Raw genomic sequence first — 57,671 nt, 5'->3', positions numbered from 1 at the left:
CCCAACGACAAACCAGGCATCCAGGAGTCATTAGGTGTGAGTAACTACAATGAGCAGTTCCTGAAGCAAAATCCGTTAGCGGTGTTAGGTGTACTTCGGGACTTAAAGTCGCAGCAGGTTCCACTGCGTATCTCCTGGTCGGGCGGCCAGTTCATCAGCAAAGTTCTGGCCGTCAGCCCGGACGAGCTGGTCATGGATTTTGGCAGCCAGGAATATGAAAACCAGGCCGTACAGCGGGCCAGCCAGATCTCGATTATCGCCGAAACGCAGGGAGCCAAAGTAGAATTCACCCTGCCACAGTTGAAAAAAGGCGAGTATCAGCAACTGCCGGCGTTTATTTCATCCTTGCCGCCTTCTCTGTGGTTTGTGCAGCGTCGCGAATATTTCCGCATCGGCGCTCCGCTGCACCCTCCCTATCGCTGCACGGCAAAAATGCCGGACAACAGCACGCTGTGCTTTCGCTTATTCGATTTATCGCTTGGCGGTATGGGCGGGCTGTTAGAAACGGCAAAACCAGAAGGACTGGTAGAAGGTATACGCTTCGCGCAGGTTGAACTGAATATGGAGCAATGGGGGGTGTATCACGTTGACGCCCAGCTCATTTCCATTAGCGAGCGCAAAGTTATCGACAGCAAAAACGAAACCATTACCACTCCCCGCCTGAGCTTTCGTTTTCTCAACGTCGGCCCGGCGGTGGAGCGGAACTTACAGCGGATTATTTTTTCCCTTGAACGCGAGGCCCGGGAAAAATCGAATAAGGTGCGCGAGTAAACTCACACGAACTACATCACATCCAGCGCTTGTTGAAGCTTCCAGATATAGCGCGGGGCCTGCGGCGCCGGATGATTGTCCGCAACATGTTCAATAAATTCATCCGGGCTGAGATCGTTGATCTTATTGATGGCTTTCTTCCTGTCGGAAGAGAACGTTCGCAGCAATGCGCCCGCGCCGTTGGCGTACGATACTACCAGCGCATACTGCATCACCTGCGGATCTTCAATCCCGGCCAGCGGCCCGGTTTCGAGAATACTCAGGTATGCGGCCCCCATGGAGATATTGCGTTCGGGGTTTTTCAACTCGCTGGTCGACGGCTCTCCGCTCCAGCCCATGCGGCGATAAACATCGCGTCCTGAAGTTGAGGCTTTCAACTGCATCAGACCAATCGCATTGGACTTACTGACCGCATTCGGATTTCCGCCTGATTCAATGGCAATAATTGCGGTAATCAATTGTGGACTGACACCCCAGGCCGCACCGGCTTTTTCACTGATTGGCATCCATTGCATTGCGCGTTTAACCGGAACTTCAGCATTCCACGGCGGGTTTTTGTAATCATGTTTTGAACTACAGCCCGCAAGTAATACAACCAAAAAAGCAAACCATCTCAATTTCACGTCATCTATCCTTATAGCCGGAACCTGTCGCTGAGGTGACAACGACATACCTACGCGGCATGATATACATTTGGTTTTAGTTGTAGCAAGGAAATGCCATGTCCCGGTTTCACTTAATTGCCCCGTCGGGCTACTGTATCAATCAGCAGGCTGCCTTACGTGGGCTTGCGCGTCTTACTGAGGCCGGTCATCAGGTCGACAATTCAGCAGTCATTGCGCGCCGCTGCCAGCGTTTTGCAGGTACAGAGGCAGAAAGGCTTGCTGATGTTAACTCGCTCGTTAATCTGAAAACCCCCGATACTATTGTGATGGCGGTACGCGGCGGCTATGGCGCGAGCCGTTTACTGGCAGAAATTGACTGGCAGGGGCTGGCAGCCCGCCAGCAACAAGATCCGTTGCTGCTGTGCGGACACAGCGATTTTACGGCGATCCAGTGTGGTCTGCTGGCACAGGGGAATGTGATTAGCTTCAGCGGCCCGATGCTGGCGGCGAACTTCGGCGCCGAAGAAATGAACGCATTCACCGAGTACCATTTCTGGCAGGCTTTGCGTAATGCCCAATTTACCCTCGAATGGCAGGGTGAGGGTCCGCAGTGCGCAACTGAAGGTACACTGTGGGGCGGAAATCTGGCGATGATCATTTCGCTGATGGGTACACCGTGGATGCCGGCTATCAAAAACGGCATTTTGGTGCTGGAAGACATTAACGAGCATCCATTCCGTGTCGAGCGTATGCTGCTGCAGCTGTACCACGCCGGAATACTGGCCCAGCAAAACGCCATTATTCTTGGCAGTTTTAGCGGTAGCGCACCCAATGATTACGATGCCGGTTACAATCTTGATTCAGTTTGTGATTTTCTGCGCGCCAGATTGTCAGTACCGTTGATCTGCGGCCTCGATTTTGGCCATGAACAACGCACTGTCACCTTGCCTTTGGGAGCCAATGCGGTGCTGAAAAATGATAAAAACGGCACTCAGCTCACCTTAAGTGGGCATCCGGTACTAAAATCGTAAAAAAAGCGGCTAATAGGGCTAAGTAAAACGCTGTTTCTGTCGTTATTATGGTAGGGTTTATTAATACGAAACAGCGTAATTCAGGAGTAACCGAACGTTGGATGCCGCAGCAATTATTAGCCTTTTTATTTTGGGTTCCGTTCTCGTCACCTGCAGTATCTTACTCAGTTCATTCTCATCACGTCTCGGTATCCCAATTCTGGTGATATTTCTCGCTATCGGTATGTTAGCGGGCGTGGATGGTATAGGCGGCATACCTTTCGATAACTATCCATTCGCCTACATGGTGAGTAACCTGGCACTGGCGGTTATCCTGCTCGACGGCGGGATGCGCACCCAGGCCAGCTCTTTTCGCGTTGCGTTAGGCCCGGCGCTATCGTTGGCGACGGTCGGTGTGCTGATTACTTCCGGACTCACCGGCATGATGGCCGCGTGGCTGTTTCATCTGGATCTTATCGAAGGACTCCTGATTGGCGCGATTGTTGGTTCAACCGACGCCGCGGCGGTCTTTTCCCTGCTTGGCGGTAAGGGGCTTAACGAACGCGTTGGCTCTACGCTGGAAATTGAATCCGGCAGTAATGACCCGATGGCCGTGTTTTTGACCATCACGCTCATCGCCATGATCCAAAACCACGAGACCGGTTTAAGCTGGATGTTCGCGGTGCACATTATCCAGCAGTTTGGCTTAGGCATCATTATCGGTCTTGGCGGTGGATATATGCTCCAGCAGATGATTAACCGCATTTCGCTGCCTGCCGGACTGTATCCGCTATTGGCGTTAAGCGGTGGGATCCTGATTTTTGCCCTGACCACTGCGCTGGAAGGCAGCGGTATTCTGGCGGTTTATCTGTGTGGTTTCCTGCTGGATAATCGCCCTATTCGCAACCGGTTTGGCATTCTGCAAAACTTCGACGGTCTGGCCTGGCTGGCGCAAATCGCCATGTTCCTGGTGCTCGGACTGCTGGTTACGCCATCCGACCTGCTGCCTATCGCAATCCCGGCACTGATTTTGTCTGCGTGGATGATATTCATTGCCCGCCCGCTTTCGGTCTTCGCGGGACTGCTGCCGTTTCGTGGCTTTAATTTGCGAGAGCGCATTTTCATCAGTTGGGTGGGTCTGCGCGGTGCGGTACCCATCATCCTCGCCGTCTTCCCAATGATGGCGGGTCTGGAGAACGCGCGCCTGTTCTTTAACGTCGCCTTCTTCGTGGTACTTATCTCGTTGCTGTTTCAGGGAACGTCGCTTTCATGGGCTGCTAAAAAAGCCAAAGTGGTGGTCCCTCCCGTCGGCTGGCCCGTGTCGCGCATTGGTCTGGATATTCATCCGGATAACCCGTGGGAGCAGTTTGTTTATCAGCTCAGCGCGGATAAGTGGTGTGTGGGCGCCGCACTGCGCGACCTGCATATGCCGGAAGAAACGCGAATAGCCGCCCTGTTTCGTGACAACGTGCTGTTTCACCCCTCCGGCAGTACGCGTCTTCGCGAAGGCGATGTATTGTGTGTTATTGGCCGCGAGCGCGATCTCCCGGCTCTTGGCAAGCTGTTCAGCCAGTCGCCACCTGTGTCGTTAGACCAGCGCTTCTTCGGTGATTTTATTCTTGAAGCCAGCGCAAAATATGCCGATGTGGCGCTGATTTATGGCCTGGATGATGGCACCGAATATCGTGATAAGCAGCAAACGCTGGGTGAAATTGTCCAGCATCTGCTTGGTGCCGCGCCGGTCGTCGGTGACCAGGTGGAATTCGCTGGTATGATCTGGACTGTGGCCGAGAAAGAAGATAATGCAGTGCTGAAGGTTGGTGTTCGCGTTGCTGAAGATGAGGATGAGTAAAGCGGATGTTTTTGCCGGGTGGCGGCTGCGCCTTACCCGGCCTACAAAATGCACTAAATAAAGTTACACCGTCACAACTGGCACGCGCAGCGCCAGAGAACACATTAACTCGTAGCCTACCGTACCTGCGGCGGTGGCCACATCGTCAATTTTAATCTCTTTGCCCCACAGCTCTACCGGCGTCCCGATCCCTGCCTGCGGGCACGGTGTCAGATCTACCGCCAACATATCCATTGAGACTGTCCCCACCGTCCCGGTACGTACACCATCCACCAGCACAGGCGTTCCGCTTGGCGCATGGCGTGGATAACCGTCTGCATAGCCGGTCGCTACAATGCCAATGCGCTGCTCGCCCCTGGCAGTGTAACGTCCACCGTAGCCCACCCGATCGCCAGCTTTCAGCGTTTGTATGCCGATTATCTCGCTGCTCAAAGTCATCACTGGCTTCAGGCCGGTGTTAGCGATGTCTCGCCATTGTCCCGAAGGCGATGCGCCATACAAAATAATGCCCGGACGAACCCAGTCATAATGCGCTTCAGGGTGCCACAGCGTGGCGGCCGAATTCGACAGCGATCGTCTGCACTCCAGCCCTTCAGTTGCCTGCACAATACGCGCCATAGCTTCCTGAATACCTTCCGGGTGCTCTGCATCGGCAAAATGCGACATCAGCGTCATTTCACCGACGTTGGGCATCGCCCGCAGCTGTTGCCATACCGTGGGAACTCTTTCCGGTAAAAACCCAAGCCGGTTCATACCACTGTTCACCTTCAGGTAAACATCGAGCGGCGCCTTCAGGCGCGCATTCTGCAATGCTTTTAGCTGCCAGTTACTGTGTACACAGGTGGTTAGTCGATAATTGTCATATACAGTCAGGTCTTCAGCGTGGAAAAACCCCTCCAGCATGAGTATCGGGCCTTTCCATCCACGCTCGCGTAGAGTTATCGCCTCTTCAAGATTGAGCATGGCAAAACCATCGGTTGTGCCCAACGCATTCCAGACGCGTTCAATACCGTGTCCATACGCATTGGCTTTTACCACCGACCAGACGCGGGCGTCCGGCGCGGCCTGGCGGGTAATGGTCAGATTTTGTTTCAACGCCTGCAGGTCAATGCTGGCCAGTATCGGGCGGGTCATCTCACGTCCTTATCAGTTATGTGCGCCATGTAAATGCCGTGGACGAGAGGGGGTAAACCCCGGACTATAACGCGCCACGCTCAGATCGTCATAAGGTATGGCTGGCGTGCGGCCAGAAAGGATATCGCTCAGCAGCTGACCGGAGCCGCAGGCCATGGTCCAACCCAGCGTGCCGTGGCCGGTATTGAGCAGCAGATTCTTAAAGCGGGTGCGCCCCACCACCGGCGTTCCGTCCGGCGTCATCGGACGCAGTCCGGTCCAGAAGGTTGCCTGCTCCACATGACCGCCGCGCGGGAAGAGATCGCGTACGACCATTTCCAGCGTTTCACGACGAGGTTGTAGCAGTTCTGTATTAAAGCCGACAATCTCCGCCATACCGCCTACGCGAATACGATTGTCAAAGCGGGTAATAGCGATTTTGTAGGTTTCATCAAGGATAGTAGAAACCGGCGCACCGTCATCTTGCGCCACCGGAATGGTCAACGAATAGCCTTTGAGCGGATAGACCGGGATATCAACGATCCCTTTCAGCATTGCCGTGGAGTACGAACCAAACGCCATCACATAGGCATCGGCTTTAACTATCTCTTCGCCGCACTGGACGCCATAAATCTGCTCACCATCGCTCAGCAGCTTATCGACCGGGGTATTGAAGCGAAACTTAACGCCTGCCTGCTCCGCCATCTGCGCCAGACGCTGGGTAAACAGCTGGCAGTCGCCGGTTTCATCATTCGGTAAGCGCAGACCACCGGTCAGTTTGTGCGCCACTTCTGCCAGTGCGGGTTCGACTTCCGCCAGACGGTTTGCTTCCAGCAGTTGATATGGCACGCCAGCGTCTTCGAGCACGGCGATGTCGCGAGTGGCGTTCTCATACTGTTGGGCAGTACGGAAAAGTTGCAGGGTTCCGCCCTGACGTCCTTCGTACTCGATACCGGTAGAGGCGCGCAGCGCTTTCAGGCAATCACGGCTGTATTCCGCCAGCCGCACCATGCGTCCTTTATTTTCCATATAGTGGCTGGTGTCGCAGTTGCGCAGCATCTGCCACATCCATTTCAACTGGAACTGGGTTCCGTCAAGACGGACGGCCAGCGGAGCGTGGCGCTGAAACATCCACTTAATTGCTTTTAGCGGTACGCCTGGTGCCGCCCATGGTGCTGCATAACCTGGAGAGATTTGCCCCGCGTTCGCCGCACTGGTTTCCAGTGCCGGACCGGGCTCACGATCAATGACGGTGACATCGTGTCCAGCCTGACTTAAGTACCAGGCGCTGGTCACGCCAACGACACCACTTCCCAGTATGACAACTCGCATAGCCACTCCGTTAACAGTAAAAGAACAATCATCTAATTACATCTTGATAACTCAGTTGAAAATATTATTCAACATATGGCTTTTTTATGGTGACTTACCTCACATATAGCGGTGATGGCTGGGGACTCCCCGCTTTGGCATCTCCTGCTGTGCGTTATTTTTATCCAGCATAAAATTTTGCGGCCATGCCATTTTTCGACGCCTCGCTAACGTGAAATCGCAAAGAAAAAATTTCTGCCGCAGCACGTTTTTTAACACCATGATCTATGCTTGACATGAGGTACTCCAGACAGAGAGTGCCGCCAACAATGAGGGTGCGCGAATGGCTACGATTGATTCCATGAACAAGGACAGCACACGGTTAAGCGATGGACCCGACTGGACGTTTGATCTGCTGGATGTCTATCTGGCAGAGATAGACCGCGTGGCGAAACTCTACAAACTGGACACCTACCCGCACCAAATCGAGGTGATCACCTCCGAACAGATGATGGACGCTTACTCCAGCGTCGGGATGCCGATCAACTATCCTCACTGGTCGTTTGGTAAAAAGTTTATTGAAACCGAGCGCTTGTATAAGCATGGTCAGCAGGGACTGGCCTATGAGATTGTTATCAACTCCAATCCGTGTATCGCGTATCTGATGGAGGAGAACACCATCACCATGCAGGCGCTGGTGATGGCGCATGCCTGCTACGGACACAACTCCTTCTTCAAAAACAACTACCTGTTCCGAAGCTGGACGGATGCCAGTTCCATTGTCGATTACCTGATCTTCGCGCGAAACTATATAACCCAGTGTGAAGAGCGTTACGGCGTGGATGAAGTCGAAAAGCTGCTCGACTCCTGCCATGCGCTGATGAACTACGGCGTTGACCGTTACAAACGCCCGCAAAAAATCTCCCTACAGGAAGAGAAAGCCCGTCAGAAAAGCCGTGAAGAGTATCTGCAAAGCCAGGTGAATATGTTGTGGCGCACACTGCCGAAGAAAGAGGAAGAGAAAACCGTGGCGGAAGCCCGGCGTTATCCCTCTGAGCCACAGGAAAACCTGCTGTACTTCATGGAGAAGAACGCCCCGCTGCTGGAGTCCTGGCAACGCGAAGTGCTGCGCATTGTACGCAAGGTCAGCCAGTATTTTTATCCGCAGAAACAGACGCAGGTGATGAACGAAGGCTGGGCCACTTTCTGGCATTACACCATCCTGAACCACCTTTATGATGAGGGTAAAGTCACCGAGCGGTTTATGCTGGAGTTTCTGCATAGCCATACCAATGTGGTATTTCAGCCGCCCTACAACAGCCCGTGGTATAGCGGGATAAACCCTTATGCCCTGGGGTTTGCCATGTTCCAGGATATCAAACGTATTTGTCAGTCGCCGACCGAGGAGGACAAATACTGGTTCCCGGACATAGCGGGTTCTGACTGGCTGGAAACCCTGCATTTCGCGATGCGCGATTTCAAAGATGAGAGCTTTATCAGCCAGTTCCTGTCACCAAAGGTGATGCGTGATTTCCGTCTGTTCACCGTGCTGGATGACGATCGTCACAACTACCTGGAGATATCTGCGATTCATAATGAGGAAGGATATCGTGAGATCCGCAACAGGTTGTCGTCGCAATACAACCTCAGCAACCTGGAGCCGAATATTCAAATCTGGAACGTCGATCTGCGTGGCGACCGTTCGCTCACCTTACGCTACATTCCGCATAACCGCGCGCCGCTGGATAAAGGACGCAAAGAAGTGCTCAAGCACGTACACCGGCTTTGGGGTTTTGACGTGATGCTGGAGCAACAGAATGAAGATGGCAGCGTGGAGCTGTTGGAGCGTTGCCCGCCAAGGATGAATGGTCTGTAAATCTTATTACCGGAGGCGGTGTAAACACCATATCCGGCCTACGAAGTGCACGTATTGTAGGCCGGATAAGACGCTTTGGCGTCGCCATCCGGCATGGAGCGATTAACGGCCCTGAATAGCTAAGTCGCCCGGCAGGCTCTTTTGCATGCGATGCCAAATTTCGCCGCTGTCGTGACCATAGCGGCGCACCGTTTCATACACCTGCTCATGAGCGCCCTGCTCGCAGAGTTCTGACAGTTTACGGTAAAAGCTCAGCGCCAGCGCGCGCGCTTCCGGATTGGCAAAATAATGACGACCAATGCGGGTATATAATCCTTTCATACCGTTGAGGATCAAACCGTAAATCGGATTGCCGGAGGCAAATGCCAGACCGCGAAAAATGTTATAATCCAGATCGGCAAATGCGTCAGCGTGGTCGGCCACCTGATTTGCCGTCGCCAGAACCTCCTGTGCTTTATCAGGATGCTGGCGAAACGCAGTACGAACAAAGATCGTCGAAATATTGGTACGCACAGACAGCAGATTATCAATCAACTGCGGGACACTCTCGTGATCGAGACGCGCCAGCGTTTCAAGAATATTCAGCCCGGAGGTTTCCCAGAAGTTATTCACCTTCGTCGGTTTGCCGTGTTGAATGGTCAACCAGCCATCTCGCGCCAACCGCTGCAATACTTCGCGTAGCGTGGTACGTGTCACCCCAATAAGTTCGGAGAGTTCACGTTCAGCGGGCAAAATAGTGCCAGGTGGGAAGCGGTTATTCCAGATACTTTCAATGATGTACTCTTCCGCGAACCCAGCCGGGCTTTGCGCCTTAATGACCATAGTAAAAATTCCATTACACAGCAAAACATAGTTACACACATCATACCAGATGGGTATCTTAGCTGATAGCTGACGCAATGAAGAAAAAGTGGATCAAGGCTTCATTTTCCAAATAACGCTACAGTACAGCCAACCTTGTCAGTCTCGTGAATAGCTTGCCTGTACTCCCTCCTCCCGCTAAGCTTTGCGGTCAAACATAAAAACATGATTTCATTTTTAAAGGTAGGGAAATCACCATGGAGCTATCATGGGGCCGCGCGATGTGGCGCAATTTTTTAGGTCAATCACCAGACTGGTACAAACTTGCACTGCTTGTCTTCTTAGTCGTCAACCCGATTATTTTTTTCATCAACCCTTTTATCGCCGGCTGGTTGCTGGTGGCCGAGTTCATTTTCACGCTGGCGATGGCGTTAAAATGCTACCCACTGCTGCCAGGCGGGCTGTTGGCTATCGAAGCTGTCATTATTGGCATGACCAGCGCCACGCATGTGCGTGAAGAGGTTGCCGCAAACCTTGAGGTGTTATTGCTGCTGATGTTTATGGTGGCAGGCATCTACTTTATGAAGCAGTTATTACTGTTTATTTTCACGCGTCTGCTGCTCACTATTCGCTCCAAGACGCTGCTGTCGCTGTCTTTTTGTGTTGCAGCCGCTTTCCTCTCGGCGTTCCTCGATGCGTTGACCGTCGTGGCCGTGGTGATCAGCGTTGCGGTCGGTTTTTATGGTATCTACCATCGCGTTGCTTCTTCTCGCGCGGAAGACAACAACATGCTCGATGACAGCCATATCGATCAGCACAATAAAGTCGTACTTGAGCAGTTCCGCGGTTTTCTGCGTAGCCTGATGATGCACGCGGGTGTCGGTACGGCGTTAGGCGGCGTGATGACCATGGTGGGCGAACCACAAAACCTGATTATCGCCAAAGCAGCTGGCTGGCATTTTGGTGACTTCTTCCTGCGCATGTCGCCGGTTACCGTCCCGGTACTGATTTGCGGCCTGTTAACCTGTGTGCTGGTCGAGAAATTACGCTGGTTTGGCTATGGCGAAACGCTGCCGGAGACCGTCCGTGATGTCCTGCAACAGTTTGACGATCAGAGCCGCCAACAACGTACCCGTCAGGACAAAATCAAACTGATTGTCCAGGCGATTATTGGCGTCTGGCTGGTCGTTGCTTTGGCCCTGCACCTGGCAGAAGTCGGATTGATCGGTTTGTCGGTCATCATTCTGGCAACCTCGTTGACCGGCGTCACCGACGAACATGCGATAGGTAAAGCCTTTACCGAGTCGCTACCCTTCACCGCGCTGCTGACCGTGTTCTTCTCTATTGTCGCGGTGATTATCGATCAACAGCTCTTTTCGCCGATAATTCAGTTTGTTTTGCAGTCTTCTGAGCATGCTCAACTGACGCTGTTTTATCTCTTCAACGGCCTGCTGTCTTCGATCTCTGATAACGTTTTTGTCGGCACTATTTACATTAACGAAGCCAAAGCCGCACTGGAACAAGGGACCATCAGCCTCAACCAGTACGAACTGTTAGCGGTAGCGATTAATACCGGGACCAACCTGCCTTCCGTGGCTACACCAAACGGTCAGGCGGCGTTCCTGTTCCTGCTGACCTCCGCGCTGGCACCATTGATTCGCCTCTCTTATGGCCGCATGGTGTGGATGGCTCTGCCGTATACTCTCGTCCTGACGCTCGTTGGTCTGCTTTGCGTCGAGTTCACGCTGGTACCGGTGACCGAGTGGATGACTCAAACGGGCTGGTTAGCTACACTTTCATAACAATTAACCGGGCAAATCACTGCCCGGTTTGACTTTTTGCATGATAAATATCCGATTACGCAAATTTTCAATTCCCGCTAGTGGCGCATAAAGTGAATTGGTTTAAACTGCGGTCTCTACGCATGTTGCAGGGAAATGATTATGTTGCGATTTTTAAACCAGTGCTCCCGAGGTCGTGGAGCATGGTTATTGTTGGCGTTAACCGCCTTTGTGCTGGAGCTCGTCGCGCTGTGGTTCCAGCACGTCATGCTGCTAAAACCTTGCGTGTTGTGTATTTACGAACGTAGCGCATTATTCGGCGTGATGGGTGCAGGGCTGGTTGGTGCTATCGCACCAAAAACACCGCTGCGCTATGTGGCGATGATAATCTGGATTTACAGTGCCTGGCGCGGACTTCAGTTAGCGTATGAGCACACCATGATTCAGCTGCACCCATCACCGTTTATGACCTGTGATTTTGCCGCACGCTTCCCAAGCTGGCTGCCACTGGACAAATGGCTGCCGCAGGTGTTTTTAGCGTCCGGTGACTGTGCTGAGCGCCAGTGGTCTTTTTTAACCCTGGAAATGCCGCAGTGGCTGTTGGGGATCTTCGCCGCCTACCTGGTGGTCGCCGTGCTGGTGGTGATAGCACAGCCGTTCAAGCCGAAAAAACGTGACCTCTTCGGTCGCTAACAGAGACGCTCCTTCGGGAGCGTTTTTTTTGCCTTAAATTCATTGCCTGCTGGCATCTATAAGATGTATATTAAATACATCTTATAGATGCCACACCAAGGAGATGTCTTATGTCCCATTTACGCATCCCGGCAAACTGGAAAGTTAAACGCTCTACTCCCTTCTTTACCAAAGACAACGTCCCTGCAGCACTGCTTTCTCACCATAACACTGCAGCAGGCGTTTTTGGCCAGCTTTGTGTGATGGAAGGTACGGTAACGTATTACGGCTTTGCCAATGAAGACGCAAAAGAGCCTGAAGTAAAAGTGGTGATTAATGCCGGTCAGTTTGCGACCAGTCCACCGCAGTATTGGCATCGCGTTGAATTAAGCGACGACGCCCAATTCAACATCAATTTCTGGGTTGAAGATGACAACCATGGAGATGAGATGTATCAGGCGAAAAAGTCTTAAGCCTTAACGCCTGCTAATCGATGGGCGGCTTAGTCCGCCCATGAAGGTTTGTTCAGAATATGATCCTGCCAGTCACGCACTTCCGATTCTTTCACCGCAATATGACGTACTGAAATACGTTCACCGTGCATCGCCGCTTTTGATCCCGTCAGCAGTGGATGCCACTCCGGCAGCCCTTTACCTTCCGCTAGCAGACGATACGCACAGGTCATCGGCAGCCATTCAAAGGTAGGCAGATTATCGCGCGTCAGTTTGATACAGTCAGGCTCGTACTCGAATCGACGTTCGTAATTACGGCACTGACAGGTTTTGATATTGAGCTGCTTACACGCGACGTTAGTAAAATAGATTTCGTCGGTGTCTTCGTCCATCAGCTTATGCAGGCAGCATTGACCACACCCGTCACATAATGACTCCCACTCGGCATCGGTCATTTCATCCAGGGTTTTACTTTGCCAGAAAGGTATGTCGCTCATCAGGGTATCCGCTATTGCAATAAAGCTGCACCTTATAACCAGTCTGGCACGCTGATGCAAGTTTTGCCGCCCGAAAAGGCGGCAAGAAGAGATTACAGCACGCGTGTCGTCAGCGTTTGACCATGAAAACTGATAGCCAGTTCATCACCGCTGTTTAACGGCCCAACGCCCGCTGGCGTCCCCGTCAACACAACATCGCCCGCTTTGAGGGTAAAGAAACGACTCATGTAGGCAATCAAAGGAACGATTTGATGGATCATATCCGCCGTGGTGCCGTGCTGACGCTGTTCACCGTTGACCGTTAATCCGAGCATCGTATCCTGTGGATCGCCGTTAAACTCCGCCACCGGAATAAACCCTGACAGCGGGCAAGAGTTATCAAAACCCTTCGCTTTTTCCCATGGCTGCCCCGCCTTCTTCATTTTGCCCTGAATATCACGCAGGGTCAGATCCAACGCGACGCCATAGCCCGCGATGGCTTTGCGCACATGTTCTTCCGTCGCCTGACGTAAGGTCGCGCCAATCAAAACAGCCAGCTCAACTTCATGGTGAACCGAACCCATATCAGATGGGATAACCAGCGGCTGACGCAAATCGCACAGCGCGGTTTCCGGTTTAATAAACAGCACCGGCTCTTCCGGAGGCGTTCCACCCATCTCTTTAATATGGTTGGCATAGTTACTCCCTACGCAAACCACCTTACTCACCGGATAATCCAGCAGAGCACCATGCCAGTTATGATGTTGATACATTACTTTCCCCTAACGTAGTTATCAATTTCAGGTACTGCATCGATGGGGCGTGCTGCTGCCGGATGCAGTTTAACGTTTATCGTCTGGTGTATTTTGTTTCGTCGCGGCCAGATGCTGTTTAAGTAAATCTTCTGGCGGCGGTGGTATTTGTAAATAATAGCCCTGCTCGGTGAGTGCCTGTTTTACTTTTTCCAGATCGGCATTAACCAGCTTTTTACGGCCATCAAGCGGCAACATCATTGCCAGCGTCGGCTGACCAAATCCTTTCATCAGTTCTTCAGGAACTCGCGAGAAATCGTCTTTTTTTTCGACATATAAATAGGTCTGGTCACGTTTACTGCTTCGGTAGATCACACAAAACATATCTTTTACTCTGAATTCACGGAATGGTGGCTTGCCTCAATATAATACTGACTATAACATGCCTTATAGTCTTCGGAATATCACCCCGCGCTGGGGATGATAAATAGCAAATTGAGTAAGGCCAGGATGTCAAACACGCCAATCGAGCTTAAAGGCAGTAGCTTCACCTTATCAGTGGTTCATTTACATGAAGCAGAACCCGAGGTTATTCGTCAGGCGTTGGAAGACAAAATCGCGCAGGCACCTGCTTTTTTAAAACATGCTCCCGTAGTGGTTAACGTGAGTGGTCTTGAAAGCCCGGTAAACTGGTCAGCGCTGCAGAAGGTTGTCGCGTCTACCGGATTGCGCATTATCGGCGTTAGCGGATGCAAAGACGCCAGACTCAAGGCTGAAATCGACGAAATGGGTCTTCCTTTACTGACTGAAGGTAAAGAAAAAGCTATTCGTCCTGCGCCCGTTGAGGCCCCGGCTCCCGTCGCTCCGCCACAAAACGTTACTCCCATCACAAAAACACGATTAATAAATGTGCCGGTTCGTTCCGGTCAGCGCATTTATGCACCACAATGTGATCTGATTGTTACAAGCCACGTCAGTGCAGGCGCAGAGCTTATCGCTGATGGCAATATTCATGTTTATGGAATGATGAGAGGCCGTGCGTTGGCAGGCGCAAGCGGTGACCGGGAAGCGCAAATTTTTTGTACCCATCTGACGGCAGAACTGGTGTCTATCGCAGGTGTTTATTGGCTGAGTGATAAAATCCCAGCAGAATTTTATGGCAAAGCGGCACGTCTGCAATTAGCAGAAAACGCTTTGACAGTTCAACCGTTGAATTGATCCCTTTTTAACAAGGAATTTCTATGGCACGCATTATTGTTGTTACTTCGGGTAAAGGGGGCGTTGGCAAAACCACCTCCAGCGCGGCCATCGCTACAGGTTTGGCCCAGAAGGGAAAGAAAACTGTCGTTATTGATTTTGATATCGGCCTGCGTAATCTTGATCTGATTATGGGTTGTGAACGCCGCGTCGTTTACGACTTCGTCAACGTTATTCAGGGCGATGCGTCGTTAAATCAGGCGCTAATCAAAGATAAGCGTACCGAAAATCTCTTTATTCTTCCGGCCTCACAAACTCGCGATAAAGACGCGTTGACGCGTGAAGGCGTCGCGAAAGTTCTGGACGATCTGAAAACGATGGAATTCGACTTCATCGTCTGCGACTCTCCGGCGGGTATTGAAACCGGTGCGCTGATGGCCCTCTATTTTGCCGATGAAGCGATTATTACCACCAACCCGGAAGTCTCCTCTGTACGTGACTCTGACCGTATTCTGGGTATTCTGGCGTCGAAATCTCGTCGCGCGGAAAACGGTGAAGATCCAATTAAAGAGCATCTGCTGCTTACGCGCTACAACCCTGGCCGCGTAAATAAAGGTGACATGCTGAGCATGGAAGACGTACTGGAAATTCTGCGAATCAAGCTGGTTGGCGTGATTCCTGAAGATCAGTCAGTCCTGCGCGCGTCTAACCAGGGTGAGCCGGTTATTCTCGACATCAATGCTGATGCCGGTAAAGCCTATGCTGATACCGTAGACCGTCTGTTGGGAGAAGAACGTCCTTTCCGCTTCATTGAAGAAGAGAAGAAAGGTTTCCTCAAACGCCTGTTCGGAGGATAAGTTATGGCATTACTGGATTTTTTTCTCTCGCGGAAAAAGAGCACAGCGAACATCGCTAAAGAGCGACTGCAGATTATTGTTGCGGAACGTCGTCGTAGTGACGCCGAGCCACATTATTTACCGCAGCTGCGCAAGGATATTCTCGACGTTATCTGCAAGTATGTACAAATTGATCCCGAAATGGTCACGGTACAACTTGAACAAAAAGACGGCGATATTTCGATCCTCGAACTTAACGTGACATTACCTGAAGCGGAAGAGTCTAAATAAGCTCTTTTGTCGCTAAATCATGGTTACGAAAAAGGCAGATTATTCTGCCTTTTTTATTTTCTATCTCTGACTAACCTATCGAGCATTTATTCCAAAGTAAACTTTGGGTAGTTTTCGGCAAAATAGCGGCGCAAATACTCAACCGTAATACGGATTTTTGCCGACGTCGCCAGCCGGGAGACATAAACCGCCCATATATTGGCGGGTTGATAATACTCAGGCAATATATGCACCAGATGTCCGCTGGCAATGTTGTCGCAAACGTCCCACCACGAACGCAAAGCAATTCCCTGCCCATCCAGACACCATTGATGTACCACTTCGCCATGGTTAGACGACAGCGGCCCCGTAACCTTTATTGAGTGTGCGCCCTCTTTATTACGCATTTGCCAGATACCAAACGGATGGTCGCGTTCTTTAATAACCAGGCAGGGAAAAGTAGAAAGATCGTTCAGTTGTTTCGGCACTCCATGCTGCGCCACAAATTCCGGCGAGGCGCACAGAATACGGTAGTTAGTCGCCAGCTTGCGGGCAATCAGGTTCGGCGCGATATCATCCCCGATACGAATATCAAGATCGACGCCCTCATTGACCATATCTACCAGACGGTCTTCAACATCGAACCTCAGTTCTAACTGCGGGTACTCTTTTGCCAGCGCAGACAGCGCCGGAGCGACCACCCGGCGGCCAAAACCAAAGCTACTGATAATTCGTAGCATCCCCTGCGGGATCTGCCTGGCATCGGACAGCTCGTCCATCATCTGATCGACATCCTGCAGGATCCGCTGTGCCCATTCGTAGATCCGCTCCCCCTCTTCCGTGATGGTTACGCGCCGCGTTGTTCGGTGCAACAGCACCACGTTCAGCGTTTGTTCCAACAGGGCAACGCGCTTACTGATAAAAGCCGGAGATACGCCCAGCTCTTCGGCAACGGCGGCAAATCCCGCACGACGGGCAACCAGCATAAAGACGCGTAAATCATTTAACAGCGGCAGATTATTCATGATCTGTGTTTTATGTTTCACCAGTTAGGGGGATTAACTATTAATCAGTCAATTATAGGATACGGGGAAAGTCAATTTTGATGGCGTACAAGTGAGAGCTGCTATGAAGAAAACCTGTCGTATTGCCGCTATCCCCGGAGATGGCATTGGTAAAGAAGTCCTGCCTGAAGGCATTCAGGTGTTGCAGGCAGCCGCCGAGCGTTGGGGGTTGTCACTCAGCTTTGAGCAAATGGAATGGGCCAGCTGCGAGTACTACGCCCATCACGGGAAGATGATGCCGGATGACTGGCACGAGCAGTTACAATCCTTCGATGCTATCTATTTTGGTGCCGTTGGCTGGCCGGAAACCGTACCGGACCACATCTCATTATGGGGTTCACTGCTTAAGTTTCGCCGCGAATTCGACCAGTATGTCAACCTGCGCCCGGTACGCCTGTTTCCAGGCGTACCTTGCCCGCTGGCAGGCAAGCAGCCTGGCGACATTGATTTCTATGTGGTGCGCGAGAACACCGAGGGAGAATACTCTTCACTCGGCGGACGCGTAAGCGAAGGTACAGAACACGAAGTGGTTATCCAGGAGTCGGTCTTCACCCGTCGCGGCGTGGATCGTATATTGCGTTACGCTTTCGAGCTGGCGCAAAACCGCCCGCGCAAAACCCTGACCTCGGCGACTAAATCCAATGGACTGGCCATCAGCATGCCGTACTGGGACGAGCGCGTGGAAGCAATGGCGGCTAACTATCCCGAGATCCGTTGGGATAAACAGCATATTGATATACTCTGCGCCCGCTTTGTGATGCAGCCGGAGCGTTTTGACGTGGTGGTTGCCTCCAACCTGTTTGGCGACATCCTTTCCGATCTGGGTCCAGCCTGTACCGGAACGATTGGCATTGCGCCTTCAGCCAACTTAAACCCGGAACGCACCTTCCCGTCTCTGTTCGAGCCAGTACACGGTTCGGCCCCCGATATCTACGGCAAGAACATCGCCAACCCTATAGCGACTATCTGGGCTGGCGCCATGATGCTCGACTTCCTTGGCAACGGTGATGCCAACTATAAAGCCGCCCACGACGGTATTCTGGCAGCAATTGAGCATGTTATTGCCAGCGGCCCGAAAACGCCAGATATGAAAGGCAACGCCACCACCCAACAGGTAGGTGAAGCCATTGCTCAGGCACTGCGTTAGAGGTCAAACCACGAAATATGAGCCGCGTCACTGACGCGGCTTTTTTATGCGTTTTATGTCGCCAAAAACCTGCGCCAATTCACCTTTTATTATTTCCGTTCCGTGTTTTATTGCTTCACGTATCGGGCAATTGTTTAATTCATGTAAAGAACAAATAATAAAATTGTTAAATACAAAATCACTAATTCCCTACAGCATGATAACAACGACAGGCTAATGCCATACGCGGGCAACTGTGCCCAGGAGATCCCATGTTGAGCAACGTAAAGAAAAAAGACATGCCGCTGATAGCCATCAGCCTGGTGGCTATTCTTTTCATCGCCGCCACACTTAGTCTCTTCCCTCAGCAGTCTGCACAAGTCGCAAATACCCTTTTTAACGGCGTTACCCGGATGCTGGGTTCCGCCGTGCAGATCCTCGTTCTGATGGCGATGGGTCTGGTCGTCTGGCTGGCCACCAGCAAATACGGCAACATTCGTCTGGGAGAAGGAAAAGCGGAATACAGCACGCTGTCCTGGCTGTTTATGTTTATTTGTGCCGGACTAGGTTCCTCCACGCTCTACTGGGGCGTTGCTGAGTGGGCCTATTATTACCAGACCCCGGGTCTGAATATCGCTCCGCACTCGCAAAAAGCGCTGGAATACAGCTTACCCTACTCTTTTTTCCATTGGGGAATCAGCGCCTGGGCGACCTATACGCTGGCTTCATTAACCATGGCCTACCACTTTCATGTGCGGAAAAACAAAGGGCTGAGCCTGTCCGGAATAATCGCCGCTATCACCGGCGTGCATCCGCAGGGCGTGTGGGGCCGGCTGGTTGATTTGATGTTCCTGATCGCAACAGTTGGCGCGTTAACCATCTCTCTGGTTGTCACCGCCGCCACCTTTACCCGTGGTTTATCTGCTCTCACGGGTTTACCGGATAACTTCACCGTACAGGCGTTTGTTATCCTGTTCTCTGGCGGCATTTTCTGTCTGAGCTCCTGGATTGGCATCAACAACGGCTTGCAACGTCTGAGCAAAATGGTCGGCTGGGGGGCGTTTTTACTGCCGCTGCTGGTGCTGATTGTCGGCCCGACCGAATTCATCACCAATAACATCATCAACGCCATTGGTCTGACGACACAAAACTTTTTACAGATGAGCCTGTTCACCGATCCACTTGGCAACGGTGAGTTCACCCGCAACTGGACGGTGTTCTACTGGCTGTGGTGGATCTCCTACACCCCTGGCGTGGCAATGTTTGTTACTCGCGTATCCCGTGGTCGCAAAATCAAAGAGGTTATCTGGGCATTAATCTTAGGTAGTACCGTTGGCTGCTGGTTCTTCTTTGGCGTGATGGAAAGCTACTCCATTCACCAGTTTGTGAACGGTGTGATCGACGTACCGCAGGTTATGGCCACGTTAGGCGGCGAAACAGCCGTACAGCAAGTGTTGATGTCGTTGCCTGCCGGGAAACTGTTCCTGGTGGCGTATCTGGCGATCATGATTATTTTTCTCGCCTCGCATATGGATGCCGTCGCCTACACCATGGCGGCCACCAGCACGCGTAACCTGCAGGAAGGGGAAGATCCGCAGCGTAGCTTACGTCTGTTCTGGTGCGTGGTCATCACCCTGATCCCCTTATCGATTTTATTCACCGGCGCGTCCCTGGAAACCATGAAGACCACGGTGGTTCTGACCGCACTTCCCTTCCTCGCCATTCTGTTGGTGAAGGTTGGCGGTTTTCTTCGTTGGGTACGGCAGGACTATGCCCACGTTCCTGCGCATCAAATTGAAAGTCATCTTCCCGAAACGCCAGTTAACGCCCCCGTTGCGCCACCGGCTGGGACATTACTCAAAGGCGACAATTAAGCGCCAGTAAAAAATCCTCTTACTCACAAATTAAAGGTATTCCAATGAGCAATCTGAGCCCTGAGTTTATTCTGCCGCAAAATTTCTGTGCCAACCCGCAGGACGCCTGGACTATCCCTGCCCGGTTCTATACTGACCATCAGGCCTTCGAGCACGAACAAGAGAAAGTGTTTGCTAAAAGCTGGATTTGCGTCGCCCACAGTAGCGAGCTGGCAAAGCCCAATGATTATGTTACCCGGGAAGTGATTGGCGAGAACATCGTGCTGGTACGGGGTCGCGATAACGTGCTGCGCGCGTTCTACAACGTTTGCCCGCATCGTGGTCATCAGCTGTTGAGCGGCGAAGGGAAAGCGAAAAATGTAATTACCTGCCCTTACCACGCATGGGCGTTCAAACTTGACGGCAATCTGGCGCATGCGCGTAACTGCGAAAATGTCGCCAACTTCGACAGCGAAAAAGCGCACCTTACACCTGTACGTCTGGAAGAGTATGCCGGATTCGTGTTTATCAACATGGATCCGAACGCGGGCAGCGTGGAAGAACAACTCCCAGGTCTTGCAGACAAAGTTATCGAAGCCTGCCCTGATGTGCATGACCTGAAGCTGGCGGCACGCTTTACGACCCGAACTCCAGCCAACTGGAAGAATATTGTCGATAACTATCTGGAGTGCTACCACTGCGGCCCGGCTCACCCTGGTTTTTCCGACTCGGTTCAGGTTGATCGTTACTGGCATACTATGCACGGCAACTGGACGCTACAATACGGTTTCGCCAAACCGTCAGAGCAGTCATTTAAGTTCGAAGAAGGTGTTGATGCCGCCTTCCACGGTTTCTGGCTGTGGCCGTGCACCATGCTCAACGTTACGCCAATCAAAGGCATGATGACCGTTATCTATGAATTTCCAGTGGATGCAGAAACTACGCTGCAAAACTATGACATTTACTTCACCAACGAAGAGCTGACCGAAGAGCAGAAACAACTGATCGAATGGTATCGCAACGTCTTTCGTCCTGAAGATTTACGTCTGGTAGAAAGCGTGCAAAAGGGGCTGAAATCGCGCGGGTATCGCGGTCAGGGCCGCATTATGGCCGACACCAGCGGCAGCGGTATCTCCGAACATGGCATTGCCCATTTCCATAATCTGGTCGCGCAGGTGTTTCAGGAATAACCAGGGGCTGTAACGACAGACACCGGCGCATCGTTAAGCCGCGCCGGACAGATTTTTTAGGGAGTGCCGCAATGTCTGATTATCAAATGCAAGAAGTCCGGGTCAGCCGGATTGAGACGATTACCGCGCAGGTAAAACGCTTTACTTTAACGGCGACATCAGGCGAGCCGTTGCCCGCGTTTCAGGGTGGCAGCCATATTATCGTGCAGATGCGCGATGGCGAGAATCTATACAGCAATGCGTACTCGCTGATGAGTTCCCCCTTTGATACGAGCGCCTGGCAAATCGCCGTACGACTGGAGGAAGCATCCAAAGGCGGCTCACGATATCTGCATCAAAACGTGAAACCCGGCGACACGCTCACGATTTCTACGCCTAACAATCTGTTCGCCCTCGCCCCTCAGGCACAACAACATCTGTTGATTGCCGGAGGTATCGGCATCACACCGTTTTTATCGCAGCTCCCGGAGCTGGAACATTCTCAGGCAGAATGGCAACTGCATTATTGCTCTCCCAGTCAGGACAACTGCGCGTTTTATGACGAACTCCTGCAACACCCCAGCGTCGATCGTATTCATCTGCATCTGTCAAGCGCAGGGACACGCCTTGATTTATCTCGCCTGCTGGCCGATGTCGAACCCGGCACACATATTTACACCTGCGGGCCAGCAGTGCTCAACGATGCCGTCAGAGAAGCGGCTTCCCTCCATAGACTGGACAGCAATACGCTACATTTCGAACAATTTGCGCTGGAAGATAAAAGCGGTGATGCCTTTACCCTGGTGCTGGCGCGTTCAGGACGCGAGTTTGTGGTCCCGGAAGAGATGACCATTTTGCAGGTTATCGAAAATAACAAAGCCGCGCGCGTTGAGTGCCTGTGCCGGGAAGGCGTGTGCGGCACCTGCGAAACAACGATTCTTGAAGGGGAAGCGGATCACCGCGATCAGTATTTCAGCGACGACGAAAAAGCCAGCCAGCAGAGCATGCTCATTTGCTGCTCTCGCGCCAAAGGTAAGCGCCTGGTGCTTGATTTGTAGCGTTGCGCAGGCCGGGTTAGCAATGGCGCAACCCGGCGAGCCTGGTGACTTACTGCGGATATTCCTGCAGCAGCGCGTTGAGACGATCGGACATCAGTTCGCCACGCCAACCGGAAACCAACTCCGGCAGGGTCTGCTGCGGCTTTAATTTCCAGTGCGAGTTGAGTAGCTGGTTGATTTGACGGCGTGAAGCCAGCAGTTCGACGCTAAGATTATGCTCAGTACTCACCTCGGCAACCAGCGCCTTGATGGCTTTGAACGCTTTGCGGTATCCTGGCATATCCATCAAATTCAGCAGCGGCTGTGGCAGTGATTCTTCCGGTAAAGCCTGCGCTTTTTCTACCAGAGAAATCAGCGTTTTGCCATGGAAGCGAATTTCACTGCCGGAAAGGCCGAGGCTGTCCAGTTCACCCAGACTCCCCGGCATATAACGAGCGACCGACCACAGGTGTTCTTCACGCACCACAAAGTTCACTGCCAGATCGCGCTCACGTGCTTTACGCAGTCGCCAGTCGGCAAGCAGTTGCAAGCAGGCCAACTGCCGGGTACGCAGCTGCCAGGCGTTAGTGATATCGCGCCATGCGTCTTCAGGCGCCAGAACCTCCTGGCGACGCTGCTGCATTAAGCGGCATTCGTCCAGTGCGGCTGGCAGCCAGCCGCTGGCTTCAGTTTCAACCATCAGTTTTGTGGTGATCGGTAATAGATACCAGACATCAGCCGCCGCGTACTCACACTGACGCTCGGTCAGCGGTCTGGCCAGCCAGTCGGTGCGGGATTCGCTTTTGTCCAGCGCCACCCCCGTAAACTCTTCCACCATCGCGGCAAACCCCCACGACAGCGGACGACCGCAAAAAGCAGCCAGAATTTGTGTATCAATCAACGGCTGCGGCAGTTCGCCAAAAGCGTTGAGAAACACTTCCAGATCTTCGCTACCCGCATGCAGGAATTTGGTGATGGCAGTATCACGCAGAATATCGCGCAGCGGCGACCAGTCGGTGATCCCCTGCGGATCAATCAGAGCAACGTGTTTGCCATCAAACAGCTGGATCAGCCCCAACTGCGGATAATAGGTACGCGTGCGAACAAATTCTGTATCCAGGGCTATCGCCGGAAATTCACGGACGGCTTCGCACAGCGTGGCCAACGCGTCGTCCGTGGTGATCATTTGATAATTCAAATCGTGCTCTCTTAGGTTTGCGCCAAAAAAAACGCCGGATTACCCGGCGTTTTCTACTGGCTGACTTAACGCTCAGCCTTTATTGTCCACTTTGGCACGCGCTTCGTCACGTAATTCTCGTCGCAAAATTTTACCAACGTTAGATTTCGGCAACTCATCGCGAAACTCCACCAGCTTCGGTACTTTATAGCCCGTCAGGTGACGACGACAGAAAGTGACCAGCGCTTCATCGGTTAACGAGGCATCTTTCTTCACCACGAAAATTTTCACCGCTTCACCGCTGCTGCCGGACGGAACCCCAACCGCAGCCACTTCCTGCACGCCAGGGTGTTGCATAACCACGTCTTCAATTTCATTAGGGTAGACGTTAAAGCCGGACACCAGGATCATATCTTTCTTACGATCGACAATACGCAGAAAGCCTTCGTCATCCATCACCGCAATATCGCCAGTGTGCAACCAGCCGTCTTTGATGATTTCGTCAGTGGCGTCTGGTCGCTGCCAGTAGCCCAGCATCACCTGTGGACCTTTCACACACAGCTCACCCGGTTCTCCCGGTGGCACTTCGTTGTCGTCGTCGTCCACCAGCTTGACCTCAGTGGAGGGAACCGGTAAACCGATACTTCCGCTGTGGTAGTCAATATCGTGAGGGTTAACACTCACCAGCGGGGCGCACTCCGTCAGGCCATAACCTTCCAGAAGATACTGCCCCGTCAGCTTCACCCAGCGTTCAGCTACCGCTTGTTGAACCGGCATTCCGCCACCTGCCGAGAGATGCAGTGACGAGAAGTCCAGTTGCTGGAACTCTTTGTTATTCAGCAGCGCGTTAAACAGCGTATTGACGCCGGTCATCGCGGTAAACGGATACTTCGCCAGCTCTTTTACCAACCCCGGAATATCACGCGGGTTAGTAATCAGCAGGTTTTGACCGCCTAGCTCAATAAACAGCAGACAGTTCATCGTTAGCGCAAAAATGTGATACAGCGGTAACGCCGTCACCACCAATTCTTTACCCGGATGCAGCAACGGACCGTAGGTAGCATGAACCTGCTCAAGATTAGCCAGCATGTTGCGGTGCGTGAGCATCGCGCCTTTCGCCACGCCGGTTGTCCCGCCGGTATATTGCAGGAACGCCAGATCTTCCGACACCACTTCGGGTTTCACATACTGCATGCGGTAACCGTTTTGCAGCGCACTGCGAAACGAGATGGCATCCGGCAGGTTATATTTCGGCACCAGCCGTTTGATATACTTGACGACAAAGTTAACCAGCGTTCCTTTGGCGGTCGACAGCTGATCGCCCATACGCGTCAGGATCACGTGTTGCACAGACGTTTTGTCGACCACCTTTTCCAGCGTATGAGCAAAGTTAGATACGATGACAATCGCCGACGCGCCGCTATCGTTGAGCTGATGTTCCAGCTCGCGAGGCGTGTAAAGCGGGTTAACGTTCACGACGATCATGCCGGCACGTAAAATCCCAAACAGTGCGACCGGATATTGCAGCAGGTTCGGCATCATCAGCGCGACGCGATCGCCCTTTTTCAGCCCCAGGCCTTGTTGTAAATAGGCCGCAAATGCCCGGCTCCGCTCTTCAAGCTTGCGGAAGGTCATCACCTCCCCCATGTTTACAAACGCGGGCTGATCGGCATACCGTCTTACTGAGTGTTCAAAGAGTTCCACCAGGGATTGATAACGGTCAGGATTGATCTCCGCAGGAACACCAGCGGGATAACGGTTAAGCCAAACCTTTTTCAATACATCACCTCTAAAATGCGTATTCGTCGTCATCACAACCCCAGGCAATAAACAAACTGTTAACATAATATTAACTCAGCGTACCAGTTTGTTTATTACACAACGACAAGGTTGCGAAGCACGTCACTATTTATTTTTCTTATATCCACGTTAATGCAGAAACAGCGGACGAGCCGCTGTTTCTTTTACCAATAAAACAAAGAGTTACTCTGTTACTATGGTCTGAACCTGTGCCGGGCCGGGATTGTACCAGCCCCATCCGCCGTAGCCACCGTAAGGCCAGCCACGCGCACCGTAGAACCAGGGGTCGATAGGCTGAGGCGGCATGACAATCTGCTGAGTAATATGCCAGCGTTTATAACCGGTTACCTGCATCAACATGAATTTATACGGCGTATTACCGATTTTTCCGTCCACCGTACCGCTAATCGGACCGACGACGGTGACCAGTTGCCCGCGAAAGTCCACCGGGTCGAGGAAGCCATTTACATCAGCATATATCCGCCCGCGAGAGGCTTCACCCAGCACTGGACGCGCACCACTATCGAGCGGAACGGTGGCAATTTCCAGACGGGATTTTCCCTGCTGGTTCTGAATATCCACCACTTTGCCGCCGAAACGCGCCTCCTGTCCGACATACAGCTGCGGCGCATTCATCACCCGCACCAGATCCTGCTGCGGCGTCGGGCTCGAACCTTTAATCGCATCCGGAATGGTGACGCAGCCGCTAAGCATTAACGCTAAGGCCCCCGCCAACACACCCTTTATTAACTGCTTTTGCACCGCCATATTGTGACTCCCTTTTCTTAGCTTCTGCCCCGGCCTGTTCACAATGCTGTTCACTGACGACTGTAGGTCTTAGCCGGGGTTCTACTACTAAGATTCATTCTTTACCGGGAAGTTTCTTCCACGCCACGGTGTTACGTAAATAAACCGGTTCAGCGTGTTCGACCGCTACGGTCTCACCCGCAGCCAGCATTTGCGTGGCGACGGGCAGCATGTCTTCAGCCGCTGGAAGCAGCACGTCACCATCGCTGAACGTCAGACCGCTGTCTTTACCAAGCTCAGGCCATGCCGGCCACCCCGTCCCGACCGTCACCCAGTCGCCAGAAAGCTGCAATAAACGCTCATGTACCTGCTCGGGGGTTAACACCGCTTCGGTTTCTTCACCGTGCCAGTTACCGTTGTCATCACGCTGATATTCGGCCCAGTAGACTTCGCCCATTCGCGCGTCAATCGCCGCCAGTACGCGAGTCGCGCCCGACTTACGCCAGGCGCCCTGCGCCATGGTCGCCAGGGTGGAGACGCCGATCATCGGTAAGTTTGCGCCTAACGCCAGCCCCTGAGCAATGCCAATACCGATACGCACGCCGGTGAAACTGCCGGGACCGCGACCAAACGCCAGGGCGTCGATATCGGTTAACGTGAGATCGCCAGCGGCCAGGATTTCCTGAACCATCGGTAAAATTCGTTGGGTGTGTTCTCGTGGGCAAAGCTCAAAGTGAGCCTTGATAGTACCTTCATTCCACAGGGCAACAGAGCACGCCTCTGTGGCGGTATCGATAGCCAGAATTCGCATGGGTGTTTGTGATCAGATCAATAAATTTGGCGCGCATCTTACCACACTCCGTAACAAATTACTCAGCCGTTGGTATGGCAAGAAAGCGAACCGCGCGAGCGATGTCACGCGTCCGTGGAGCAGGTGGAAGACTCGCCAGGAAGGTGGCGCCGTATGGCCGCATAACCAGACGATTGTCGCAAATCACCAGCACGCCGCGATCGTCAGCATCACGTATCAGACGCCCTACACCCTGCTTCAGGGTGATTACCGCATCCGGCAACTGGACGTCTTCAAACGGATCGCCGCCGCGCAGTCGACAATCCTCCATTCGGGCTTTTAACAGCGGGTCGTCCGGCGAGGTAAACGGCAGTTTATCGATTATCACCAGCGACAGCGTATCGCCGCGCACGTCCACGCCCTCCCAGAAGCTGCTGGTGGCAACCAATAGCGCATTACCTGCGCTGACAAACTGCTGTAGCAGTTGTCCTTTGCTGGTTTCGCCCTGCAGCAGTACGGGAAGCGTCATAGTAGCGCGGAATTGTTCCGCCAGATCGCGCATCATCGCGTGCGAAGTGCACAGCATAAAACAGCGACCGTTGTTCGCTTCGATAATAGGTCGCAGCATGGATGCTAACTGGCGTGCAGCCCCCGGCTGGTTGGTTTGCGGGAGATTACGCGGCACGCACAGCAGCGTCTGGCGCGTGTAATCAAAAGGGCTCGGCAGCAGCATCGACTCGGCATCTTCAATACCCAGTCGTGCGGTGAAATGATGAAGGTCATCGTTTACCGACAGCGTGGCGGAAGTAAAAATCCAGCAGCCCGGCTTTTGTTCCATCACTTCTTTGAATTTATCCGCCACCGTAAGCGGCGTCAGCGCGAGGGTGAAATGGCGGGAGGTGCATTCATACCAGTAGCTGAAGCCTGGCTGGTTGATCTCTTTCAGGCGCTTCAGACGCGCACGATAAAGCGTGGCGCGCTCAAACGCGGCATCCAGCAACGCCGAACGCCCGAGGGACAGCTTCGCCACGTCATAACACAGCTCCAGCGTGTCATCGAGCAGCAAAAACGCGCGCTGTACGCGCTGGTCGGCCAGCAGTTCCCGCAGGTTTCCGCGATAACCCGGCTCACCAAGCTGCAAGCGGAAGTCCTGAGCACTTTGTGCAAGGCGATCGGCGCACTTTTGCAACTGCTGAGTGTCTTTCAGCTCGGTGCGATAGGCAATGGTGATGTCTTTCGCCAGGTCTAACAGCTGGCGACTGGAGAGTGATTGACCAAAGTACTGGCTGGCGATATCCGGTAACTGATGCGCTTCATCGAAGATCATCACATCAGCTTCCGGGATCAGTTCGCCAAACCCGCTCTCTTTTACCACCATATCGGCGAGAAACAGATGATGGTTAACCACGACAACATCCGCATCCATCGCTTTTTTACGCGCTTTAACGACAAAACACTCTTTATACAGCGGGCAGTCGCTGCCCAGACAGTTGTCATTAGTGCTGGTCACCAGCGGCCAGGCCTGCGAGTCTTCCGCCACGCTGACGCAGGTGCTGATGTCCCCATCAAGGGTTTGATTTGACCAGGAGCGCAGCAGAATGACGTCGCTTAACGTTTGTACCGGCAAGTCGCCACCCGCCAGCGCCTGCTGTTCGAGACGTTCGAGGCACAGATAGTTTGAACGCCCTTTCAGCAGCGCCAGTTTACCGGTGAACTTCAGTGCTTTAGCGACAGTCGGGAGGTCGCGGCTGTATAGCTGATCCTGCAACGCCTTCGAGCCCGTGGAGACAATGACCTTCTTTCCGGCACGCAGCGCTGGAGCAAGATAAGCGTAGGTTTTACCCGTTCCGGTTCCGGCTTCTACCACCAGCGGTTGTGATTTTTCGATGGCATGACTGACGGCGATGGCCATCTGCCGCTGTGGTTCTCGCGGTTTAAAACCCGGTATCGCTTTAGCCAACTGACCGTCTGCTGCAAAATCGTCCGTCACACTGCCCCCTGTTCATTTGAACAGGGATTATGTCAGGCCAGCGGGTCTTTCGCCAGTTGAAGAGGTGACGTGGGCACAACATTATGGCAGTCTTGGCGCAAGCCAAAGCTATTATGAAAAAACGTAAACGAGGAATGATTTATGACGATTGTGCGCATTGATGCCGAAGCGCGTTGGTCCGACGTGGTAATCCACAACAACACGCTGTATTACACCGGCGTGCCGGAAAATCTGGATGCAGACGCCTTTGAGCAGACGGCAAATACGCTGGCGCAAATTGATGCGGTGCTGGAAAAACAAGGCAGCAACAAGTCACGTATTCTTGATGCCACCCTGTTTTTGGCAGACAAAAACGATTTTGCCGCCATGAACAAAGCCTGGGACGCGTGGGTCGTTGCTGGCCACGCGCCGGTACGTTGTACCGTTCAGGCCGGATTGATGAACCCGAAATACAAAGTTGAGATTAAGATAATCGCTGCAGTTTAAGCGGCGTTATTCGTCTTCATCTTCAAAACGCGCCACGATCCGCTCACCGGTATGACTGGCGCGTAACTCTTCAGCAACCAGAGCAATGGCTTGTCCGCTGCTCATCCCCTGTGACATCAGCTCCTGAATACGCTCTACCGCTTTTTGCTGCTGCTCATGACTGAGTGAAGGTAAACCTGCAAACATTGTTAACTCCTGCTAAATTGTCTGCGCTAATTATTTCATGCTACCGGGCAGTTAGCCAGTAGAGTAGCAACGAGTCAGGACTGATGAAGACGTTATCTCCCGCAGTAATCACATTACCCTGGCGTCAGGACGCCGCTGAACGCTATTTTTCGACATTAAGCCATCTGCCCTGGGCGATGCTGTTGCATTCAGGTCAAGCCGACCATCCGCATAACCGCTTTGATATTCTGGTGGCTGACCCCGTCACCACGTTGGTTACACGTGCTGAAGAGACCGTAGTGCAGAACGGGCACGCAATCACGCGCTCGCTTGATGATCCAATGACGGTATTACATTCCGCGCTAGCTGCACACAAGATTCACCCCGAGTATCACCCGGATCTGCCGTTTCAGGGCGGCGCGTTAGGTCTGTTTGGCTACGACCTTGGCCGACGCTTTGAATCTCTGCCGACTATTGCTGAGCGCGATATTACGCTACCGGATATGGCCGTTGGCATTTACGACTGGGCGCTGATTGTCGATCACCAGTTGCAGACCGTATCGCTGCTCAGCCATAACGATGTCGAGGCTCGCCTGAAGTGGCTCGATGCGCAACAACCGCCAACGCGTGAGCCGTTTACATTGACCTCGGCGTGGCAGTCCAATATGAGCCGCGCCCGGTACGGCGAAAAATTCCGCCAGGTGCAGGGCTATCTGCACAGCGGCGATTGTTACCAGGTCAACCTCGCGCAGCGTTTTCAAGCGCATTACGAGGGGGATGAGTGGCAGGCATTCGTCAAACTCAATCACGCTAACCGCGCCCCGTTCAGCGCGTTTATTCGTCTTGAGGAAGGCGTTATCCTCAGTCTTTCGCCGGAACGTTTTATTCTGCTGGAGAATCAGCATATCCAGACGCGTCCTATTAAAGGTACGTTGCCCAGGCTTGAAGATGCCGATGCCGATCGTGAGCAGGCCCGGCGGCTGGCGAATTCGCCGAAGGATCGTGCGGAGAACCTGATGATCGTCGATTTGATGCGTAATGATATTGGCCGCGTTGCCGTACCGGGTTCGGTACAGGTTCCGGAGCTGTTTGTCGTCGAACCGTTCCCTGCCGTTCATCATTTGGTCAGCACCATTACCGCACGTCTGCCAGAGTCATTACACGCCACCGATCTGCTACGCGCAGCCTTCCCCGGCGGCTCTATTACCGGTGCGCCGAAAGTGCGGGCGATGGAAATTATTGACGAACTGGAGCCACAAAGACGTAATGCCTGGTGTGGCAGCATCGGTTATCTGAGTTTTTGCGGCAATATGGATACCAGCATCACCATTCGCACGCTGACAGCCACAAACGGACAAATTTATTGTTCCGCTGGCGGCGGCATAGTGGCGGACAGTCAGGAAGACGCTGAATATCAGGAAACATTTGATAAAGTGAATCGTATTTTGCACCAACTGGAGAACTGAGACGTGGAATACAGCAGCCTGACGCTTGATGATTTCTTATCGCGCTTTCAACTCCTGCGTCCGCAGGTCAATCATGCCGCGTTAAACCAGCGCCAGGCCGCCGTACTGATCCCCGTCGTGCGTCGTCCACAGCCGGGGTTGTTGTTAACCCAGCGTTCCGTTCACCTACGCAAGCACGCCGGACAGGTCGCCTTCCCCGGTGGGGCGGTGGATAGCAGTGATGCCTCGTTAATTGCCGCCGCCCTTCGCGAGGCACAGGAGGAGGTGGCGATCCCACCTTCATGCGTAGAAGTGATCGGCGTTCTGCCGCCGGTCGACAGCGTGACCGGTTTCCAGGTCACCCCAGTGGTAGGCATTATCCCGCCTAATCTACCGTATCGCGCCAGTGAAGATGAAGTTTCAGCAGTGTTCGAAATGCCGCTGGCCCAGGCCCTGCATTTAGGTCGTTACCACCCGTTGGATATTTACCGTCGTGGCGATTCACATCGCGTATGGCTTTCCTGGTATGAGCAATATTTCGTCTGGGGAATGACTGCCGGAATAATTCGTGAGCTGGCGCTGCAAATTGGCGTCAAGCCCTGACTATACTTATCTTTACGCGCGCCATAGACAACTTGAAACTCAGGTCACAACATTAGTAAAACCGCGGTTATCTATTAGTTTAATTCATGTGAATAGTTAAGCCGATCGCCGCGTTCCCTCTTACACTATGCGCAGTTATAACATCGTTACTGGAAAGCCCAGTCGCCCTGTAGGAGTATTATCGTGATTAGTCTATTCGACATGTTTAAGGTGGGGATTGGTCCCTCATCTTCCCATACCGTAGGGCCTATGAAGGCGGGTAAACAGTTCGTCGATGACCTGGTCGAAAAAGGATTACTGGACAGCGTTACTCGTGTCGCCGTCGACGTGTATGGTTCACTGTCGCTCACGGGTAAAGGTCACCACACCGATATCGCCATTATTATGGGTCTGGCGGGCAATGAGCCTGCTACCGTGGATATTGATAGCATCCCCGGATTTATCCGCGACGTAGAAACGCGTGGACGCCTGCTGCTTGCGCAAGGTCAGCACGAAGTGGATTTCCCGCAGAATGACGGGATGCGTTTTCACAACGGCAACCTGCCGCTGCATGAAAACGGAATGCAGATCCATGCGTACAATGGCGAAACCGTCATTTATAGCAAAACCTACTACTCAATCGGCGGTGGATTCATCGTTGATGAAGAACATTTTGGTCAGGATGCCGCGGGCGAGGTCAGCGTGCCTTATCCGTTCAAATCCGCGACTGAAATGCTGGAGTACTGCAACAGCACCGGCCTGTCTCTCTCTGGCATGGCGATGCAGAACGAACTTGCTCTGCACAGCAAAAAAGAGATTGAAGAGTACTTTGGCCACGTCTGGCAAACCATGCAGGCCTGTATCGATCGTGGCATGAACACCGAAGGTGTGTTGCCGGGTCCGCTGCGCGTTCCTCGTCGTGCTTCAGCTCTGCGTCGTATGCTGGTTTCCAGCGATAAGCTGTCCAACGATCCGATGAACGTGATCGACTGGGTTAACATGTTCGCGCTGGCCGTTAACGAAGAAAACGCCGCAGGCGGTCGCGTAGTGACAGCGCCAACCAACGGTGCCTGCGGTATCGTGCCTGCGGTACTGGCCTATTACGATCATTTCATCGAGTCCGTCAGCCCGGATATCTATACCCGCTATTTCCTGGCGGCCGGTGCAATTGGCGCGTTGTACAAAATGAACGCCTCAATCTCTGGTGCAGAAGTAGGTTGTCAGGGTGAAGTGGGCGTAGCCTGCTCCATGGCTGCCGCGGGTCTGGCTGAACTGTTGGGCGCGAGCCCTGAGCAGGTGTGTGTTGCTGCCGAAATCGGCATGGAACATAACCTCGGCTTAACCTGCGATCCGGTTGCCGGTCAGGTACAGGTTCCGTGCATTGAGCGTAACGCCATTGCTTCAGTGAAGGCGATCAACGCTGCGCGTATGGCAATGCGCCGTACCAGCGCGCCGCGCGTCTCGCTGGATAAAGTCATTGAGACCATGTACGAAACAGGTAAAGACATGAACGCCAAATACCGCGAAACGTCACGCGGTGGCCTGGCAATCAAAGTTCAATGTGACTAATACTTAATTTTCGCCCATCTGCGACGGATGGGCGAATTTGCCCCCTCTCCCTCGTCTACTGTAATTTTCCCCACTACACTTGCTCTGTTGCTGTTGGCTTCTGTGACCAACGGCTTATCGGGCGGCCCGCATGCAAACAGCACAACGGATCATTAAAAATTATCGCCGGAATCGCTTAATCGTCTGCACAGTATGTGCACTACTGACGCTCATCCTCACATTAACTGTCCGATTTATTTCGGAGCGTAATTTAAATCACCGAAATATCGTCACCTTTGCCAACCATGCTGTAGAAGAACTGGATGACGTGCTTTTACCCTTGCAGACCGGACGTGATGTATTGCTGCCGTTAATTGGCCTCCCCTGCTCAGTGGCGCGTTTACCCTTAAGCAAACATGCCGCAAGACTGCAAACGGTGCGTTCTATTAATCTGATTCAAAGCGGGATCCTCTATTGCTCCAGCATTTTTGGGTATCGCAATGTCCCCATTCGTCAACTACAGCCCGAATTACCCAGCCGGGAACCGCAACTGCTGCTGTCTACTGACCATTCGCTGATTAAAGGGAGTCCGATTTTGACGCAGTGGTACCCGTCCTCTGCTGATGGTGAAGATGGCGTGCTGGAAATCGTCAATATTGATTTATTGTCGTCTATGTTGCTTGAACCCCAGCCGCCGCAGATCACCGATGCCAGCTTAACCGTTGGTAATCGGCATCTACTGTATGATCAGGGTGTGGTCGATACTCTGCCTAAGCTAAATGATGAAAAACGCTACCAGCTGTCATCTCAACATTTCCCGTTTACCATTAGCGTCACCGGCCCCGGTCCCAGTGAACTGGCGATTAAACATCTGCCAACACAGCTGCCGCTGGCGGTGATCCTAAGTTTATTAGTGGGTTACCTGGCATGGCTGGCGACCGCCAGCAGAATGAGTTTTTCCTGGGAGATTAATCTGGCCCTTGCTGCTCGGGAATTCGAGCTATTTTGCCAGCCGCTGCTTAATGCGCAAACCCAGCAATGCATGGGCGTGGAGATTCTTCTACGCTGGAATAACCCACGCCAGGGTTGGATCTCTCCGGAAGTGTTTATTCCCATCGCTGAGGAGCACAACCTGATTGTGCCGCTAACCCGTCATGTCATCGCAGAAACCATTCAGCAAAGACACGTTTTCCCGATGAGCAGTCAGTTTCATATTGGGATTAATGTCGCCGCCAGCCATTTTCGTAACGGCACGCTGCTAAAAGATCTTAATCAGTACTGGTTCAGCCAGCACCCAATCCAGCAGTTGGTTATCGAACTGACCGAACGCGATGCGTTACTGGATGTGGATTATCGGGTCGTACGCGAATTAAATCGGCTTGGCGTAAAACTGGCGATTGATGATTTCGGTACCGGTAACAGCTCGCTCTCCTGGCTGGAAAAACTCCGCCCGGATGTGCTGAAGATCGATAAATCATTTACTTCGGCCATAGGAACAGACGCCGTGAACTCAACCGTCACAGACATCATTATCGCTTTGGGGAAAAAATTGAATATAGAACTGGTGGCGGAAGGCGTTGAAACCCAGGCGCAGGCTCAGCATTTGCGCCGACACGGCGTACATTTGTTGCAAGGTTTTTTGTACGCAAAGCCAATGCCGCTGCGTGATTTCCCAAAATGGCTGGCGGGCAGCACGCCGCCGCCCACCCGACATAACGGGCGACACAGTATGCCCGTCATGCCGTTTCGCTAAACCCGGTTACTCGTCTTCGTCGTGAGCGGGTTGTTCTTTAACAATGCGAACTAAATCCACACGATAGTCATTCGCTTCGACAATCGTAATGCTCAGCGGTGCGACTTCGATAACATCACCTACACGTGGAATATGGCCGTTAGCCGCAATGACTAAACCTGCCACCGTGGCGATGTCTTCGTCTTCATTCACTAACGTATCCACGTCCAGCGCCTGTTGCAACGCATGCAGATCGGTACCGCCTTTGACCAACCAACCACCTGCATCAGCAATAATTTCAGGTGTTTCATCGGCATCCGGGAATTCACCGGCAATGGCTTCTAATACGTCCAGCGGCGTGACCAGACCCTGTACTACGCCAAACTCGTTAGTGACGATAACGAAGCTACCGCGGGCACGACGCAGTACGCCTAACAGATTGATCGGGTCCAGCGTCTCCGGAACAACAATAGCCGGAGAAGCAGAGGCAATCGCCGCCACATCCACACCGTCTTCCAGCGCCACCAGCAGCTCTTTAGCACGCACGATACCGATGATCTCATCCAGTTCGCCACGACACACCGGGAACAGGCTGTGAGGTGAAGAGAGCAACTGCTCGCGAATTTCCGCCACGCTCAGGTCGGCATCAACCCAGCTGATTTCACCACGTGGCGTCATAATGCCGCGTAACGAACGCGACGCCAGGGAGAGGACGCCGTTGATCATATAGCGTTCTTCTTCCACAAACGCGCCTTCCGGGACAGGAACAGGCACCGGGTTATCGGATTCCATCTGCACGCTGGCCTGACGTTTACCGCCCATCAGACGCAGGATTGCATCGGCAGTACGTGCACGCAGCGGCAGCGTCGACTGGTGGCGAATAAAATTACGACGGGCAATCTGGTTAAACAGCTCGATGATGATCGAGAAACCAATCGCCGCATACAGATAACCTTTCGGAATATGGAAGCCAAACCCTTCGGCAACCAGGCTCAGACCAATCATCAACAGGAAGCTCAGACACAGCACCACCACCGTCGGGTGTTGGTTCACAAATCGTGTCAGCGGCTTAGAGGCCAGCAGCATCACGGCCATGGCAATCACTACTGCCGCCATCATCACTGGCAGATGGTTGACCATGCCGACCGCCGTAATCACGGCATCCAGCGAGAACACCGCATCGAGGATGACAATCTGCGTTACGACAACCCAAAAGCTCGCATACCCTTTCGTCTGCCCGGTATCATGTTCACGGTTTTCCAGCCGCTCATGCAGCTCTGTCGTAGCCTTGAACAAGAGGAAGATACCCCCCAGCAGCATAATCAGATCGCGCCCCGAGAACGCATAGTCCATTACCGTGAACAGCGGCTTTGTCAGCGTCACCATCCACGAAATCACGGACAACAAGCCCAGACGCATAATCAGTGCCAGTGACAAACCGATTAAACGCGCTTTATCACGCTGTTTCGGCGGCAGCTTATCAGCCAGGATCGCAATGAAGACCAGGTTATCAATACCCAGAACAATTTCGAGAACGACAAGCGTGAGCAAACCCACCCAAATCTGCGGGTCCATTAATAATTCCATGACAAGCTCCTGCTTAAGGAATGACCAAACTGCGCGCTGAGGATCTCAGGCGTTAAAGCGATATGCAGAGAAAATTTGTGGCAAAAAGTGCCAATCTGACAGGCCTGATACGGCCTGAAGGTGAAATGACGTCGGTGACGATCCATATGGTGGGCTACTGCCCTATACTCCTGAGTAATTAAACAGATGCTAAACATAACAGAGAGAAGCTGTTTTTAGCAAAGATTTACCTTCCTTTGCAATAAGTTGTTTCGGAGATATTTTACCCTTCGAAATTTCTTTTTATCGGAAGTTAAATTACGGATCTTCATCACATAAAATATTTTTTTCGATATCTAAAATAATTCACGAAAATCATAGGTTTTTCTTTGTAACCCTTATCTGAATCGATTCGATTGCGGACGACGATTCAAATACATCTTCACGTTGATGTGTTAACGATAATAAAGGAGGTAGCAAGTGACCATTGCTATTGTAATAGGCACACATGGTTGGGCTGCAGAGCAGTTACTTAAGACGGCAGAGATGCTGTTAGGCGAGCAGGAAAACGTCGGCTGGATCGATTTCGTTCCAGGCGAAAATGCTGAAACGCTGATCGAAAAGTACAACGCTCAGTTGGCAAAACTCGATACCAGTAAAGGCGTGCTGTTTCTCGTTGACACATGGGGAGGCAGCCCGTTTAACGCTGCGAGCCGCATTGTCGTCGATAAAGAGCATTACGAAGTAATCGCCGGTGTGAACATTCCCATGCTGGTTGAGACCTTCATGGCGCGTGATGACAACCCAAGCTTTGATGAATTAGTGGCACTGGCCGTTGAAACCGGTAGTGAAGGCGTGAAAGCGCTGAAAGCAAAACCGGTGGAAAAAGCCGCTCCTGCCCCCGTCGCGGCACCGAAAGCAGCAACCCCCGCGAAACCGATGGGGCCGAACGATTATATGCAGATCGGCCTGGCGCGTATTGATGACCGCTTAATCCATGGTCAGGTGGCAACTCGCTGGACCAAAGAAACCAACGTAACGCGCATTATCGTCGTCAGTGATGAAGTTGCCGCCGATACCGTGCGTAAAACGCTGCTGACTCAGGTAGCACCTCCGGGTGTGACGGCGCATGTGGTTGATGTCGCGAAAATGATCCGCGTCTACAACAACCCGAAATATGCAGGTGAGCGTGTGATGCTGTTGTTCACCAACCCAACCGACGTAGAACGTATCGTTGAAGGTGGTGTGAAAATTACCTCCGTAAACATTGGCGGTATGGCTTTCCGTCAGGGTAAAACGCAGGTAAACAACGCAATTTCTGTCGATGACAAAGACATCGAAGCCTTCAAGAAACTCAACGAACGCGGTATTGAGCTTGAGGCCCGTAAGGTTTCTACCGATCAGAAACTGAAAATGATGGATTTGATTGCCAAGGTGAAATAATTCCCTGGCATTTACTTAGTTTTCACACTTAAGTCTGTATAGCAATAGGAGAAGTACAATGGAGATTACCACTCTTCAGATTGTGCTGGTGTTCATCGTCGCATGTATCGCGGGTATGGAGTCGGTACTCGATGAATTTCAGTTCCACCGTCCGTTGGTGGCCTGTACGCTGATTGGTGCCGTTCTCGGGGATATGAAAACCGGTATCATCATCGGTGGTACCCTGGAAATGATCGCCCTGGGCTGGATGAACATCGGTGCTGCGGTTGCACCAGATGCCGCGCTGGCCTCAATTATCTCTACCGTTCTGGTTATCGCGGGTCACCAAAGCATTGGTGCCGGTATCGCGCTGGCTATCCCACTGGCAGCAGCAGGCCAGGTACTGACCATTATCGTTCGTACTATCACCGTAGCATTCCAGCACGCAGCGGATAAGGCGGCCGAAAACGGTAACCTGACGGCGCTCTCCTGGCTGCACGTATCCTCTCTGTTCCTGCAGGCTATGCGTATCGCTATCCCGGCGGTAATCGTAGCGATTTCTGTTGGTACCAGTGAAGTTCAGAGCATGCTTAACGCCATTCCGGAAGTCGTAACCGGTGGTCTGAACATCGCAGGCGGTATGATCGTAGTGGTTGGTTATGCGATGGTCATCAACATGATGCGCGCAGGCTATCTGATGCCATTCTTCTACCTCGGCTTCGTCACCGCGGCATTTACTAACTTCAACCTGGTTGCTCTGGGTGTGATTGGCGCAGTCATGGCCATCCTCTACATTCAGCTGAGCCCGAAATATAACCGCGTAGCCGGTGCACCTGCTGCGGCGGCTGGCAATAACGATCTCGATAACGAACTGGACTAGCAGGTGAGCGAAATGGTTGATATGACTAAAACTACCACCGAGAAAAAACTCACTCCGAGTGACATTCGTGGCGTGTTCATTCGTTCTAACCTGTTTCAGGGTTCATGGAACTTCGAACGTATGCAGGCGCTGGGTTTCTGTTTCTCCATGGTACCGGCTATCCGCCGCTTGTACCCGGAAAACAACGATGCACGTAAGCAAGCGATTAAGCGTCACCTGGAATTCTTTAACACCCATCCGTACGTAGCGGCTCCAGTACTGGGCGTTACGCTGGCAATGGAAGAACAGCGTGCAAACGGCGCAGAGATTGACGATGGTGCCATCAACGGTATCAAAGTTGGTCTGATGGGTCCGCTGGCAGGCGTCGGTGACCCGATCTTCTGGGGTACCGTACGTCCGGTCTTCGCCGCACTCGGCGCAGGTATCGCGATGAGCGGCAGCCTGCTGGGGCCACTGCTGTTCTTCATCCTGTTTAACCTGGTTCGTCTGGCAACCCGTTATTACGGTGTGGCATATGGCTACCGTAAAGGTGTCGATATCGTTAAAGATATGGGCGGCGGCTTCCTGCAGAAACTGACTGAGGGGGCGTCAATCCTCGGCCTGTTTGTCATGGGAGCATTGGTTAACAAGTGGACGCACGTAAACATCCCACTGGTGGTTTCTACTATCACCGGTCAGGATGGTCAGACTCGTGTTACCACCGTGCAGACTATCCTTGACCAGCTGATGCCGGGTCTGGTTCCTCTGCTGCTGACATTCGCCTGTATGTGGCTGCTGCGTAAGAAAGTGAACCCGCTGTGGATCATCGTTGGCTTCTTCGTCATCGGTATCGCGGGCTACGCTGTCGGACTGCTCGGCCTGTAAGACTGTTGTACATCACCGGGGGCTTGCCCCCGGTTTTTCTATTTAGAGGGTTGAGGATTCATGACTATCACGGACCTGGTGCTGGTTCTATTTATCTTTTCGCTGCTGGCGTATGCCATTTACGATCAGTTCATCATGCCCCGCCGTAATGGCCCTACTCTGCTTACTGTCGCCCTGCTTCCCCGCAGCAGAGTCGACAGCGTTATCTTCCTTGGCTTGGTAGCTATTCTTATCTACAACAACATCACCAGCCACGGCGCGCAATTTACCACATGGTTATTATGTGCACTGGTATTGATGGGGTTGTATCTGTTCTGGATCCGTACGCCAAAAATCATCTTCAAGCAGAAAGGTTTTTTCTTCGCCAACGTCTGGATTGAATATAACCGCATTAAAGAGATGAATTTATCTGAAGACGGTGTATTAGTGATGCAATTAGAACATCGAAGATTGTTGATTCGCGTACGAAATATAGACGATCTTGAGAGAATATATAAACTTTTAATTTCAAATCAATAAGTTATAAATATAGCCTGAACTATGTTTTTTATATATCAGCATAAAAATAAACATAGCCAAGGCTATATTTCACTGTCCGCAATGTTATTTATTTTAACGTTTTATTTAAAAATAAATCTAAATGAAAATCGTTTTCAATTAGAAGTCAAATATTATTTCTGCGTTTCTTGTTTTATATTCTCAAAATATGTTAAGGTTGCGCCCGTCGTTGGGGAGTAGCCGATTTCCAGACTCCGGAAATGTACGTGTCAACATACTCGTTGAAAAACGTGGCGCGTACGGACTGAATTTACAGGTTCAGTCAGGCGAGACCATAGGCACATCAACTGCAATGCATATCTGAATGGCGCTGTATTTACAGTGATTCCGGCCTGTATGCATGGTTACTGGGGGCAGTGATGTGTTTTATGGATACCCCGGTCAGGACGCTGTTATGAATCTCACCGCTACCGTTCTTCTCGCTTTCGGCATGTCGATGGATGCTTTCGCTGCATCAATTGGCAAAGGTGCCACACTGCATAAACCCAAATTTTCTGAAGCATTGCGCACAGGTCTGATATTCGGCGCAGTTGAAACGCTTACGCCGCTGATTGGCTGGGGCATGGGTATGTTGGCCAGCAAATTCGTGCTGGAGTGGAACCACTGGATCGCCTTCATTCTGCTGATTTTTTTAGGCGGGCGAATGATAATCGAAGGTTTTCGCGACAACGGTGATGAAGAGGAAGAACCGCAGCGCCGTCATGGTTTCTGGCTGCTGGTCACCACCGCCATTGCCACCAGTCTCGACGCAATGGCCGTCGGGGTGGGCCTGGCTTTCCTGCAGGTCAACATTATTGCCACCGCGCTGGCCATCGGCTGCGCCACATTGATTATGTCCACGCTCGGCATGATGATTGGTCGTTTCATTGGCCCGATGCTGGGCAAACGAGCAGAAATTTTGGGTGGGGTGGTGCTGATTGGTATCGGTGCCCAGATCCTCTGGGCACACTTCCACGGTTAATTCAGACGCTGCCAGACATGAATACTAAAGTCGGTCTGGCAGTCAAACGTCGTTTTCCCCGCTAACGTTTCCCACACCTCCGGCTTTGCCCGCCAGGCGAACGGCGTCATTTGCAGTAACGCAACGGCCTCGCTGCCCTGAAGCTGCATCTGATACCCCAGCGCAATACTCTGTTGCAGAACAAAACCGTCCAGTTGCTCTGTGTGCGGCGCATGCAAACGCACCTCATCATAAATAAGCCCTTTCAGTTCCATTAAATGACGCGGTCCCGGCGTGGCGGTGATAACCCATCCCCCCGGTTTAACCACGCGTGCCAGCTCTTGCGCTTTACAGGGCGCGTAGATCCTGATGATGGCATCCATTGACTCATCTGCGAACGGTAGACGATGGCTGGAGGCAACGCAAAAGGTCACCTGCGGATAGCGTCTGGCTGCGGCTTTAATTGCCACTTTGGAGACGTCAAGACCAAAGGTTGTACAACCCGTCAGCGCGTCGGCAAACGCATGGGTGTAATACCCTTCCCCACAGCCAATATCCAGGATCGCTGCATCTTCTGAAGTCGACTTCTCTTTCAGCACATTCACAATCGCATCACGCAACGGTTGATAGTGCCCGGCATCAAGAAATGCCCGTCGCGCCTGCATCATCTCAGCGCTGTCACCCGGATCGCGCGATCGTTTATGCTGAACCGGCAGTAAGTTGACATACCCTTCTTTCGCCACGTCAAACTGGTGCCGCCCGGGGCAGACAAAACTGTTATTCGCTTGAGTAAGAGGCTGGTGGCAAAGAGGACAGGAAAACGACATGACAACTCCGGCAGGTGACTTAAGGGCGCAAGTGTAACGCGAATTGCGCCCTGGGAAAATAACTTACAGCGACGGCGAGGATACGTTGCTGCCGTGCATCACCAGCAGATGATCGGAGTCAGCAGGCATGCCATCCGGTTTAACGTTCTCCAGACGCAGGACATCACCCATTATCTGGCTGAAGACAGGCGCAGAGACAGCCCCACCATAATAAGCACCGTTTTGCGGATTATTGATGACGACAACCAATGCGAATTTCGGGTCGCTCGCTGGCGCAACACCTGCCGTGTAGGCCACGTATTTATCGACATACTTACCGTCATCACCAATTTTCTTTGCCGTTCCTGTTTTAACCGCCACGCGATAATCTCTGACCGCGGCTTTAGTTCCCCCACCACCGGGTAACGCAACGCTTTCCATCATATGTTCAACCTGGTGAACCAGCGCCTCCGGCATCACTCGGGTACCGATTACCGGCGGGTCAATACGGGTAATCGAAAGGGGCCGATAGATACCAAAACTACCAATGGTTGCATATACGTGCGCCAACTGCAGCGGCGTTACCATTAATCCATAACCAAATGCAAAGGTCGCGCGATCCAAATCGCTCCAGTAGCGGCGTTGAGGCATTAAACCGCTACTTTCACCGGTTAATCCCAGTCCGGTTGGATCGCCAAAACCAAAGCTTTTATAGGTATCCAGCAATTTTTGGACAGGCATAGCCAATGAAAGGTGCGACACGCCGGTATCGCTCGATTTCTGTAAAATCCCGGTCAGCGACAGTTCCGGGTAAAATCCGACGTCGCGAATGCGATGTCCATCAAGGTAAAAAGGATGGGTATCAATCACGCTGTCGGGTTGTACTATCCCCTGCTGGAGTGCAGTCATGATCACCAGCGGTTTAACGGTTGAACCGGGTTCAAACGTATCGCTGATTGCACGGTTACGAAAATCATCCAGTACCGCGCCATCACGATTATTGGGGTTGAAGTCAGGAAAGCTCGCCATGGACAGTATTTCACCGGTAGCAATGTTGACCAGCACTGCGGCTCCTGATTCCGCTTTATTCCACATAACGGCATTGTCCAACGCATCTTCGGTGACCGTCTGCAGACGCTCATCGATGCTGAGCTGTAATTCATGTGCAGGAACAGGCGTAACTTCGGTGATATTTTCGATGACATGGCCAAATTTGTCTTTACGTACCAGACGGGAGCCAGGTTTACCCATCAGTTGGTTATTAAAGCTCTTTTCCAGCCCTTCAATACCTTGTCCATCAATGTTGGTAAAACCAATGAGATTCGCCGCTACGTGGCCTGCGGGATAGAACCGGCGGGATTCCTCGCGCAGGTTGATGCCCGGGAGATTAAGATCATCGACCCACTCAGCCTGCTGAGGGGAAATTTGTCGTGCCAGATAAATAAAACGTCCGCCAGGATTACTGTTAACGCGTTCCGCCAGCGTACTAAGTGACAAATGCAGAGTCCTTGCCAGAGCCTGCCAGCGTTCGTTGTAACCCACGCCTCCCTTGCTGATGATGGTCTTAGGATCGGCCCATACGGCGTTAACCGGAACACTTACCGCCAGCGGTCGCCCTTCTCTATCGGTAATCATCCCGCGCGGCGAGGCAATAGTTACCTCACGTAACGAACGCATGTCTTCCTGTTTCACCAGACTCGTCGGCGTGACAATTTGCAGCCACGCAACCCGACCCAGCAGCAATCCCAGACTCAATAATATTGCCACACAAAGCAGGGCAAAACGTACGGGAGTAAAATTGCGCGCGTCGCCGTCGTTTTTCTTTTTCACCCGGTCTCCAGCAAGATAGTTTTTCAGGTGTCTGATTTAACGAGAAATGTCGTAAGAAAGCGGGGAAAACTATGCTACGAACATCACGCCTTTGCAACAAAGCGCTAATGGAAGGGCATTTAGAAATATTTAGACGTATTTTGAATTAAAAAGCCCCGCATAGGCGAGGCTTTATATCTGAGATGGTTGCGCATATGCGCTTCAAATCAGTGGTGTCGATCAGATAGCTGTTACGTTAACAGCAGCCGGACCTTTCTGGCCGTCCTGAATTTCGAACTCAACGTTCTGGCCTTCAGCCAGAGTTTTGAAGCCGTTACCCTGGATAGCGGAGAAGTGTACGAACACGTCTTTGCTGCCATCAGCCGGAGTAATGAAACCAAAACCTTTAGACTCGTTGAACCACTTAACTTGACCTTTAATCTTTGCCATTTGCAAAATTCCTTAGAGTATTTTCTTCGCCCGCAGGCATAACATAGATAAAACTGAGACATTACTGCTTGAGGCACTAATATAAGGTTCGGCAGAGAAGCGGTATTCAACGTCAACGTGTTTACTCAGGACTTCTTTACTGAAAATGCCACACATAAACAGAACTGTACCTCGTTTAACCCAAAACGTGTTATCACATACAACGTTAATAATGGCAAGCCATTTTTAAACGTGTCTCGATCGGTCGCACAAATCCCGTCGTTCATCAAACAGCAACTGCACAGTTATGCGCCACACCGAGTAGTGTTATATTCCCGCCGCTCGCCCCATCCCCCGCCTGGCTTGCACCATTGCCGGGACATTTCTACCATAGCTCAATAGCTTCGGTTATTCCAGATTAGCTGTTACAGGGTGTGCCGGATATCATTTTTTATGCTTAGTAATGCATAAAATGTCACAAGCGTAAAAATGAGATCCGCCTTCTGCTTTTGCACCAAAATAATGAAAGAATGATGACAATGCACAAAAAAAGTAAGAGAAACGTTTCGCTGTTAATAAAACGATCGCTATCACAAAAATGACATAATCATATTTTTATCGTATGGGAAATTATATTTATATCAGACCGGGGATAAGATATTAATTGGTTGGAGCATCTGAAAATACTGAGTTTACACGCGTATCAGAGTGCTAATTACACGACATGTACAGAAGAAAATAATCTGGCACGTTGGCGACAGGATGAAACATCTGAGAACAAAAGCAACAGATCCTCATCCTGTCATACCGTTTTTACCGCTCAGCTACCAGGCGGATGATGTCATCATTTTCATCCTTCGCTGTGACCGCAGCAGGCTCTGCCGCTTTTTCAGGTTCGTTCGCTTCGCAAAGGCGACGGAGCAATGCGTTCTGTCTTTTTTGCTGATCTAACAATGCTTCGAGCAGCTCAATCTGCTCATTAGTACGCGAACTTGCCCGATTGACGAAAAACCACAGTACAAGCCCGACAACCAGAATCACCACCGATACAGCCAAAGACGCCAAACTCAACGCGCCAGAATTCAAAACTTCGTTCATTTTACCACCTCAATGTAGACAGCGTAGTTTACCACTGCCGCACAAGAAGGTAATCAACTGTGGCAAAAATGCGCTTACCAGGGAATAAATTTATTAACGGCACAAATACCGCTGAAAAATTGTACATCCTGATCGCACATGATGTTGAACACTTGCGCCCACATCAGTATGCATACCAGCACGACAACTATCAGCACTACCCAGCGAATTTTTTTCACTCCAGCCCCACTCTTCGAATCTACATCTTATGTCTATAAATTATCATGCGTTACCTAAACCCAGCGTTAACTGTATCGGCATTCAATCTTTTTAGGAATGATTCACTTGTTTCATCCCATGTACAGGCTAATCTAATAATAACGAGAAAAGATAAGAGGTTGTAATGCGTCTGATAATCCGCGCTATTGTGTTGTTAGCTCTGGTTTGGATCGGTTTATTACTGAGCGGCTATGGAATTTTGATTGGAAGTAAGGAGAATGCAGCGGGTCTGGGCTTGCAATGCCAATATCTGACCGCCCGCGGAACCAGCACCGCACAATACGTCCACACAAACAGCGGTATCATTGGCCTGTCGGATTGCCCTTTGTTAAGAAAAAGTACGGTCATTATTGATAACGGTTAATATAGCAACAATACATACGCTACGTTATTTGCACCAACTAACTTTATGACTGTTCATAAAAAACCCCAGATACAAAAATACCTGGGGTTTTAACGTTGACGCTATTACGCCAGATTAGAACGGATAGTCGTTATAACCCATTTGTTCTGAAATTTTACGCGCAGCCGTATGCAGCATCGCCACATACTCGTGCAAACGTTCCTCAGAGAAACGCAGCGTCGGAAATGAAATACTCAAGCCTGCAATCACCACACCGAAACGGTCAAACACCGGCACACCGATGCAGCGCAGACCTTCTTCCTGTTCTTCGTTGTCTTCACCGTAGCCCTGCTCACGGACTTTATCCAGCAGTACCAGCAGTTCATCAGTATTGGTAATAGTACGGTCGGTGCTGCGTTTGTACTCAATACCGTCCAGTATTTGCTTCACTTCATCGCGGTCACGCCATGCCAGCAGAACTTTACCGATAGCCGTGCTGTACAGTGGATTACGGCGACCTACGCGAGAATACATGCGCAGATTGTACATGGAGTCGATTTTATGAATGTAGACGATGCTGTCTTCATCCAGTGCGCCAAGGTGTACTGTCTCTTTGGTCAGGCGCGAAAGTTCGCGCATCTGAATATCAGCGCTACGGATAAGATCGACGTTTTGCAACGCGCGAGCACCCAGCTCGAATAATTTCAGGGTCAGTGAGTATTTCTCAGATTCCCCTTCTTGTGCCACATAACCCAGCGTTTTCATGGTCTGCAAAAAGCGATAAACGGTGCTTTTCGACATCATAACGCGTTGCGACAACTCGGTAATACCAATTTCGCGCTCTTCACCCAGCGCCTGCAGGATGCCAAAAACCTTCAGCACGGAAGATACAGAATCGGGTTGTTTATCCAGATCTGCGATTGCCATTTATCACCCCTTTCGAGTGTTTTATAAAAATCAGAACCGGTTTTTATTATAATTTCACGTATCAGCCCTCGCAATCGCTCTTTGCTTACTTAGTTACAAATCTGCGACCTAACGCCTGAATATCAATGCTAAAATTATTATTCTCATCATAAATTCCGACAATATTGACTTCCTATGGAAAAAACTCAGACCGATGGTCTGCCATTGCCCCAGCGATATGGCGCAATTTTAACCATTGTTATTGGCATCTCTATGGCAGTACTCGATGGCGCAATAGCGAACGTTGCCCTCCCCACTATCGCCACCGATCTTCAGGCCTCACCCGCCAGCTCAATCTGGATTGTGAACGCCTACCAAATTGCGATCGTTATTTCGCTGTTATCGCTCTCTTTTTTAGGTGATATGTTTGGCTACCGACGCATTTATAAGTGTGGTCTGGTCGTGTTTCTGTTGGCGTCGCTGTTTTGTGCCTTGTCAGACTCGCTACATATGCTGACGTTAGCGCGCGTGGCTCAGGGGTTTGGCGGCGCGGCGCTGATGAGCGTTAATACGGCATTGATCCGACTCATTTATCCTCAGCGCCAGCTTGGCCGCGGAATGGGAATTAACTCCTTTATTGTGGCAGTCTCCTCGGCAGCGGGTCCGACTATTGCGGCGGCAATTCTCTCTATTGCCTCGTGGAAATGGCTATTTCTGATTAACGTCCCGCTGGGGATCATCGCCCTGCTACTGGCTATGCGTTTTTTGCCCCCCAATTCTTCACGTAGCAATAAACCGCGCTTTGATCTGCCCAGCGCAGTAATGAACGCCTTAACATTCGGTTTGTTAATCACGGCACTCAGCGGGTTTGCACAGGGACAGTCGCTAAAATTGATTGGTGCTGAACTGGTGGGGCTTCTCGTGGTAGGGTTTTTCTTTATCCGCCGCCAACTCGCATTGCCAGTACCGTTATTGCCGGTTGATCTGCTACGCATTCCGCTGTTTTCACTCTCTATTTGCACCTCAATCTGTTCATTCAGCGCACAAATGCTGGCAATGGTTTCTCTCCCCTTTTTCATGCAAACGGTTCTCGGGCGCAGCGAGGTTGAAACGGGCCTGCTACTGACGCCGTGGCCGCTGGCAACCATGGTGATGGCCCCACTGGCGGGATATCTGATTGAACGTGTTCATGCGGGTCTGCTGGGCGCGCTGGGCATGGCAGTAATGGCGTGTGGGCTGTTTTCGCTGGTGTTGCTGCCCGCATCACCTTCTGATTTTAATATCATCTGGCCAATGATTTTGTGTGGTGCGGGTTTTGGCTTGTTCCAGTCACCGAATAATCACACCATCATCACCTCCGCGCCGCGTGATCGTAGCGGAGGCGCGAGCGGTATGCTCGGAACGGCGCGTTTACTGGGCCAGAGTACCGGGGCCGCACTGGTTGCGCTGATGCTAAATCAGTTTGGTGACAGCGGAACACACGTCTCGCTGATAACAGCGGGTATTCTGGCTTCGCTGGCCGCAATCGTGAGTGGCTTACGTATCACACAACCGCGAGTTCAGGCATAAAAAAAGCGCGTCTGTCGACGCGCTTTTTATTTTTAGTCTGCTGCCAATTATTTCAGGTATTCACCGCTGCGCAGCGCTTCAATACGTTTGTCCAACGGCGGGTGAGTCATAAACAGCTCACTCAACGATTTGGATTTACCGTTGATGCAAAACGCCATCATGCTGGTCGCTTCCTGCGGCTCATAGCTGGTTTTCAGGCGCTGTAGCGCGGCGATCATTTTTTCACGACCCACCAGTTTCGCTGAGCCTGCATCCGCATGGAATTCACGATGACGTGAGAACCACATCGTAATAATGCTCGCCAGAATACCAAATACCAGCTCCAGTACCGTCGCTACCGCAAAGTAGATTAACGGGTTACCGTTGCTACCCTCTCCCTCATCGCGGTTACCGCCCATAAACCCAGCGGCAATCTGCGCCAGAATACGTGAGATAAAGATAACGAAGGTGTTCACCACACCCTGAATTAGCGTCATGGTAACCATATCGCCATTAGCAATGTGGCTGATCTCATGCGCGATAACCGCTTCGGCTTCATCCGGACTCATGTTTTGCAACAGGCCAGTACTTACAGCCACCAGCGAGGCATCCCGGCGCGCACCGGTAGCAAACGCGTTAATATCTGGCGCATGGTAGATTGCAACCTGCGGCATAGCGATCCCGGCCTGGCGGGCCTGGTTCGCAACTGTATTCATCAGCCAGCGTTCTCTTTCATTGCGAGGCTGTTCGATCACTTCCCCGCCAACGGACTTTAACGCCATCCATTTGGACATCAGCAACGAAATGAAGGAACCACCAAAACCAAACAGCAGTGCCATGATCAACAAGCCTTGAACGCTGCTTGACTGAATCCCTGTCAGGCTCAATACCAGCCCGAAAACGACCATCACAGCCAGGTTCGTCAGCAGGAAGAGCGCGATTCGCATCATAATTTTCTTTTAACCTCAATTTAACAAAACGCACTATGCGATTACCCATATCGTATGGGTCTTATGACTATTTTCAAGCATCCATAGGTGCTAAGTCACCAGAAAGACACAACTTTACATTTTATCGTATCAGACTGACGTCTTCATGCACTTGTTAAAAAAACAGGCACAATTTCTTGTGCCTGTTCGAGGTTATTGACTGGTTGCGGGCTGTTCCGCTGGCTTTTCTTTTTCAAGATGCGCCAGGTCGAGCGCGATTTTTACCGTTTCATCCAGGTATGGATCCGGCTCCTGGTAATCCTTCGGTAGATCGTCCAGTTTCTTCAGCAGCGGTTTGCCTTCACGCTTGAACCGATCGTTAATACGCGCCAGACGCATTGCGTCATCTTCGTTATTCTCTTTTTCACGCTGAGCGTAATTCAGAGAAGCGATGTTGCGCTTATCCTTCATCGCATTGAAACGCGCAATGTCCTTCATGATGTACTGGAACTCAGGATCGTTCGCAATACGTGCATTGTGCTCTTTCAGCAATTCAGGTCCGAACGGCGTCAGATTATCTGACTTGGTGTAGGTCGCCGCATCAATGCTGTCCCACGGCAGCGCGTTATCTTCAAACTTCTCGCCAGTTTCAGTTTCTTCATTACCTGTCGGCATGATGATATCCGGCGTAACACCCTTACGCTGCGTGCTGCCACCGTTTACGCGGTAGAATTTCTGGATCGTGTACTGAACAGAACCCAGCGCAGGCCATTCCGGACGCAGCATCTGATCGTAAATACGGTTCAGGGAGCGATACTGCTGAACGGTGCCTTTACCGAAGGTGGGTTCACCAACGATCAGCGCTCGGCCATAATCCTGCATTGCCGCAGCGAAAATCTCTGATGCTGAGGCGCTGAAGCGATCGACCAATACCACCAGCGGGCCTTTGTAGTACACAACGCCGTCGGTATCACTGTCTTCACGCACTTTACCGTTATTGTCACGAACCTGAACCACCGGGCCGGAAGGAATGAACAGACCGGAAAGCGAAACCGCTTCGGTCAGCGCTCCACCGCCGTTGGTACGCAGATCTATGATGATGCTACTGACGTTCTGTTTTTCCAGTTTCTGCAACTGGACTTTGACATCATCAGTCAGGCCTACATAGAAGCCAGGAATATCCAGTACGCCAACTTTTTCTTTGCCGACGGTTTTCACGGACATTTTAACGGCGCGGTCTTCGAGACGGATACGTTCACGCGTTAGCGTCACGGTGCGCGTCTTGGTACCTTTACCGGCAGGCAGAATTTCAAGGCGTACCTTGCTGCCTTTAGGCCCTTTGATCAGTGCTACGACATCATCCAGACGCAAGCCAATCACATCGACCATGCCCTTGCCCGTCTGTCCGACGCCGACAATACGATCGCCAACGCTGATCGCTTTGCTCTTGGCTGCCGGACCACCTGCCACCATGGAGTTAATGACGGTGTAGTCATCATCCATCTGCAGAACCGCGCCAATACCTTCCAAAGACAAGCTCATTTCAGTATTGAACTGCTCGGTATTGCGCGGAGAGAGATAGTTAGTATGCGGGTCGATTTCACGGGCGAACGCTGTCATCGCCAGTGAGAACACATCTTCGCTGTTGGTCTGTGCCAGACGGCGAATCGCAAATTTGTAGCGGCGCGTCAGCGTTTCGCGGATTTCCGCATCGGTTTTACCGGTCAGCTTCAGGCTGAGTTCGTCAAATTTAACCTTGCCGTCCCACAGCGCATTAAGCTCTGCTTCGCTCTTCGGCCACGGCGCTTTGCTTCGGTCGAGGTTAAAGGTGTCGTTACCGGTGAAATCCATTGGACGTGCCAGTACGCTTAATGCGTACTGATAACGTTCAAATCGGCGTTTTTGCGCCAGATTATAGAGATCGTAAAAGACATCCAGCTTGCCGGTGCGCAGTTCATCGCCGAGGACCGTTTTCTTTTTTGCATACTGTTCGATATCGCTCGCCAACAGCACGTTGTGGCTGTAGTCGAGCAAATTCAAATAGCGGTCAAAAATTTTTGCCGAAAACGCCTGATCCAGATCGAACTGGCGATAGTGTGATCGCGTAAAACGCGACGTCACACGTTCGCTTACCGTCGCATGCTGGGTTTCTTCCTTTAAAACGGGGATTTGATCGGCACGCGTGATGTCTTCCACAGCAAGTGCCTGGCCTGCTAATGCAAGCAGACCAGCTAACGCAGTAAGCCTAAAAAAAGTGTTCATGCCAGGCCTGGCCTCCGTTTCAGAACACCAGGTGTTCTGCGCGTACAATCAAAGACATACCCGAATTCAGCTGTACACGGACGCCATCTTTGGTGATTTCTAATACGGTGGCATCCATCGCATTATTTCCTGCTTTCACCTTCAGAGACTGCCCTACCGTCAGTACTGAAATATCAGATACCGGGGTATGCTGTTCTTCGCGAGGAGCACGCGGTGCTTTTGCTGCTGGTTTTTCAGCGCGAGGTTTACGCTCAGCACCTTCTTTACGACGCGGTGCAGGACGCGGCTTACGCTCGCGACGCGGTGCGTCTTCTTTTTCACCGGCGGCAGCGGCCGCTTCGCGTTTTTTCGCCTGTTGCTCTGCGCGTTGCGCCTGAACACGGGCTTTAGCTTCTTCCAGCTGTTTGCGAGCATGTTCAACATGTTGTTCATCCAGCTCACCACAAGGGTTGCCGTCGAGATCAACACGCGTTGCGCCCAATTTAACGCCATACAGATAGCGCCAGCTTGAAGTATAGAGACGTAAGGCAGAACGGAGCTGAGTCTTGCTGAGGTTCATTTCACCCTCAACACGCTCTACCAGATCCTGAAAAATGCCAATTTTCAGTGGGCGCGCTTCGCCTTCCGCACTAAAACACTGCGGGAAGCGTTCGGCCAGAAACGCGATGACTTCTTTACTGCTATTCAACTTAGGTTGATTTTCCATGAAATTTCCTGATTACAACGGACGTAGCCAACAAGCGCAGGCATGAACAGGCGACATTATAATGACGTCATCAGTAATTGCTACGTTATCCGTTGATTATCCTGCGACGCGCGCAAAGAATTTTTTGTAATCCGTCGTTGCAAGCACGGTTTCAAGCTGTGCCACAAGCGTACGCAGACCTTGTTCATCTTCTTCAGTAAAGCGGCCAAATGCCGTGCTATCAATATCCAGCACGCCTATTATCTGATTGTCGACAGCGATCGGCAGGACGATTTCAGCATTGCTGGCGGCATCACAGGCGATGTGCCCATCAAAAGCATGTACGTCCTCAATACGCTGAACCTGGTTCTGCGCCACTGCGGTACCGCACACACCGCGCCCTACCGGGATCCGCACGCAGGCAATTTTGCCCTGGAAGGGACCAAGCACCAGCGTATCGTCCTCAAGCAGGTAAAAACCGGCCCAATTCACTTCTGCAAGACGCTCGTACAACAATGCGCTGGTATTCGCCAGCGTTGCCAGAAAACTGGTTTCACCTGCCATCAATGCCTGAAAATCACGGTTCAGATCCGTGTATAGCTCTATTTTGTTCATTATATAATCACTTAGTTGTCTTACTTAAAACTGCAGCCTACTAAAATAAACATTAAATGCGTTAATGCTCAAGATCATTCCCGTCATGAGTTAAGATAACATTACTTCAACAATTTGATTCGCGATACATGGCCTTAACGACACCACGCATCACGCCAACTAAAAAAATAGCCATCAGGTCCATCGGTGAGGCACTACCTCGTGCACATTATCATCGCTGCCCTGAATGTGACCTGATATTTAGCTTGCCTAAAATGCGTTCGCACCAAAGTGCCTTTTGCCCACGCTGCCAGGCAAAAATTCGTGACGGACGCGACTGGTCGTTAACGCGACTGGCGGCCATGGCTTTCACCATGTTGCTGCTGATGCCCTTTGCCTGGGGAGAGCCACTCCTGCACATCTATTTATTAGGCGTGCGCATTGATGCCAATGTGATGCAAGGCATCTGGCAAATGACCCGACAAGGTGACCCCCTTACCGCCTCCTTCGTGCTTTTTTGCGTCGCTGGCGCGCCGCTAATTCTCGTGACTTCAATCGCTTATCTGTGGTTTGGTAATATTCTCGGGATGAACCTGCGCCCGGTGCTGCTAATGCTGGAAAGGCTCAAAGAGTGGGTGATGCTCGATATTTACCTGGTGGGTATCGGTGTCGCATCAATCAAGGTTCAGGACTATGCTTTTTTGCAGCCTGGCGTGGGGCTGTTTGCTTTTATTGCGCTGGTGATCCTCAGTATTTTGACGCTGTCGCATCTTAACGTTGAGCAGCTTTGGGACCGTTTCTACCCGCAAAGACCGGCTCGTCGGCCCGATGATAAGCTACGCGTCTGCCTTGGCTGCCATTTTACAGGTTATCCGGACGCCCGCGGTCGCTGCCCCCGCTGCCATATTCCGTTGCGCTGGCGCAGAAATCAAAGTATCCAAAAGTGTTGGGCGGCTCTGCTGGCCTCGATTGTCCTGCTTTTACCCGCTAACCTGCTGCCCATCTCGGTAATTTATGTCAACGGCGGCCGGCAGGAAGACACAATCCTGTCAGGCATAATGTCTTTGGCAAACAGTAATGTCGGCGTAGCGGCGATCGTGTTTATCGCCAGTATATTAGTGCCATTTACCAAAGTGATTGTGATGTTTACGTTGCTATTCAGCATCCACTTTAATTGTGAACAAGGGTTGCGCACCCGTATAAAACTACTGCGTATGGTGACCTGGATTGGCCGCTGGTCGATGCTGGATCTCTTTGTTATCGCGTTAACCATGCCGCTGATAAATCGCGATCAGATACTTGCTTTTACTATGGGACCGGCTGCGTTTTATTTCGGCGCAGCGGTAATATTGACTATTCTTGCTGTGGAATGGCTGGACAGCCGCTTACTTTGGGATGCACATGAGTCAGGAAACGCCCGCTTCGCAGACTGAAGCGCAGATTAAAACAAAACGCCGTATCTCCCCGTTCTGGCTGCTGCCGTTCATCGCGCTGATGATCGCAGGATGGCTTATCTGGGGAAGCTATGAAGATCGTGGCAATACCGTGACCATTGACTTTATGTCTGCGGACGGCATTGTGCCAGGCCGTACTCCCGTTCGCTATCAGGGCGTTGAAGTGGGCACGGTGCAGGATATAAACCTCAGCAAAGATCTACGCAAAATTGAAGTCCGCGTCAGCATCAAATCGAGCATGAAAGATGCTCTGCGCAAAGATACCCAGTTCTGGCTGGTCACGCCGAAGGCGTCGCTGGCTGGGGTTTCTGGTCTGGATGCGTTGGTTGGCGGCAATTATATCGGCATGATGCCCGGTACTGGCGAGGCAGAGGATCATTTCGTCGCCCTTGACACCCAGCCCAAGTATCGTCTGGATAATGGCGATTTAATGCTGCATCTGCGCGCCCCTGATCTCGGATCGCTTAATAGCGGTTCACTGGTTTATTTCCGTAAAATTCCGGTGGGCCGGGTTTATGACTACACCATTAACCCGAACCATCAGGGCGTAACCATCGATGTATTGATTGAACGCCGCTTCACCAATCTGGTGAAAAAAGGCAGCCGCTTCTGGAACGTCTCCGGTGTAAATGCGGATGTTAGCCTTAGCGGTGCGAAGGTAAAACTGGAGAGTCTGGCGGCGCTGGTCAACGGTGCCATTGCTTTTGATTCACCCGAAGACTCAAAACCTGCTGCGGCAGACGACACGTTTGGTCTATATCAGGATCTCGCGCATAGCCAGCGCGGAGTAATCGTCAAGCTTGATTTACCCAGCGGAGATGGACTCAAAGCAGGCTCAACATCGCTGATGTATCAAGGATTAGAAGTCGGTCAGCTCACAAAACTGGATTTAAACCCAGGCGGTAAAGTCACCGGCGAAATGACGGTCGATCCCAGCGTCGTAACGCTACTGCGTGACAACACACGAATTGAGTTACACAGCCCTAAATTATCGTTAAGCGATGTGAATCTCAGTTCGCTGCTGACAGGTAAAACTTTCGAGCTGGTACCTGGCGAAGGCGAGCCGCGTAACCAGTTTGTCGTTATCCCCGCTGAGAAGTCGTTGTTACACGACCCAGGCGTCATGACGTTTACGCTGACAGCGCCGGAGAGTTACGGTATTGATGCTGGCCAGCCGCTAATTCTTCACGGCGTACAGGTCGGTCAGGTGATTGAGCGTACGCTTTCCAGCAAAGGCGTCTCATTTACCGTTGCTGTTGAACCACAGCATCGTGACCTGGTGCAGGGTGACAGTAAGTTCGTGGTGAACAGCCGCGTGGATGTCAAAGTTGGACTTGATGGCGTGGAGTTCCTTGGCGCCAGCGCCAGTGAGTGGCTCAGCGGCGGCATTCGTATTTTGCCCGGAACCAAGGGCGAAATGAAAAAAAGCTACCCGCTTTACGCTAACCTGGAGAAAGCCATTGAAAACAGCCTGAGCGATCTGCCAACCACTACGGTCAGCCTGAGCGCCGAAACGCTACCTGATGTGCAGGCCGGTTCGGTGGTGCTATACCGCAAATTCGAGGTCGGTGAAGTGATTAGCGTTCGTCCTCGCGCCGATGCGTTTGATATCGATCTGCATATCAAACCGGAATATCGCAACCTGTTGACCAGCAACAGCGTGTTCTGGGCCGAAGGCGGAGCAAAAGTTCAGCTTAACGGCAGCGGATTAACCGTACAGGCATCTCCCCTTTCACGCGCGCTTAAAGGGGCGATCAGCTTCGATAATTTAAGCGGTGCCAGCGCCAGCCAACGCAAAGGTGACAAGCGTATTCTGTATGCTTCGGAAACCGCCGCGCGTGCGGTCGGCGGCCAGATAACGCTGCATGCGTTCGATGCCGGTAAACTCGCTGCAGGCATGCCGATTCGCTACCTGGGAATCGATATCGGCCAGATCCAAACGCTTGAGCTGATCACCGCCCGTAACGAAGTTCAGGCAAAAGCGGTTCTGTACCCGGAATACGTGCAGACCTTTGCGCGAAGCGGTACCCGTTTCTCTGTGATCACCCCACAAATTTCGGCAGCGGGCGTGGAGCATCTGGATACAATCCTGCAGCCGTATATCAACGTTGAACCCGGACGCGGTAATCCGCGCCGTGATTTTGAGCTGCAGGAAGCCACCATTACCGACTCTCGTTACCTCGATGGTCTGAGTATTGTGGTTGAAGCACCAGAAGCAGGTTCGCTGAATATCGGAACCCCGGTGTTGTTCAGAGGTATTGAAGTGGGGACCGTCACCGGGCTGACGCTGGGCTCGCTTTCCGATCGTGTGATGGTTGCCATGCGCATTAGCCAACGCTATCAGCATCTGGTACGCAACAACTCCGTGTTCTGGCTGGCATCCGGCTACAATCTCGACTTCGGTTTAACCGGCGGTGTCGTGAAGACTGGTACCTTCAACCAGTTCATTCGCGGCGGCATCGCCTTCGCGACACCACCGGGTACACCGCTGGCACCTAAAGCACAGGCAGGTAAACACTTCCTGTTGCTGGAAAGCGAACCGAAAGAGTGGCGTGAATGGGGCACCGCCCTGCCACGTTAATGTATCCACTGCTCCGGCGCGAGTACGTACGCCGGAGCAGTTATGCTACACTGCGCACCTGTTTTTTTGCCGGTGGTACCAAGTGGCTTATTTTCCCGACGCCTTTCTGACTCAAATGCGTGAAGCAATGCCTTCCACGCTCTCATTCGATGAATTTCTCGCTGCCTGTCAGCGCCCGTTGCGCCGCAGCATTCGCGTCAATACGCTGAAAATCTCCGTTGCCGATTTCCTCGCGCTGACAGCACCTTACAACTGGTCTCTCACTCCGGTTCCCTGGTGTACGGAAGGTTTCTGGATCGAACGCGATGATGAAGAGTCAGTGCCGCTCGGCAGCACCGCAGAACATTTAAGCGGCCTGTTTTATATTCAGGAAGCCAGTTCAATGCTGCCAGTCTCCGCGCTGTTCGCCGAAGGCAATACCCCGGAACGCGTAATGGATGTTGCGGCAGCCCCCGGCTCCAAAACCACGCAAATTGCCGCAAAAATGAATAATCGAGGCGCCATTCTGGCGAATGAGTTTTCTGCCAGTCGCGTCAAAGTCCTGCATGCCAATGTCAGCCGTTGCGGGATAGCCAACGTCGCCCTGACCCATTTTGACGGACGCGTATTTGGCGCTGCGTTGCCGGAGTCATTTGATGCCATATTGCTCGACGCACCGTGTTCCGGTGAAGGCGTGGTGCGTAAAGACCCTGATGCGCTAAAAAACTGGTCTGTAGAAAGTAATCTGGAAATTGCCGCGACCCAGCGCGAATTACTCGACAGCGCCTTCCACGCCCTGCGTCCCGGTGGCACATTGGTTTACTCGACCTGTACGCTTAATCGTGACGAAAATGAAAATATCATGCAGTGGTTGATTGAGACCTATCCTGATGCCGTCGAGTTTTTACCTCTGGGTGATTTATTTCCGCAGGCCGAACGCGCCCTGACGCCGGAAGGATTCCTGCATGTATTCCCGCAGATTTACGATTGCGAAGGTTTCTTCGTTGCGCGTTTGCGCAAAACAGCTGCAATCCCTGCACTACCTGCGCCGAAGTACAAAGTCGGAAACTTCCCGTTTAGCCCGCTTAAAGGACGCGAGTCCGCGCTTGTCACGCAAGCCGCGAGCGCTTGTGGACTGCAGTGGGAAGATAATTTGCGCCTGTGGCAGCGCGATAAAGAGATCTGGCTGTTCCCGACTGACATTGAACCTCTGATTGGCAAGGTTCGCTTTTCTCGACTCGGGATCAAACTGGCTGAAACCCACAATAAAGGGT

General features: G+C 51.9%; 55 protein-coding genes and 2 pseudogenes (1 of these 57 cut by a window edge). 29 read left to right on the top strand and 28 right to left on the bottom strand.

Annotation, left to right across the window (positions count from 1 at the left end; all coding sequences use genetic code 11):
- Positions 1-36: 36 nt before the first annotated feature.
- Complete coding sequence (ycgR, locus tag OGX94_RS15130; protein WP_003833545.1) at positions 37-771, top strand: flagellar brake protein YcgR; 735 nt, start codon at positions 37-39, stop codon at positions 769-771.
- A gap of 11 nt (positions 772-782) precedes the next feature.
- On the opposite strand, the gene emtA is transcribed toward ycgR, so the two are convergent.
- Positions 783-1,394 carry a membrane-bound lytic murein transglycosylase EmtA gene (gene emtA, locus OGX94_RS15125; protein WP_003020914.1) on the bottom strand — a complete coding sequence of 204 codons (612 nt, stop codon included), beginning with the start codon at positions 1,392-1,394 and terminating at the stop codon, positions 783-785.
- A 98-nt stretch (positions 1,395-1,492) separates the two neighbouring features.
- Here emtA and ldcA point away from each other — a divergent pair, with 98 nt between their 5' ends.
- Positions 1,493-2,407 (top strand): muramoyltetrapeptide carboxypeptidase, encoded by a 915-nt coding sequence (ldcA, locus tag OGX94_RS15120; RefSeq protein WP_003833548.1) that lies wholly within the window; start codon positions 1,493-1,495, stop codon positions 2,405-2,407.
- A gap of 97 nt (positions 2,408-2,504) precedes the next feature.
- Positions 2,505-4,220: pseudogene (locus OGX94_RS15115) on the top strand (potassium/proton antiporter); the annotation flags it as partial.
- Here the strand turns inward: OGX94_RS15115 and OGX94_RS24985 are convergent.
- The 3 genes and pseudogenes from OGX94_RS24985 to OGX94_RS15105 all read right to left on the bottom strand — a co-directional run.
- Positions 4,179-4,292: pseudogene (locus OGX94_RS24985) on the bottom strand (hypothetical protein); the annotation flags it as partial. The pseudogenes OGX94_RS15115 and OGX94_RS24985 sit on opposite strands and share 42 nt — an antisense overlap.
- Before the next feature lie 9 nt (positions 4,293-4,301).
- The gene (dadX, locus tag OGX94_RS15110) at positions 4,302-5,372 is read right to left on the bottom strand and encodes a catabolic alanine racemase DadX (protein WP_286569497.1); all 1,071 of its coding nucleotides are present in this window, start codon (positions 5,370-5,372) and stop codon (positions 4,302-4,304) included.
- Between the two features lie 12 nt (positions 5,373-5,384).
- Positions 5,385-6,683 (bottom strand): D-amino acid dehydrogenase, encoded by a 1,299-nt coding sequence (locus OGX94_RS15105; RefSeq protein ID WP_003833553.1) that lies wholly within the window; start codon positions 6,681-6,683, stop codon positions 5,385-5,387.
- Positions 6,684-7,005: 322 nt separating this feature from the next.
- Between OGX94_RS15105 and OGX94_RS15100 the strand changes: the two genes are divergently transcribed.
- Positions 7,006-8,538 (top strand): SpoVR family protein, encoded by a 1,533-nt coding sequence (locus tag OGX94_RS15100; RefSeq protein ID WP_126957293.1) that lies wholly within the window; start codon positions 7,006-7,008, stop codon positions 8,536-8,538.
- A gap of 102 nt (positions 8,539-8,640) precedes the next feature.
- Here the strand turns inward: OGX94_RS15100 and fadR are convergent, their stop codons facing one another.
- On the bottom strand, positions 8,641-9,360 hold the full coding sequence (gene fadR / locus OGX94_RS15095; RefSeq protein WP_003833559.1) for a fatty acid metabolism transcriptional regulator FadR: 720 nt from the start codon (positions 9,358-9,360) through the stop codon (positions 8,641-8,643).
- Positions 9,361-9,596: 236 nt separating this feature from the next.
- Here fadR and nhaB point away from each other — a divergent pair, with 236 nt between their 5' ends.
- From nhaB to OGX94_RS15080, 3 genes are all read left to right on the top strand, one after another.
- Complete coding sequence (gene nhaB, locus OGX94_RS15090; protein ID WP_003833561.1) at positions 9,597-11,141, top strand: Na(+)/H(+) antiporter NhaB; 1,545 nt, start codon at positions 9,597-9,599, stop codon at positions 11,139-11,141.
- A gap of 141 nt (positions 11,142-11,282) precedes the next feature.
- Entirely contained in the window at positions 11,283-11,813 is a 531-nt protein-coding gene (dsbB, locus tag OGX94_RS15085) for a disulfide bond formation protein DsbB (RefSeq protein ID WP_257661922.1), read from the top strand.
- Between the two features lie 110 nt (positions 11,814-11,923).
- Complete coding sequence (locus OGX94_RS15080) at positions 11,924-12,265, top strand: TehB family protein (RefSeq protein WP_003020940.1); 342 nt, start codon at positions 11,924-11,926, stop codon at positions 12,263-12,265.
- A 29-nt stretch (positions 12,266-12,294) separates the two neighbouring features.
- On the opposite strand, the gene ycgN is transcribed toward OGX94_RS15080, so the two are convergent.
- The 3 genes from ycgN to OGX94_RS15065 form a co-directional block, all read right to left on the bottom strand.
- Positions 12,295-12,741 carry a cysteine cluster protein YcgN gene (gene ycgN / locus OGX94_RS15075; protein ID WP_003020944.1) on the bottom strand — a complete coding sequence of 149 codons (447 nt, stop codon included), beginning with the start codon at positions 12,739-12,741 and terminating at the stop codon, positions 12,295-12,297.
- 92 nt (positions 12,742-12,833) lie between these two features.
- Positions 12,834-13,493, bottom strand: a complete 660-nt coding sequence (locus OGX94_RS15070) for a fumarylacetoacetate hydrolase family protein (RefSeq protein ID WP_003833734.1) — start codon at positions 13,491-13,493, stop codon at positions 12,834-12,836.
- A gap of 69 nt (positions 13,494-13,562) precedes the next feature.
- Positions 13,563-13,856 (bottom strand): YcgL domain-containing protein, encoded by a 294-nt coding sequence (locus OGX94_RS15065; RefSeq protein ID WP_003833735.1) that lies wholly within the window; start codon positions 13,854-13,856, stop codon positions 13,563-13,565.
- Between the two features lie 126 nt (positions 13,857-13,982).
- Here OGX94_RS15065 and minC point away from each other — a divergent pair, with 126 nt between their 5' ends.
- From minC to minE, 3 genes are read left to right on the top strand one after another with little or no spacing between them, the layout of a single operon-like run.
- Entirely contained in the window at positions 13,983-14,690 is a 708-nt protein-coding gene (gene minC, locus OGX94_RS15060) for a septum site-determining protein MinC (RefSeq protein ID WP_003833736.1), read from the top strand.
- A 23-nt stretch (positions 14,691-14,713) separates the two neighbouring features.
- A complete protein-coding gene (minD, locus tag OGX94_RS15055) occupies positions 14,714-15,526 on the top strand; it encodes a septum site-determining protein MinD (protein ID WP_003020956.1) in 813 nt (270 codons plus the stop codon).
- Between the two features lie 3 nt (positions 15,527-15,529).
- Positions 15,530-15,796: a cell division topological specificity factor MinE gene (minE, locus tag OGX94_RS15050; RefSeq protein WP_003833739.1), complete on the top strand. Its 267-nt coding sequence runs from the start codon at positions 15,530-15,532 to the stop codon at positions 15,794-15,796.
- 86 nt (positions 15,797-15,882) lie between these two features.
- On the opposite strand, the gene OGX94_RS15045 is transcribed toward minE, so the two are convergent.
- Positions 15,883-16,800, bottom strand: coding sequence for a LysR family transcriptional regulator (locus OGX94_RS15045; RefSeq protein ID WP_003833741.1), 918 nt, complete (start codon positions 16,798-16,800; stop codon positions 15,883-15,885).
- A gap of 103 nt (positions 16,801-16,903) precedes the next feature.
- Between OGX94_RS15045 and OGX94_RS15040 the strand changes: the two genes are divergently transcribed.
- The 4 genes from OGX94_RS15040 (at position 16,904) to OGX94_RS15025 (ending at position 22,045) form a co-directional block, all read left to right on the top strand.
- Positions 16,904-17,986 (top strand): tartrate dehydrogenase, encoded by a 1,083-nt coding sequence (locus tag OGX94_RS15040; protein WP_164562678.1) that lies wholly within the window; start codon positions 16,904-16,906, stop codon positions 17,984-17,986.
- Between the two features lie 251 nt (positions 17,987-18,237).
- Positions 18,238-19,839, top strand: a complete 1,602-nt coding sequence (locus OGX94_RS15035) for a BCCT family transporter (protein ID WP_003833745.1) — start codon at positions 18,238-18,240, stop codon at positions 19,837-19,839.
- A gap of 44 nt (positions 19,840-19,883) precedes the next feature.
- Positions 19,884-21,008, top strand: a complete 1,125-nt coding sequence (yeaW, locus tag OGX94_RS15030) for a carnitine monooxygenase, oxygenase subunit YeaW (protein ID WP_003833746.1) — start codon at positions 19,884-19,886, stop codon at positions 21,006-21,008.
- A 71-nt stretch (positions 21,009-21,079) separates the two neighbouring features.
- Complete coding sequence (locus OGX94_RS15025; RefSeq protein WP_164562677.1) at positions 21,080-22,045, top strand: PDR/VanB family oxidoreductase; 966 nt, start codon at positions 21,080-21,082, stop codon at positions 22,043-22,045.
- Positions 22,046-22,094: 49 nt separating this feature from the next.
- On the opposite strand, the gene rnd is transcribed toward OGX94_RS15025, so the two are convergent.
- The 5 genes from rnd to yoaA all read right to left on the bottom strand — a co-directional run bounded on the left by rnd (position 22,095) and on the right by yoaA (position 28,528).
- Complete coding sequence (gene rnd, locus OGX94_RS15020) at positions 22,095-23,210, bottom strand: ribonuclease D (RefSeq protein WP_257661993.1); 1,116 nt, start codon at positions 23,208-23,210, stop codon at positions 22,095-22,097.
- Positions 23,211-23,294: 84 nt separating this feature from the next.
- Positions 23,295-24,980, bottom strand: a complete 1,686-nt coding sequence (gene fadD / locus OGX94_RS15015) for a long-chain-fatty-acid--CoA ligase FadD (RefSeq protein WP_122973958.1) — start codon at positions 24,978-24,980, stop codon at positions 23,295-23,297.
- Between the two features lie 204 nt (positions 24,981-25,184).
- Positions 25,185-25,769 (bottom strand): Slp family lipoprotein, encoded by a 585-nt coding sequence (locus OGX94_RS15010; RefSeq protein ID WP_003833754.1) that lies wholly within the window; start codon positions 25,767-25,769, stop codon positions 25,185-25,187.
- Positions 25,770-25,863: 94 nt separating this feature from the next.
- A complete protein-coding gene (tsaB, locus tag OGX94_RS15005; RefSeq protein WP_257661921.1) occupies positions 25,864-26,559 on the bottom strand; it encodes a tRNA (adenosine(37)-N6)-threonylcarbamoyltransferase complex dimerization subunit type 1 TsaB in 696 nt (231 codons plus the stop codon).
- A gap of 58 nt (positions 26,560-26,617) precedes the next feature.
- On the bottom strand, positions 26,618-28,528 hold the full coding sequence (gene yoaA / locus OGX94_RS15000) for a DNA repair helicase YoaA (RefSeq protein WP_257661920.1): 1,911 nt from the start codon (positions 28,526-28,528) through the stop codon (positions 26,618-26,620).
- 141 nt (positions 28,529-28,669) lie between these two features.
- Between yoaA and OGX94_RS14995 the strand changes: the two genes are divergently transcribed.
- Complete coding sequence (locus OGX94_RS14995; protein WP_003020984.1) at positions 28,670-29,014, top strand: RidA family protein; 345 nt, start codon at positions 28,670-28,672, stop codon at positions 29,012-29,014.
- 6 nt (positions 29,015-29,020) lie between these two features.
- Here the strand turns inward: OGX94_RS14995 and OGX94_RS14990 are convergent, their stop codons facing one another.
- Positions 29,021-29,200, bottom strand: a complete 180-nt coding sequence (locus OGX94_RS14990) for a YoaH family protein (protein ID WP_003020986.1) — start codon at positions 29,198-29,200, stop codon at positions 29,021-29,023.
- Between the two features lie 83 nt (positions 29,201-29,283).
- On the opposite strand from OGX94_RS14990, the gene pabB reads away from it, so the two are divergent.
- The 4 genes from pabB (at position 29,284) to pdeD (ending at position 34,507) form a co-directional block, all read left to right on the top strand.
- Positions 29,284-30,645 carry an aminodeoxychorismate synthase component 1 gene (gene pabB, locus OGX94_RS14985; RefSeq protein WP_257661919.1) on the top strand — a complete coding sequence of 454 codons (1,362 nt, stop codon included), beginning with the start codon at positions 29,284-29,286 and terminating at the stop codon, positions 30,643-30,645.
- Between the two features lie 3 nt (positions 30,646-30,648).
- A complete protein-coding gene (locus OGX94_RS14980) occupies positions 30,649-31,227 on the top strand; it encodes a CoA pyrophosphatase (RefSeq protein ID WP_003020991.1) in 579 nt (192 codons plus the stop codon).
- 183 nt (positions 31,228-31,410) lie between these two features.
- Positions 31,411-32,775 carry an L-serine ammonia-lyase gene (sdaA, locus tag OGX94_RS14975; protein WP_003833765.1) on the top strand — a complete coding sequence of 455 codons (1,365 nt, stop codon included), beginning with the start codon at positions 31,411-31,413 and terminating at the stop codon, positions 32,773-32,775.
- Between the two features lie 130 nt (positions 32,776-32,905).
- Positions 32,906-34,507 carry a cyclic di-3',5'-guanosine monophosphate phosphodiesterase PdeD gene (gene pdeD, locus OGX94_RS14970; protein WP_008785025.1) on the top strand — a complete coding sequence of 534 codons (1,602 nt, stop codon included), beginning with the start codon at positions 32,906-32,908 and terminating at the stop codon, positions 34,505-34,507.
- A 6-nt stretch (positions 34,508-34,513) separates the two neighbouring features.
- Here the strand turns inward: pdeD and yoaE are convergent, their stop codons facing one another.
- Positions 34,514-36,073 (bottom strand): CNNM family cation transport protein YoaE, encoded by a 1,560-nt coding sequence (gene yoaE / locus OGX94_RS14965; RefSeq protein ID WP_008785026.1) that lies wholly within the window; start codon positions 36,071-36,073, stop codon positions 34,514-34,516.
- A complete protein-coding gene (locus tag OGX94_RS24980) occupies positions 36,061-36,219 on the bottom strand; it encodes a protein YoaL (RefSeq protein WP_370766360.1) in 159 nt (52 codons plus the stop codon). The genes yoaE and OGX94_RS24980 overlap by 13 nt, the downstream gene beginning before the upstream one ends.
- 313 nt (positions 36,220-36,532) lie before the next feature.
- Between OGX94_RS24980 and manX the strand changes: the two genes are divergently transcribed.
- The 5 genes from manX (at position 36,533) to mntP (ending at position 40,737) form a co-directional block, all read left to right on the top strand.
- Positions 36,533-37,495: a PTS mannose transporter subunit IIAB gene (gene manX, locus OGX94_RS14960; RefSeq protein ID WP_003833768.1), complete on the top strand. Its 963-nt coding sequence runs from the start codon at positions 36,533-36,535 to the stop codon at positions 37,493-37,495.
- Between the two features lie 58 nt (positions 37,496-37,553).
- Positions 37,554-38,354 carry a PTS mannose/fructose/sorbose transporter subunit IIC gene (locus OGX94_RS14955; protein ID WP_003021004.1) on the top strand — a complete coding sequence of 267 codons (801 nt, stop codon included), beginning with the start codon at positions 37,554-37,556 and terminating at the stop codon, positions 38,352-38,354.
- A gap of 12 nt (positions 38,355-38,366) precedes the next feature.
- A complete protein-coding gene (locus tag OGX94_RS14950; RefSeq protein ID WP_003833769.1) occupies positions 38,367-39,218 on the top strand; it encodes a PTS mannose transporter subunit IID in 852 nt (283 codons plus the stop codon).
- Between the two features lie 60 nt (positions 39,219-39,278).
- The gene (locus OGX94_RS14945; protein WP_003021010.1) at positions 39,279-39,737 is read left to right on the top strand and encodes a DUF986 family protein; all 459 of its coding nucleotides are present in this window, start codon (positions 39,279-39,281) and stop codon (positions 39,735-39,737) included.
- Positions 39,738-40,170: 433 nt separating this feature from the next.
- Positions 40,171-40,737: a manganese efflux pump MntP gene (gene mntP, locus OGX94_RS14940; protein ID WP_003021013.1), complete on the top strand. Its 567-nt coding sequence runs from the start codon at positions 40,171-40,173 to the stop codon at positions 40,735-40,737.
- On the opposite strand, the gene rlmA is transcribed toward mntP, so the two are convergent.
- The 6 genes from rlmA to mgrB all read right to left on the bottom strand — a co-directional run bounded on the left by rlmA (position 40,734) and on the right by mgrB (position 45,076).
- Positions 40,734-41,543: a 23S rRNA (guanine(745)-N(1))-methyltransferase gene (gene rlmA, locus OGX94_RS14935; RefSeq protein WP_003833772.1), complete on the bottom strand. Its 810-nt coding sequence runs from the start codon at positions 41,541-41,543 to the stop codon at positions 40,734-40,736. The genes mntP and rlmA overlap by 4 nt on opposite strands.
- A 63-nt stretch (positions 41,544-41,606) precedes the next feature.
- Positions 41,607-43,352 (bottom strand): peptidoglycan DD-transpeptidase FtsI2/PBP3(PARA), encoded by a 1,746-nt coding sequence (gene ftsI2, locus OGX94_RS14930; RefSeq protein ID WP_257661918.1) that lies wholly within the window; start codon positions 43,350-43,352, stop codon positions 41,607-41,609.
- A 219-nt stretch (positions 43,353-43,571) separates the two neighbouring features.
- Positions 43,572-43,781 carry a transcription antiterminator/RNA stability regulator CspE gene (gene cspE, locus OGX94_RS14925; RefSeq protein WP_001062678.1) on the bottom strand — a complete coding sequence of 70 codons (210 nt, stop codon included), beginning with the start codon at positions 43,779-43,781 and terminating at the stop codon, positions 43,572-43,574.
- Positions 43,782-43,793: 12 nt separating this feature from the next.
- The gene (locus OGX94_RS14920; RefSeq protein WP_003034983.1) at positions 43,794-43,937 is read right to left on the bottom strand and encodes a DUF2627 domain-containing protein; all 144 of its coding nucleotides are present in this window, start codon (positions 43,935-43,937) and stop codon (positions 43,794-43,796) included.
- Between the two features lie 636 nt (positions 43,938-44,573).
- Positions 44,574-44,858, bottom strand: coding sequence for a YebO family protein (locus OGX94_RS14915; RefSeq protein ID WP_257661917.1), 285 nt, complete (start codon positions 44,856-44,858; stop codon positions 44,574-44,576).
- Positions 44,859-44,932: 74 nt separating this feature from the next.
- The gene (gene mgrB / locus OGX94_RS14910; RefSeq protein ID WP_003833775.1) at positions 44,933-45,076 is read right to left on the bottom strand and encodes a PhoP/PhoQ regulatory lipoprotein MgrB; all 144 of its coding nucleotides are present in this window, start codon (positions 45,074-45,076) and stop codon (positions 44,933-44,935) included.
- A 164-nt stretch (positions 45,077-45,240) separates the two neighbouring features.
- On the opposite strand from mgrB, the gene OGX94_RS14905 reads away from it, so the two are divergent.
- Positions 45,241-45,480, top strand: a complete 240-nt coding sequence (locus OGX94_RS14905) for a YobH family protein (protein ID WP_003034975.1) — start codon at positions 45,241-45,243, stop codon at positions 45,478-45,480.
- Positions 45,481-45,594: 114 nt separating this feature from the next.
- On the opposite strand, the gene kdgR is transcribed toward OGX94_RS14905, so the two are convergent.
- Positions 45,595-46,386, bottom strand: coding sequence for a DNA-binding transcriptional regulator KdgR (gene kdgR, locus OGX94_RS14900; protein WP_003833778.1), 792 nt, complete (start codon positions 46,384-46,386; stop codon positions 45,595-45,597).
- Between the two features lie 174 nt (positions 46,387-46,560).
- Here kdgR and OGX94_RS14895 point away from each other — a divergent pair, with 174 nt between their 5' ends.
- The gene (locus OGX94_RS14895; RefSeq protein ID WP_149281993.1) at positions 46,561-47,934 is read left to right on the top strand and encodes an MFS transporter; all 1,374 of its coding nucleotides are present in this window, start codon (positions 46,561-46,563) and stop codon (positions 47,932-47,934) included.
- Between the two features lie 47 nt (positions 47,935-47,981).
- Here the strand turns inward: OGX94_RS14895 and htpX are convergent, their stop codons facing one another.
- From htpX to msrC, 4 genes are all read right to left on the bottom strand, one after another.
- Entirely contained in the window at positions 47,982-48,863 is an 882-nt protein-coding gene (htpX, locus tag OGX94_RS14890) for a protease HtpX (protein WP_003034964.1), read from the bottom strand.
- 192 nt (positions 48,864-49,055) lie between these two features.
- Positions 49,056-51,104 (bottom strand): carboxy terminal-processing peptidase, encoded by a 2,049-nt coding sequence (prc, locus tag OGX94_RS14885; protein WP_286569489.1) that lies wholly within the window; start codon positions 51,102-51,104, stop codon positions 49,056-49,058.
- A 19-nt stretch (positions 51,105-51,123) separates the two neighbouring features.
- Complete coding sequence (proQ, locus tag OGX94_RS14880) at positions 51,124-51,810, bottom strand: RNA chaperone ProQ (RefSeq protein WP_003833781.1); 687 nt, start codon at positions 51,808-51,810, stop codon at positions 51,124-51,126.
- Positions 51,811-51,906: 96 nt separating this feature from the next.
- On the bottom strand, positions 51,907-52,404 hold the full coding sequence (gene msrC, locus OGX94_RS14875; protein WP_003833782.1) for a free L-methionine (R)-S-oxide reductase MsrC: 498 nt from the start codon (positions 52,402-52,404) through the stop codon (positions 51,907-51,909).
- Positions 52,405-52,532: 128 nt separating this feature from the next.
- Here msrC and yebS point away from each other — a divergent pair, with 128 nt between their 5' ends.
- From yebS to rsmF, 3 genes are all read left to right on the top strand, one after another.
- Positions 52,533-53,816, top strand: coding sequence for a membrane integrity lipid transport subunit YebS (yebS, locus tag OGX94_RS14870; protein WP_286569486.1), 1,284 nt, complete (start codon positions 52,533-52,535; stop codon positions 53,814-53,816).
- Positions 53,785-56,418: a PqiB family protein gene (locus tag OGX94_RS14865; RefSeq protein WP_063940870.1), complete on the top strand. Its 2,634-nt coding sequence runs from the start codon at positions 53,785-53,787 to the stop codon at positions 56,416-56,418. Before yebS ends, OGX94_RS14865 begins: the two co-directional genes overlap by 32 nt.
- A gap of 82 nt (positions 56,419-56,500) precedes the next feature.
- Positions 56,501-57,671 carry the 5' portion of a 16S rRNA (cytosine(1407)-C(5))-methyltransferase RsmF gene (gene rsmF / locus OGX94_RS14860; RefSeq protein ID WP_257661916.1) on the top strand. The gene runs 251 nt beyond the window's last position, so only the first 1,171 of its 1,422 coding nucleotides appear in the window; the start codon lies at positions 56,501-56,503; the stop codon falls past the right edge of the window.

The organism is Citrobacter sp. Cpo037, assembly GCF_030332945.1.
Classification (GTDB): Bacteria; Pseudomonadota; Gammaproteobacteria; order Enterobacterales; family Enterobacteriaceae; genus Citrobacter; species Citrobacter portucalensis.
The sequence above is the reverse complement of the archived record's forward strand: the minus strand, read 5'-3'. Positions and strand labels throughout refer to the sequence as shown.

Coding starts and splice junctions, on each gene's coding strand:
- ycgN (WP_003020944.1), bottom strand. CDS start 12,741: ATGAGCGACATACCTTTCTGGCAAAGTAAAACCCTGGATGAAATGACC.
- ldcA (WP_003833548.1), top strand. CDS start 1,493: ATGTCCCGGTTTCACTTAATTGCCCCGTCGGGCTACTGTATCAATCAG.
- OGX94_RS15040 (WP_164562678.1), top strand. CDS start 16,904: ATGAAGAAAACCTGTCGTATTGCCGCTATCCCCGGAGATGGCATTGGT.
- mntP (WP_003021013.1), top strand. CDS start 40,171: ATGAATCTCACCGCTACCGTTCTTCTCGCTTTCGGCATGTCGATGGAT.
- OGX94_RS15080 (WP_003020940.1), top strand. CDS start 11,924: ATGTCCCATTTACGCATCCCGGCAAACTGGAAAGTTAAACGCTCTACT.
- OGX94_RS14950 (WP_003833769.1), top strand. CDS start 38,367: ATGGTTGATATGACTAAAACTACCACCGAGAAAAAACTCACTCCGAGT.
- prc (WP_286569489.1), bottom strand. CDS start 51,104: ATGAACACTTTTTTTAGGCTTACTGCGTTAGCTGGTCTGCTTGCATTA.
- rnd (WP_257661993.1), bottom strand. CDS start 23,210: ATGATCACCACGGACGACGCGTTGGCCACGCTGTGCGAAGCCGTCCGT.
- OGX94_RS14990 (WP_003020986.1), bottom strand. CDS start 29,200: ATGTTTGCAGGTTTACCTTCACTCAGTCATGAGCAGCAGCAAAAAGCG.
- OGX94_RS14920 (WP_003034983.1), bottom strand. CDS start 43,937: ATGTGTGGCATTTTCAGTAAAGAAGTCCTGAGTAAACACGTTGACGTT.
- fadR (WP_003833559.1), bottom strand. CDS start 9,360: ATGGTCATTAAGGCGCAAAGCCCGGCTGGGTTCGCGGAAGAGTACATC.
- pabB (WP_257661919.1), top strand. CDS start 29,284: ATGAAGACGTTATCTCCCGCAGTAATCACATTACCCTGGCGTCAGGAC.
- OGX94_RS14955 (WP_003021004.1), top strand. CDS start 37,554: ATGGAGATTACCACTCTTCAGATTGTGCTGGTGTTCATCGTCGCATGT.
- yeaW (WP_003833746.1), top strand. CDS start 19,884: ATGAGCAATCTGAGCCCTGAGTTTATTCTGCCGCAAAATTTCTGTGCC.
- rlmA (WP_003833772.1), bottom strand. CDS start 41,543: ATGTCGTTTTCCTGTCCTCTTTGCCACCAGCCTCTTACTCAAGCGAAT.
- minE (WP_003833739.1), top strand. CDS start 15,530: ATGGCATTACTGGATTTTTTTCTCTCGCGGAAAAAGAGCACAGCGAAC.
- yebS (WP_286569486.1), top strand. CDS start 52,533: ATGGCCTTAACGACACCACGCATCACGCCAACTAAAAAAATAGCCATC.
- OGX94_RS14895 (WP_149281993.1), top strand. CDS start 46,561: ATGGAAAAAACTCAGACCGATGGTCTGCCATTGCCCCAGCGATATGGC.
- pdeD (WP_008785025.1), top strand. CDS start 32,906: ATGCAAACAGCACAACGGATCATTAAAAATTATCGCCGGAATCGCTTA.
- kdgR (WP_003833778.1), bottom strand. CDS start 46,386: ATGGCAATCGCAGATCTGGATAAACAACCCGATTCTGTATCTTCCGTG.
- OGX94_RS14995 (WP_003020984.1), top strand. CDS start 28,670: ATGACGATTGTGCGCATTGATGCCGAAGCGCGTTGGTCCGACGTGGTA.
- minC (WP_003833736.1), top strand. CDS start 13,983: ATGTCAAACACGCCAATCGAGCTTAAAGGCAGTAGCTTCACCTTATCA.
- OGX94_RS24980 (WP_370766360.1), bottom strand. CDS start 36,219: ATGGATCGTCACCGACGTCATTTCACCTTCAGGCCGTATCAGGCCTGT.
- OGX94_RS15105 (WP_003833553.1), bottom strand. CDS start 6,683: ATGCGAGTTGTCATACTGGGAAGTGGTGTCGTTGGCGTGACCAGCGCC.
- OGX94_RS14915 (WP_257661917.1), bottom strand. CDS start 44,858: ATGAACGAAGTTTTGAATTCTGGCGCGTTGAGTTTGGCGTCTTTGGCT.
- tsaB (WP_257661921.1), bottom strand. CDS start 26,559: ATGCGAATTCTGGCTATCGATACCGCCACAGAGGCGTGCTCTGTTGCC.
- dadX (WP_286569497.1), bottom strand. CDS start 5,372: ATGACCCGCCCGATACTGGCCAGCATTGACCTGCAGGCGTTGAAACAA.
- minD (WP_003020956.1), top strand. CDS start 14,714: ATGGCACGCATTATTGTTGTTACTTCGGGTAAAGGGGGCGTTGGCAAA.
- OGX94_RS15035 (WP_003833745.1), top strand. CDS start 18,238: ATGTTGAGCAACGTAAAGAAAAAAGACATGCCGCTGATAGCCATCAGC.
- proQ (WP_003833781.1), bottom strand. CDS start 51,810: ATGGAAAATCAACCTAAGTTGAATAGCAGTAAAGAAGTCATCGCGTTT.
- OGX94_RS15065 (WP_003833735.1), bottom strand. CDS start 13,856: ATGTTTTGTGTGATCTACCGAAGCAGTAAACGTGACCAGACCTATTTA.
- cspE (WP_001062678.1), bottom strand. CDS start 43,781: ATGGCAAAGATTAAAGGTCAAGTTAAGTGGTTCAACGAGTCTAAAGGT.
- OGX94_RS14945 (WP_003021010.1), top strand. CDS start 39,279: ATGACTATCACGGACCTGGTGCTGGTTCTATTTATCTTTTCGCTGCTG.
- htpX (WP_003034964.1), bottom strand. CDS start 48,863: ATGATGCGAATCGCGCTCTTCCTGCTGACGAACCTGGCTGTGATGGTC.
- yoaE (WP_008785026.1), bottom strand. CDS start 36,073: ATGGAATTATTAATGGACCCGCAGATTTGGGTGGGTTTGCTCACGCTT.
- OGX94_RS15010 (WP_003833754.1), bottom strand. CDS start 25,769: ATGGCGGTGCAAAAGCAGTTAATAAAGGGTGTGTTGGCGGGGGCCTTA.
- OGX94_RS15100 (WP_126957293.1), top strand. CDS start 7,006: ATGGCTACGATTGATTCCATGAACAAGGACAGCACACGGTTAAGCGAT.
- nhaB (WP_003833561.1), top strand. CDS start 9,597: ATGGAGCTATCATGGGGCCGCGCGATGTGGCGCAATTTTTTAGGTCAA.
- OGX94_RS14905 (WP_003034975.1), top strand. CDS start 45,241: ATGCGTCTGATAATCCGCGCTATTGTGTTGTTAGCTCTGGTTTGGATC.
- OGX94_RS15070 (WP_003833734.1), bottom strand. CDS start 13,493: ATGTATCAACATCATAACTGGCATGGTGCTCTGCTGGATTATCCGGTG.
- dsbB (WP_257661922.1), top strand. CDS start 11,283: ATGTTGCGATTTTTAAACCAGTGCTCCCGAGGTCGTGGAGCATGGTTA.
- OGX94_RS14865 (WP_063940870.1), top strand. CDS start 53,785: ATGAGTCAGGAAACGCCCGCTTCGCAGACTGAAGCGCAGATTAAAACA.
- OGX94_RS15045 (WP_003833741.1), bottom strand. CDS start 16,800: ATGAATAATCTGCCGCTGTTAAATGATTTACGCGTCTTTATGCTGGTT.
- msrC (WP_003833782.1), bottom strand. CDS start 52,404: ATGAACAAAATAGAGCTATACACGGATCTGAACCGTGATTTTCAGGCA.
- OGX94_RS15025 (WP_164562677.1), top strand. CDS start 21,080: ATGTCTGATTATCAAATGCAAGAAGTCCGGGTCAGCCGGATTGAGACG.